46 protein-coding genes and 1 tRNA gene (1 of these 47 running past the window's edge) are annotated in these 57,671 nt (G+C 51.2%); 16 read left to right on the top strand and 31 right to left on the bottom strand.

Going from position 1 to position 57,671, the window contains the following annotated elements; translation table 11 throughout:
- Nucleotides 1-195 precede the first annotated feature (195 nt).
- The 5 genes from ACKI61_RS05355 to rplU all read right to left on the bottom strand — a co-directional run bounded on the left by ACKI61_RS05355 (nucleotide 196) and on the right by rplU (nucleotide 6,179).
- Nucleotides 196-2,007 carry a glycoside hydrolase family 9 protein gene (locus ACKI61_RS05355; RefSeq protein WP_407456741.1) on the bottom strand — a complete coding sequence of 604 codons (1,812 nt, stop codon included), beginning with the start codon at nucleotides 2,005-2,007 and terminating at the stop codon, nucleotides 196-198.
- Nucleotides 2,008-2,114: 107 nt separating this feature from the next.
- On the bottom strand, nucleotides 2,115-2,903 hold the full coding sequence (locus tag ACKI61_RS05360) for an inositol monophosphatase family protein (protein WP_407456742.1): 789 nt from the start codon (nucleotides 2,901-2,903) through the stop codon (nucleotides 2,115-2,117).
- A 69-nt stretch (nucleotides 2,904-2,972) separates the two neighbouring features.
- The gene (locus ACKI61_RS05365) at nucleotides 2,973-5,288 is read right to left on the bottom strand and encodes a hypothetical protein (RefSeq protein WP_407456743.1); all 2,316 of its coding nucleotides are present in this window, start codon (nucleotides 5,286-5,288) and stop codon (nucleotides 2,973-2,975) included.
- A 141-nt stretch (nucleotides 5,289-5,429) separates the two neighbouring features.
- Nucleotides 5,430-5,690, bottom strand: coding sequence for a 50S ribosomal protein L27 (gene rpmA, locus ACKI61_RS05370; protein WP_072801233.1), 261 nt, complete (start codon nucleotides 5,688-5,690; stop codon nucleotides 5,430-5,432).
- A 3-nt stretch (nucleotides 5,691-5,693) separates the two neighbouring features.
- Entirely contained in the window at nucleotides 5,694-6,179 is a 486-nt protein-coding gene (rplU, locus tag ACKI61_RS05375) for a 50S ribosomal protein L21 (RefSeq protein ID WP_407456744.1), read from the bottom strand.
- A gap of 183 nt (nucleotides 6,180-6,362) precedes the next feature.
- Here rplU and ACKI61_RS05380 point away from each other — a divergent pair, with 183 nt between their 5' ends.
- From ACKI61_RS05380 to ACKI61_RS05400, 5 genes are all read left to right on the top strand, one after another.
- A complete protein-coding gene (locus ACKI61_RS05380) occupies nucleotides 6,363-9,212 on the top strand; it encodes a glycoside hydrolase family 2 protein (RefSeq protein ID WP_407456745.1) in 2,850 nt (949 codons plus the stop codon).
- Between the two features lie 270 nt (nucleotides 9,213-9,482).
- A complete protein-coding gene (locus ACKI61_RS05385; RefSeq protein ID WP_407456746.1) occupies nucleotides 9,483-10,763 on the top strand; it encodes a glutamate-5-semialdehyde dehydrogenase in 1,281 nt (426 codons plus the stop codon).
- Between the two features lie 149 nt (nucleotides 10,764-10,912).
- Nucleotides 10,913-12,172, top strand: a complete 1,260-nt coding sequence (locus tag ACKI61_RS05390) for an FISUMP domain-containing protein (RefSeq protein WP_407456747.1) — start codon at nucleotides 10,913-10,915, stop codon at nucleotides 12,170-12,172.
- Between the two features lie 2 nt (nucleotides 12,173-12,174).
- Nucleotides 12,175-12,522 carry a phosphoribosyl-AMP cyclohydrolase gene (gene hisI / locus ACKI61_RS05395; RefSeq protein WP_407456748.1) on the top strand — a complete coding sequence of 116 codons (348 nt, stop codon included), beginning with the start codon at nucleotides 12,175-12,177 and terminating at the stop codon, nucleotides 12,520-12,522.
- Nucleotides 12,523-12,910: 388 nt separating this feature from the next.
- Nucleotides 12,911-14,152, top strand: coding sequence for a histidine-type phosphatase (locus ACKI61_RS05400; protein WP_407456749.1), 1,242 nt, complete (start codon nucleotides 12,911-12,913; stop codon nucleotides 14,150-14,152).
- Between the two features lie 11 nt (nucleotides 14,153-14,163).
- On the opposite strand, the gene ACKI61_RS05405 is transcribed toward ACKI61_RS05400, so the two are convergent.
- Entirely contained in the window at nucleotides 14,164-14,598 is a 435-nt protein-coding gene (locus tag ACKI61_RS05405; RefSeq protein WP_407456750.1) for an acyl-CoA thioesterase, read from the bottom strand.
- A 74-nt stretch (nucleotides 14,599-14,672) separates the two neighbouring features.
- On the opposite strand from ACKI61_RS05405, the gene ACKI61_RS05410 reads away from it, so the two are divergent.
- Both ACKI61_RS05410 and rpiA read left to right on the top strand, forming a co-directional pair.
- A complete protein-coding gene (locus ACKI61_RS05410) occupies nucleotides 14,673-15,293 on the top strand; it encodes a peptidylprolyl isomerase (protein ID WP_407456751.1) in 621 nt (206 codons plus the stop codon).
- A complete protein-coding gene (gene rpiA / locus ACKI61_RS05415) occupies nucleotides 15,293-15,982 on the top strand; it encodes a ribose-5-phosphate isomerase RpiA (protein ID WP_407456752.1) in 690 nt (229 codons plus the stop codon). Before ACKI61_RS05410 ends, rpiA begins: the two co-directional genes overlap by 1 nt.
- A 131-nt stretch (nucleotides 15,983-16,113) precedes the next feature.
- Here the strand turns inward: rpiA and ACKI61_RS05420 are convergent, their stop codons facing one another.
- Together ACKI61_RS05420 and ACKI61_RS05425 are read right to left on the bottom strand one after the other, a co-directional pair.
- Nucleotides 16,114-16,746, bottom strand: a complete 633-nt coding sequence (locus tag ACKI61_RS05420; RefSeq protein WP_407456753.1) for a hypothetical protein — start codon at nucleotides 16,744-16,746, stop codon at nucleotides 16,114-16,116.
- A 242-nt stretch (nucleotides 16,747-16,988) separates the two neighbouring features.
- Complete coding sequence (locus tag ACKI61_RS05425; RefSeq protein WP_407456754.1) at nucleotides 16,989-17,213, bottom strand: hypothetical protein; 225 nt, start codon at nucleotides 17,211-17,213, stop codon at nucleotides 16,989-16,991.
- 88 nt (nucleotides 17,214-17,301) lie between these two features.
- Between ACKI61_RS05425 and ACKI61_RS05430 the strand changes: the two genes are divergently transcribed.
- The gene (locus tag ACKI61_RS05430) at nucleotides 17,302-19,860 is read left to right on the top strand and encodes a DUF3656 domain-containing protein (RefSeq protein ID WP_407456755.1); all 2,559 of its coding nucleotides are present in this window, start codon (nucleotides 17,302-17,304) and stop codon (nucleotides 19,858-19,860) included.
- A gap of 88 nt (nucleotides 19,861-19,948) precedes the next feature.
- Here ACKI61_RS05430 and ACKI61_RS05435 read toward each other — a convergent pair whose 3' ends face one another.
- Nucleotides 19,949-20,251 carry a hypothetical protein gene (locus tag ACKI61_RS05435; RefSeq protein WP_407456756.1) on the bottom strand — a complete coding sequence of 101 codons (303 nt, stop codon included), beginning with the start codon at nucleotides 20,249-20,251 and terminating at the stop codon, nucleotides 19,949-19,951.
- A 57-nt stretch (nucleotides 20,252-20,308) separates the two neighbouring features.
- Between ACKI61_RS05435 and ACKI61_RS05440 the strand changes: the two genes are divergently transcribed.
- From ACKI61_RS05440 to ACKI61_RS05465, 6 genes are read left to right on the top strand one after another with little or no spacing between them, the layout of a single operon-like run.
- The gene (locus ACKI61_RS05440; RefSeq protein ID WP_407456757.1) at nucleotides 20,309-21,421 is read left to right on the top strand and encodes a hypothetical protein; all 1,113 of its coding nucleotides are present in this window, start codon (nucleotides 20,309-20,311) and stop codon (nucleotides 21,419-21,421) included.
- The gene (locus tag ACKI61_RS05445; RefSeq protein ID WP_407456758.1) at nucleotides 21,418-22,881 is read left to right on the top strand and encodes an ATP-binding protein; all 1,464 of its coding nucleotides are present in this window, start codon (nucleotides 21,418-21,420) and stop codon (nucleotides 22,879-22,881) included. Before ACKI61_RS05440 ends, ACKI61_RS05445 begins: the two co-directional genes overlap by 4 nt.
- Before the next feature lie 17 nt (nucleotides 22,882-22,898).
- On the top strand, nucleotides 22,899-25,043 hold the full coding sequence (gene ftsH / locus ACKI61_RS05450) for an ATP-dependent zinc metalloprotease FtsH (protein WP_407456759.1): 2,145 nt from the start codon (nucleotides 22,899-22,901) through the stop codon (nucleotides 25,041-25,043).
- Nucleotides 25,043-25,915 (top strand): dihydropteroate synthase, encoded by an 873-nt coding sequence (gene folP, locus ACKI61_RS05455; RefSeq protein ID WP_407456760.1) that lies wholly within the window; start codon nucleotides 25,043-25,045, stop codon nucleotides 25,913-25,915. The genes ftsH and folP overlap by 1 nt, the downstream gene beginning before the upstream one ends.
- On the top strand, nucleotides 25,912-26,754 hold the full coding sequence (cdaA, locus tag ACKI61_RS05460; protein ID WP_407456761.1) for a diadenylate cyclase CdaA: 843 nt from the start codon (nucleotides 25,912-25,914) through the stop codon (nucleotides 26,752-26,754). The genes folP and cdaA overlap by 4 nt, the downstream gene beginning before the upstream one ends.
- Before the next feature lie 49 nt (nucleotides 26,755-26,803).
- Complete coding sequence (locus ACKI61_RS05465) at nucleotides 26,804-28,060, top strand: SUMF1/EgtB/PvdO family nonheme iron enzyme (protein WP_407456762.1); 1,257 nt, start codon at nucleotides 26,804-26,806, stop codon at nucleotides 28,058-28,060.
- Between the two features lie 19 nt (nucleotides 28,061-28,079).
- Here the strand turns inward: ACKI61_RS05465 and ACKI61_RS05470 are convergent, their stop codons facing one another.
- The 22 genes from ACKI61_RS05470 to ACKI61_RS05575 form a co-directional block, all read right to left on the bottom strand.
- On the bottom strand, nucleotides 28,080-28,520 hold the full coding sequence (locus ACKI61_RS05470) for a hypothetical protein (RefSeq protein WP_407456763.1): 441 nt from the start codon (nucleotides 28,518-28,520) through the stop codon (nucleotides 28,080-28,082).
- 28 nt (nucleotides 28,521-28,548) lie between these two features.
- Complete coding sequence (locus ACKI61_RS05475; protein WP_407456764.1) at nucleotides 28,549-29,847, bottom strand: U32 family peptidase C-terminal domain-containing protein; 1,299 nt, start codon at nucleotides 29,845-29,847, stop codon at nucleotides 28,549-28,551.
- 6 nt (nucleotides 29,848-29,853) lie between these two features.
- A complete protein-coding gene (locus tag ACKI61_RS05480) occupies nucleotides 29,854-31,392 on the bottom strand; it encodes a hypothetical protein (RefSeq protein ID WP_407456765.1) in 1,539 nt (512 codons plus the stop codon).
- A gap of 28 nt (nucleotides 31,393-31,420) precedes the next feature.
- On the bottom strand, nucleotides 31,421-32,533 hold the full coding sequence (locus ACKI61_RS05485; protein ID WP_407456766.1) for a type IV pilus twitching motility protein PilT: 1,113 nt from the start codon (nucleotides 32,531-32,533) through the stop codon (nucleotides 31,421-31,423).
- A complete protein-coding gene (locus ACKI61_RS05490) occupies nucleotides 32,533-35,217 on the bottom strand; it encodes a tetratricopeptide repeat protein (protein ID WP_407456767.1) in 2,685 nt (894 codons plus the stop codon). The genes ACKI61_RS05485 and ACKI61_RS05490 overlap by 1 nt, the downstream gene beginning before the upstream one ends.
- 9 nt (nucleotides 35,218-35,226) lie before the next feature.
- Entirely contained in the window at nucleotides 35,227-35,472 is a 246-nt protein-coding gene (locus ACKI61_RS05495; protein ID WP_407456768.1) for a Trm112 family protein, read from the bottom strand.
- Between the two features lie 81 nt (nucleotides 35,473-35,553).
- Nucleotides 35,554-37,200, bottom strand: a complete 1,647-nt coding sequence (locus tag ACKI61_RS05500; RefSeq protein WP_407456769.1) for a glycosyltransferase family 2 protein — start codon at nucleotides 37,198-37,200, stop codon at nucleotides 35,554-35,556.
- Between the two features lie 5 nt (nucleotides 37,201-37,205).
- Nucleotides 37,206-37,919 carry a polyprenol monophosphomannose synthase gene (locus tag ACKI61_RS05505; RefSeq protein ID WP_407456770.1) on the bottom strand — a complete coding sequence of 238 codons (714 nt, stop codon included), beginning with the start codon at nucleotides 37,917-37,919 and terminating at the stop codon, nucleotides 37,206-37,208.
- A 12-nt stretch (nucleotides 37,920-37,931) separates the two neighbouring features.
- A complete protein-coding gene (locus ACKI61_RS05510) occupies nucleotides 37,932-38,867 on the bottom strand; it encodes a glycosyltransferase family 2 protein (RefSeq protein ID WP_407456771.1) in 936 nt (311 codons plus the stop codon).
- A gap of 29 nt (nucleotides 38,868-38,896) precedes the next feature.
- Entirely contained in the window at nucleotides 38,897-41,983 is a 3,087-nt protein-coding gene (locus ACKI61_RS05515) for a DUF2723 domain-containing protein (RefSeq protein ID WP_407456772.1), read from the bottom strand.
- A 1-nt stretch (nucleotide 41,984) separates the two neighbouring features.
- Complete coding sequence (gene nusB / locus ACKI61_RS05520; protein ID WP_407456773.1) at nucleotides 41,985-42,419, bottom strand: transcription antitermination factor NusB; 435 nt, start codon at nucleotides 42,417-42,419, stop codon at nucleotides 41,985-41,987.
- Nucleotides 42,420-42,586: 167 nt separating this feature from the next.
- Nucleotides 42,587-43,048: a 6,7-dimethyl-8-ribityllumazine synthase gene (ribH, locus tag ACKI61_RS05525; RefSeq protein WP_407456791.1), complete on the bottom strand. Its 462-nt coding sequence runs from the start codon at nucleotides 43,046-43,048 to the stop codon at nucleotides 42,587-42,589.
- A gap of 3 nt (nucleotides 43,049-43,051) precedes the next feature.
- Nucleotides 43,052-44,293, bottom strand: coding sequence for a bifunctional 3,4-dihydroxy-2-butanone-4-phosphate synthase/GTP cyclohydrolase II (locus ACKI61_RS05530; RefSeq protein ID WP_407456774.1), 1,242 nt, complete (start codon nucleotides 44,291-44,293; stop codon nucleotides 43,052-43,054).
- Nucleotides 44,280-44,879 (bottom strand): riboflavin synthase, encoded by a 600-nt coding sequence (locus ACKI61_RS05535; protein ID WP_072799199.1) that lies wholly within the window; start codon nucleotides 44,877-44,879, stop codon nucleotides 44,280-44,282. The genes ACKI61_RS05530 and ACKI61_RS05535 overlap by 14 nt, the downstream gene beginning before the upstream one ends.
- Before the next feature lie 93 nt (nucleotides 44,880-44,972).
- Entirely contained in the window at nucleotides 44,973-45,899 is a 927-nt protein-coding gene (locus tag ACKI61_RS05540; RefSeq protein WP_407456775.1) for a hypothetical protein, read from the bottom strand.
- 102 nt (nucleotides 45,900-46,001) lie between these two features.
- A complete protein-coding gene (locus ACKI61_RS05545; protein ID WP_407456776.1) occupies nucleotides 46,002-47,003 on the bottom strand; it encodes a hypothetical protein in 1,002 nt (333 codons plus the stop codon).
- Between the two features lie 190 nt (nucleotides 47,004-47,193).
- A complete protein-coding gene (gene fabF, locus ACKI61_RS05550) occupies nucleotides 47,194-48,426 on the bottom strand; it encodes a beta-ketoacyl-ACP synthase II (RefSeq protein ID WP_407456777.1) in 1,233 nt (410 codons plus the stop codon).
- A 143-nt stretch (nucleotides 48,427-48,569) separates the two neighbouring features.
- Nucleotides 48,570-48,642: transfer RNA gene (locus ACKI61_RS05555), tRNA-Glu, on the bottom strand.
- A 66-nt stretch (nucleotides 48,643-48,708) separates the two neighbouring features.
- Nucleotides 48,709-50,661 (bottom strand): peptidylprolyl isomerase, encoded by a 1,953-nt coding sequence (locus ACKI61_RS05560; RefSeq protein ID WP_407456778.1) that lies wholly within the window; start codon nucleotides 50,659-50,661, stop codon nucleotides 48,709-48,711.
- Nucleotides 50,662-50,782: 121 nt separating this feature from the next.
- Entirely contained in the window at nucleotides 50,783-52,561 is a 1,779-nt protein-coding gene (locus ACKI61_RS05565) for an FISUMP domain-containing protein (protein WP_407456779.1), read from the bottom strand.
- A gap of 112 nt (nucleotides 52,562-52,673) precedes the next feature.
- Nucleotides 52,674-54,617 (bottom strand): FISUMP domain-containing protein, encoded by a 1,944-nt coding sequence (locus ACKI61_RS05570; RefSeq protein WP_407456780.1) that lies wholly within the window; start codon nucleotides 54,615-54,617, stop codon nucleotides 52,674-52,676.
- The gene (locus ACKI61_RS05575) at nucleotides 54,610-55,440 is read right to left on the bottom strand and encodes a TIGR02147 family protein (RefSeq protein ID WP_407456781.1); all 831 of its coding nucleotides are present in this window, start codon (nucleotides 55,438-55,440) and stop codon (nucleotides 54,610-54,612) included. The genes ACKI61_RS05570 and ACKI61_RS05575 overlap by 8 nt, the downstream gene beginning before the upstream one ends.
- Before the next feature lie 235 nt (nucleotides 55,441-55,675).
- On the opposite strand from ACKI61_RS05575, the gene nadB reads away from it, so the two are divergent.
- Nucleotides 55,676-57,262 carry an L-aspartate oxidase gene (gene nadB, locus ACKI61_RS05580; RefSeq protein ID WP_407456782.1) on the top strand — a complete coding sequence of 529 codons (1,587 nt, stop codon included), beginning with the start codon at nucleotides 55,676-55,678 and terminating at the stop codon, nucleotides 57,260-57,262.
- Between the two features lie 125 nt (nucleotides 57,263-57,387).
- Nucleotides 57,388-57,671: the 5' end (the start) of a serine/threonine protein kinase gene (locus ACKI61_RS05585; protein WP_407456783.1), read on the top strand. The gene runs 787 nt beyond the window's last position; 284 of the gene's 1,071 nt are visible here — the first part of the coding sequence; the start codon lies at nucleotides 57,388-57,390; its stop codon lies off the right edge, out of view.

Consider the following 57,671-nt stretch of genomic DNA (forward strand, 5'->3'; position numbering starts at 1 on the left):
AAAATCCTTTGGTTATTTGTTATGCAGGTGGTCAGACCGCGTGGCAAATTTAATCAAAGGATTTCTGCTTTCCACAAGGATGTAAAGCCGTAGGCTCTTTGGAACCACCCGCCTAGCGGGTGGTTTTCTGTATACAAAAAACCCGCCCTCAAAAGGCGGGTTTTTAAGCAAATTTTCGATGTCTATTCGCGACTACTAGTAAGCCTTCACCGTGAACATTTCGCTCGACCTAGCCGAAACGACTCGAGCGCGGAAGACTCCCCTTCTCTGGAGCTTGAATTCCAGATTCTGGCCTTCACTCTTGACTTCCTGCAGGAGTTTTCCCGTCAGATCGAACACCTGGACCTTGAACGGTACATTCAGGGAGTGAGATACGGTCACCACCGAGCCATAATTGCTAAGCGTAAACTTCTTTGCAGTAAGATTTAGAAGATCAACACTTTGTTTGGAAGAATCCTTCTTGATAGAATCCTGCTTGGTCGAATCCTTCTTGACAATAGACTTGATTCCCAGATCTTCGTCAGTCTTCGGAGCCTTCTTCATCAAGATGTATCCAAGGGCTCCAACCATCGGGGCGTTCATGTCGACACAGACTTCGTTCTCCTGCCAGTTAGACACGGTACCGCTGTGGCTGCCACTATTGAAGTTGCCCGCAATCATGCCCCCCAGAAGCTTGTTTTTTTCAGGCGGCTGAAGTCCGGAATCCACCTCGCGACCCGGATCTTCGTTACCATAGTAGCCGCGGTGATGCGGCGCCTTGGGAGCGTTCGCCCCATTCTTGCTAAAACCTACAACATAAGACTTCTTGCTGCCATTGTCACCAAGCAGATAGGCCACATTCTTTTCGATCATGCTGTCGTAAGAATCATCATCAAAGAGCTTGGAATAAAGGGCATAAAGGAATGCGCCACCCGACGGAGTACGCACATGGAAATGGTCGCCACCGCTCGTTTCCTTTGTGAAAATGCCATCCTTGACATTCTTCACATAAATGGCGTTCAGGAAACTCTGCGCATCCTTGTAGGTTCCCTTGGGATACAATTCAAGCACCGATTCGCCAAGCACCACAGACAGAGGTACCACGTTGCTGTATCCAAAACGAGTTCCGGATCCTGCATAAAAAATAAGATCCTTGTACCAGTTTTCGGCATCCGTCTTGTACGATTCATCTTTGGTAGTTCGGTAAAGTTCAAGAGAGGCAAGGAAAGGACCATCTGCCCAACGCTGATCGTCGCCCGTGCCCCACCAACTTGATTCGTAGAAGCCCGACGAATTCGTGACGCCCTTATGGGATTTAGCATAGCTGTAGGCGGTCTTTGCAGCCGACAGGTACTTTTTCTGGTTCGATTCTTCGGGATCAATACGGGCCATCACAGCAAGCATGGCTGCAGCAAGGCCCGGCGTAAAGGCGTCGTTCGCATTACCCGTAATTGAGCGGGGTTCGCCACCTTCGCCAGAGCCAAGGGTACTCATCATGCCGGCAGTCACCCACTTCTGGTGGTCCGCATTGCCGTCACCCTTCACGGTCACGAAATTGTTGCCATCGATAGCGGCTTTGACCCAAAAATCGGCTTCATAGCGCAACTCTTCGAGCAGGTCACGAACCTTGTTCGCCTTGCCGCCCTTCATCGTATAGTCTTTGCTCGCCTTGTAGTCGGTATAGTCGCCAGTGTAAAGGTCGTAAAAGCCTTCGGTAAATTCCGCATAGGCCAGGGCAAGCACATAGGAGGCATACCCCTGGGACTGACCATACATCACGTGGTCGCCGCAGTCAAACCAGCCTCCGCTTACATTCTTGCCGTTGTAGCTGTCCTTGGTAAAACTTGTCGTGTGGTTCGTGCCATCCAAAATCCAGTTTGGGCCTTCGCCCGAGCGCTGAGCCCCCAAAAAGCGTGTTGTCATCCAGGCCGCTTCTACATAGTCATCGGTACTTAGGGCAGCAGTCGCTGTGGTCGCAGCAAGGCCGAAAACGGCCAAACCCGACATGATATACTTCTTGTAATTCATGACTTCTCCAAATAACCAACACATCCAAACATGACCCAATATAGCTTATTTCTAAGCTTATTCACATAAAAAGATTATTTACACAGGAGCCGACGAGCGGCTCAAACTCATTGAAGAGCAGCAATTAGCGCGTTATGTAAAATTCCGTTACTAAAAATGACTTGTTCTGCATCCACAAACTGCATGGGAGTCCCATCGATATGGGTCGACTTGCCGCCGGCTTCTTCCACAAGCAGGGCTATGGCAGCAATGTCCCAGGGGTAGCTCATGGTCATCACGAAACAATCCAGACGACCGCAGGCGGTAAAGCAGCCTTCGATGACGGCCGAACCAAAGCACTTCACCCGTTCAAAGGTTTCGGCTTCGCGTGCAAAATTCTTGGAATTCTGGGCGTTAATTTTGGACACATCCCCTACATTGAAGTCGCCGTTGCTTACAATCGCATGCACGGGGTCCGATTCATTACTCACATGAATAGGCTTACCGTTCATGAATGCGCCCGCGCCCTTTACCGCGGTATAGAGCTCGCCGAGCTTAGGCAAGTTCACCACAGCCACAAGCGGGTTCCCTTCGAAGTGGAGTGCGATAGAAATGCCCCACAGGGGAATTCCGCGGCTAAAGTTCACCGTTCCATCGACCGGATCGATAATCCAGCGGTAGCGCGGGTCAGCGCCTTCGATAATGCCCGCTTCTTCGGTGCGAATCGAATGTTCGGGAAAAGCCCTCTTGAGACCTTCGACAATTAGCTTTTCGCTAGCGATGTCTGCACGGGTGACAACATCCTTCTTGGACTTGTACCTGACATCACCCAAGTCATGTTGAATTTCAAGGCAAAGAGCCCCCGCCTCTTTTGCTAGAGTTTCTGCAACCTTTAAATAATCTTCAGTATTAGACATGAGAAACAAAAGATTCTTTATAGATGAATAATTTAATCATCAATTATCCATCATCCACTATCAATTACATTATTCCTTGTATGCGCAACATCTAAATCCGATGCTCGGTGACTTGTAGTAGTTGGCAGCCCCACGGAACGCGACACGCTCGCCTGTTAAGAAGACGACTTCGATGTGATCCGGCACGTACTTCATGCCATTAGAAATCGATTCGAGCCATTCTTCGCCACCCTTCTTGTATTCAGCATACGGGGCATAGTCCGTACCCACAGAATTTCCGTTAGAATCCTGCACATCGAAGAACTGCAATGAATCCTTGAAATCCTTTTTCGTCAGGACCTGGAACAACGTTCTCGAAGTATCTGCCTGGAACACCGTATCGACCTTGGTGCCCTCGCGATACAGGTAAACGGAATCGGTCGTGTAGGCCAAGCGAGTAAAGTACGGGAAGCTGCGGTTCGTGCAGCGGGCCTGCGTCTCGCGATCGATGCCGCCCATAATCCTGTAGCTACCGCCCTTGACGACGGCGGCCGTATCCTCTGAGCGACCCTTCACCCATTCCTGGAACTGGCCGGGCAGGTCACGGACACCCATCGGATTGATGCAGCGCAGGTTATGCTTCGTCTCGTCGAAAGCAGAAATAGAATCATTTGTCGCCACATTGCAGTCCGTAAAAAGGAACTCGGATGCTTCAGAGAGATCTTCCTGAACGACACCATAGGTAAGCGTTCCTCCAGACAGGCACACCAGTTCCCAATCACGCTCATTGCAGAGACTCACGGTAAAGCCACTCGCTGACATCGACTCGCAAGCATCGAGCGCTTCGGAATAAAGCACATCCGTCATAAAGGCTCCGGAATCGTTTTGGTGCTCAAGGCGTTCCATACAGAACTTTAGGGTATCGGACGCCTTGACCGCTACAAAACCTTCGGGACATTCGATTTCGCCAGCCAATTCACCCGGAGACACATAAATCGTATCAATCAACGCCACGGAATAGTAGCCGGACTTGTCGATGGAACGGATGCGCAGAATCAGCGTATCGCCAGGAGATACCCAGCGAATCGTATCAGACACAAAGGTACCCTTGGACGAAACCTTCATGGTATCGCCGGACAGCTTATACATCTTGCCATAGCGGTCGGCTCCCCCAGCATAGCTGTAGGCATTCCAAACCCCGCTATAAGGATCAAGACGCTCTATCATGTAGGTCGCCACGGTATCATAACAAATCTTGAAAAGGCATGTATCCGGAATCGTGAGCACCGAATCCACTTCGATTTCATGTTTGACATCGAGCGGATCAACGCTCCTGCTCCAGAAAATGCGTAGGCGGTTATTGCTATCGAGACGGGCCATTTCGGGATACAGCGTGTCCCTGATGGTCCATATTTTTGTCGGCATCAAAGGAGCTATAGAATCGGTCGTGATGAAATCTTTCGTAAACTTGCCCGACTCATTCGACGAAGTGTCCCACGAAGAAATCGTGATGCTATACCTAGATTCGACCTTGAGACCTTCGACAATCAGGCGGAACACATTGGAATCCGCATCGTCGGTGTTGTACCCCTTACCATCCTTGACCATGATTCGCAAGTAATTCTTCACGCGGTCGCCATGCGATACCGTATCGATCCACATGGAATCGTTGTTGGAATAGATGCGTGCATGACGCCTATAAAGAGTCTCCCCCGTTGAATCGATTCCATCAGGTGAAAAAAGTTTCACCTTGAGTTTTCGGATATCTTCATCTTTATCTTCAGTATGCAATTCGATGTTGTAGCCGACAATGGTTCCCGAAAGTTCGTTGGGTGTATAGTAATCCGTCTGGTCCGTCGGCCTGGACCATTCGACAAGGTAGCCCGTCGTCCACATGGAGTCGGTCACGGAGATGAGAGACGGATCAATGTCGTCGCCAAAATGCAAATAGATGCGCTGCACCGTTCCGGGCCTTCCGCTTTCATAGTCGCAGTAGATAGCAACCATCAGACTGTCGCGCTCCTTGACATAGTCCTGGATATAGCCAGTCAGGTCAATGGTATCAAAAAGGTCTTCCGTTCCCGACGGGTACTCGAAGCTATCAGTCGCCTTTTCCAGTTGTTCGTCATCCACGGTTTTTGCGGAATCCCCCACGACGGTCGAATCCACCCACAAATAAATCCTTTCAAGCTTTTCGGTATCAATTGGATAACGGAAGCGCACCATGAAACAATAGGATCCGCTATCGGCATCCTTGGCACACTGGCGCAACACAGAAAAATCCGATATTTCACGGTCAAACAAGAACTCAACCGAACTGTCGTCGTCGGAGCAGCCCATCAAGGTCGCAAATAAAGCAACGACAAGCGCCCAAAGCGACATGCGCAACATATAAAGTCTAGACATCAGCAATAAAATAGCAAAAAAAGTAGTAGGAAGTAGACAGTAGGCAGTAGGAAGTAGGCAGTTGGCAGTTGGCTGTAGCGGGATAAAACAAAAAACCGGCGGTACTTTTGGTACCGTCGGCTCTAAACGATTCAAAACCGATTAGTTTTCTTCCGGGTAGACTGAAACCTTCTGACGCTTTGCATCGAGGCGTTCGAACTTCACCTTGCCATCGACGAGAGAGAACAGAGTGAAATCCCTGCCCATGCCCACGTTGGTGCCCTTGTGGAAGTGAGAACCGCGCTGACGAACGATGATGTTGCCAGCCTTGACGACTTCGCCCGCATACTTCTTAACACCAAGGTACTTGGCGTTACTGTCGCGGCCGTTACGTACTGAACCTTGACCTTTCTTATGAGCCATGGATTATACCTCCTTAGCCTTACGCAGAGAGTTCTTCTTGACCTTGGCGGGCTTCGGGAGACCCTGGGCAATCTTTTCCTTGCGAGTCAGAGGCACATTCTGCACCTTCTGCTTAGCGAGGGCAGCCACGCGAGCGCGGTTGCGATCGATAACCTTGGAGTCGACCTTTGCGGATTCTGCGCCGGAGCGAAGTTCCGTAACCAGCACCTCGGTATAGCCCTGACGATGACCGTTACGACGTTCGTAACGGGTACGGCGCTTCTTCTTGTAAACGATGATGGTGTCATACTTGCCGTGGGCAAGCACTTCAACCTTCACGGAGGCGTCGTTCAGGACAGGGGTGCCGATTTGCACTTCTTTTCCTGCGAAAAGAAGAACGGACTTGAGCTCCAGTTCGGAACCAACAGCGGCATCGAGCGTGGGGACCTTATAAGCCTTGCCCAGCTCAACTTTATACTGGAAACCACCTGTTTCAACAATAGAATACATTTTTGTAATCCTTTTTTGGTTGCTATTGGGACCCCAAATATAGAAATATTTAAGTGTTTGTAAAGGCAAAACGACCAAAAAAGCTCTTTTTTCCACAATTTGGCCCTATTTCCCAGAAACAGAGCGCACCCTTTCCGTCTAAAATTCTATCTTTACTCGCAAAATTTCATAAAGGAAACTCGAATGAGCAAGATTTTGAGCCTTGATGGCGACTGGCAGATGATTTGGGATACCGAAGATGCCGGCATTTCTAATCGTTGGTACGCTACTTACCCCAAAGACACCCAGGATGTGCATGTTCCCCACATTTGGGAAAGGGCTTTCGACAAGCTTTTGATGTCGCAGGATTGCGCCTTCTACTTCAAACGCTTCACCATCGACGAAGAAAAACAAGTCGCAAAGCGCATCTTCTTAAGGTTCGAGCGCATCGCATCGCATGCGACCATCTGGCTCAACGGCAAGTTTTTGGGCACGCACTTCGGTGCATACACCCCATTCATCATAGAACTTCAAAAGGCTCTCAAGATTGGCGAAGAGAACATTCTTTGCGTACGAGTCGCCAATATGGGCGCCACCAATAGCCGTATCGACTTCGGTCGCGAAAGCGCTGATGGCGCCGACGACCGCTACGGCCACCCGGGTGAGCTCCCCGTCGGACTCCCCTGGACGCAGTACCCGTTCGGCGGCATCTTTGGCCATGTCGACCTGATTTTGGGCACCGCAGCCTTCATTTCGGACGTCAAACTTGAACCGGACGCCGATTCCGAAAGAATCGCCTGCGAGCTCACGTTCAACAACCCGCGCGGATTCCAGACCAGGCTCCGCGTGCTCATGAGAAATCCCGACGGCGATGTGTACGAGCAGTTCGTGGACAACCTGAAGCTCGACAAGGAAAACATGACGCAGCGCTTTGTTTTCGAAATAAAGGAACAGCAGCGCCACAAGTTCCAGTGGAGCCTTGAGCATCCGAACGTGTACGCCATTGAATTCCAGATGGAAATCAAGGCCGGCAAAGAAAAGGACGGCAAGGAAATCAAGCGCGCCGAATACGCATTCCCCGTGGTGCGCACCTTCGGTTTCCGCAAGTTCGACTGCCTGAAGGGCGACTACTACCTGAACGACCAGATTTTGAAAATTCAGGGCATCAGCTACAACCAGCAGTGGAGCGAAGGCGGACTTTGGACCAACGACAACCCGAAGCTCGAAAAGGACCTCCAGGCCGTCAAGAACGCCGGTTACAACGCCATCCGTAGTTGCGGCGCCCCCTTGAGCGAAGCGGCTCTCGATATTTGCGACAAGCTTGGCATCATCGTGTTCCAGGAATTCCCGATCCACACCATGAAGTCCACCCCACAAGGACTTGAAATCGTAAAGAGCCTGATCAACGACATCGTTGCCGAACAGCACCATCACCCCTGCATCGGTGCATGGGTCATGGGAGCCGAAAACGGAACGCTTCTGCTACAGAACGGCAACAAGCTCTTAAACGCCATTAGCCCCGTCGACATGACGCGTCCAGTCATCAGCAACCTGAACAGCATCTACCTTGACAACGAGGGCAACTTCCACAAGGATACCGGCAAGCTCCTGCCCGTGACTGTCGACAAGATTTCGACCTACGCCACACTCCGCATGAATCCGCGCATGACACCGAATGCGGCATACAGCCATTTCCTGGCACATAGTTTCGACCGCGATGCCGAGGAGCTATCCGTTCCCGACACCGGACTTGGCGACAGTCATTTCCAGGACGAAGAAGAAAATGTGGCAAACGACATCAACAACAAGATGCTCGTCACCCTAAAGAACCACACGCTCCTCCCTGCAAGTGCTACAAACATTAGCGGTCCGCGCAGCGTCAAGAACCAGAAGAACATCAAGAACTTCATCAAGACCATCGAGAACTTTGTTGAAAGCGACCTTTCCATTTGGAAATCCTACAAGAGCTTTGTCGATGATGCGAACCGTATCGCCTTGAAGAGCAAACTTGACCAAATCACGGCACTCCAGAGCAACCCGCAGATTGCAGGCTTCTTCCTGGACCAGTGGGCCGACTGCGGAACTGATTTCAGCGGTCTTTGCGATGAAAACCGCATAAGCAAGGGATTCGAAGACTTCTCCAAGGAAATCACGACCCCAAGCCGCGTCCTGATTAGCGAATTGGAACATGTCGTCGCCCCGCAGACAGAAATCAGCTTCCAGGTGACACTCCTGAACAACAGCCGCTACGAAGACGTGGCTGTCGAAATCAGCCTCCTCGACGAAAAAGGCAAGGAGATGGCCTCCAGCAAGATTACCCCGGAAGAACACACCGGAAAGACCAGTCTGACGCAACTTGGCAACTGCACAATGATTGCCCCCAGAAATGAAGGGAACTTCATTCTCAAGGTTACACTGGTCAACGACGGCAAGGTCATCCACACCTCCACCGAAGACATCATTGTCATTGCCGAAGCCGATGTGAAGAATGCCATGAAGAAGGTCTGCTTCTTGGACAACAGCGAAGAATCCAGCGATGCCCTCGCAGCTCTTACGGGTCCAGAACAGATCATCTTTACCGCAAACCTGAGTTCCTGGCCGGACGAAATCCTGGACAAGCTCGTGGATGTCGTGAAGAACGGAGGCAAGACGCTGCTGCTTTCGGACATGACGCAGGAAGATATTGACTATCTGAACCAGAGCCATCAGTTCGACTGCAACATTGAATCACACTGGAGCACCGGCGCGAACGAACTCAGTCTGCACTACCTGCCCAAGGGTTCAAAACTCGCACCGGTATTCGGTGAGGCATCTGTACTCGACAGCAATGCCGCTGCAGTGATGCCGAGCATCTCGCTGAACGAACTTCCGGGCGCAACCGTATTCGCCCGCTCCGTCAGCTTGAAGAACGGCGAAGTCAAGACGGGCTCCGACCTTCAGCTCTATCCGTTCGGCAACGGCAAGATTATGTTCAACCAGTTCAACGTGATTGAAGGGCTTGAAACCAACCCGCTCGCAGACAAGCTGTTTACGACAATCGTTGATCTGCTGTAAGATTACACCAAAGAACATCAAAGAAGGGCGCAGGTTCACCTGCGTCTTTTTTTGACAAACTAAAAAAAAGACTCGGTGCTTCCCCGAGAGAGAAGGATTGCACCGAGTCTAAACACCCAAGTCCGATACCTTGCGACAATAAACCCACGTCGCGGGTAAAAACAAACCTGTATTTTTAAATTATAATTCAATGTGACAAAAAACAAGTTTCTATATTGTAAAATAAGACAAACAGTAAAAAAATTGCTCAAAAAAGGATAAAAACGGCTTATGACTTGCTCCAACTTGAAATATTCCAACTTGGAAGAATACTCCGACCTTCTGGCCAAAAACGCCCAGAAGGCAAGCAAGGCGCTCCGTACCCTCCCGGGCGAAAAGCGTAGCGCCGTGCTGATCCGTGTCGCCCAGATTCTGCGCGACCGTAAGCCGGAAATCCTTGCAGCAAACAAGCTAGACCTGGAAGCCGCCGCCGGAAAGCTCGACGACTCGAAGATGGACCGCTTGACCTTGAACGACGCCCGCATCGAAGCCATGGCCAAGGGGGCCGAAGAAATCGCCGCCTTTACCGATCCGCTGAACCGGGTGCTGGAAAGCCGCGAACTGAAGAACGGTATCAAGATTAGCCGTATCGCCGTACCTATCGGCTCCGTGTTCTTTATTTTTGAAAGCCGCCCCAACGTGACCATCGACGGAGCCTGCCTCTGCTTTAAGGCGGGAAACGCCGTGATTTTGCGCGGCGGCAAAGAATCGCTGAATTCCGCCAAATGCCTCGCGGGCATTTTCCACGAAGCTCTCGCCGAAGAAGGCATCGACCAAGACGCCGTGCAGCTGGTGACCGAAACGAGCCACGATTTGGTGGGCATGCTGTTGCAGCGTAGCGACTGTATTGACCTCGTGATTCCCCGCGGTGGCGAACGCCTGATTCGCGCGGTGGTGGAACAGAGCAAGATTCCCGTGATCAAGCACTTCAACGGCATTTGCCACGTGTATGTCGATAAGTCCGCCGATATGGACAAGGCCGTAAACATTTTGATTAACGCCAAGACGCAGCGTACGGGCGTGTGCAACGCCATGGAATGCGTGATTATCGACCGCCACATTGACGCAGCAACCGTCAAAAAACTCATTGATTGCCTCGCCGACCGTGGCGTAGAACTCTTTGGCGATCACGACGCCCAGAGCCACGACAGCCGAATCAAGGACATCGGTGATGACAGCAATTACCACCACGAATATTTGGCCCTGAAGGCAAGCGTGAAGTTCGTGGATAACGTGGCCGAAGCCTGCGACCACATCGAAAAGAACAGCAGCCGCCACACCGAAGCCGTGGTTGCCGAAGACGCAAGCGTGCAGGATTACTTTGTCGCGAACGTGGACAGCAGCAGCGTCATGGTAAACGCAAGCACCCGCTTTGCCGACGGCGGCGAATACGGTCTCGGCGCCGAAGTGGGTATTTCTACCGACAAGTTGCATGCTCGCGGCCCCATGGGCGTGGAAAGCCTCTGCACCTACAAGTGGGTGCTCCGCGGCAACGGCCAGGTGCGTGGCTAGTAATAAAACAAATAACAAGATGATTATATACAATGAACAATAAATGGTCATTTGTTTTCTGTATACTGATTGCGCTTCTTTTTAATGCCTGTGGTGGGGACTCCGGTTCTTCAGCAGAGGATTCATCCAACATTTCTAGTTCCTCCGAAATGGGATTCGATTCATGGTGTAACGAAAGATTCGGAATTTCTGAAACCGATCCATGGACAGATTCACTACCTGGCAATGATTTCATCGCCAATCATATATGTGATGAACTTAACGAGTATATGAGTCTCATGCTGGCATTCTATGCGCGATGCACTTCTGCTGAGTACTACCAGGGGCATTACAGCATAGAAATCGTCACAGAACAGCGCTATATGCATATTCGTGCCAAAGTTTCGAATTGTTCTTACGTGCTAGAAAGCGATGGAGATCTTTCTCCCATGATAACAAACTATGGAGAGAAGTCCCTCGAATCATGTATCTGCAAGGTTGAAAACGATAAAGCATATTACCGTAACGTCATCCCGAAAATTTCCGAAGAAGAATCATCGAGTTCCGTTCCTGAATCGTCTAGCAGTTCCTCTTTAAAAGAATCATCCTCGTCCGTTTATTCGTCGTCTGTACAAGAATCTAGTTCCTCCGAAGAATCTAGTTCAAGCGTCTGGATTCCGACTGTATTACCCGAAGGAAAATACAGTTGCAAGGAGTACAATTGCGTTGCAACCGACTACCTAAATCCAGACATCGAGTATGGAGAATTATTGGACTCCCGTGAAAATAAAGTCTATAGAACCGTAAAAATCTTTGACCAGGAATGGATGGCTCAAAACCTGGATTATCGATACGTTTTGAGTGAAACAGATTCCAACAGCTTTTGCTATAACGACAGCCTCGAATATTGTAAAAAATACGGAAGGCTTTATACATGGGCCGCCGCAATCGACAGCGTTTCCATAGAAAAAAACGGATATGGAACCTGTGGATTTCAGGCTCTCTGTAATTTTTCGGAAGACGAAAAGTTAAGAGGTATCTGCCCAGAAGGATATAGAATTCCCAACAAAACGGATTGGACTACTTTATTAGAATCTATTATGACCGGCATTGAAGATAAAGGTTCATACGCTTACTATCATGGGGCGGCAACAAAATTAAGAGACATGAAAACATGGGAAGAAAAGGATTTAGATGCAACCGATGAATTTGGTTTTTCAATGCTTTCCTCAGGTCTTATATACCAAGGCAATTATCAAGGACTCGATGGATATACCGCCTTTTGGAGCTTAGAAGAATCCCCTAAAAACGGAACATTCGCTGGTTATTATGCGTACACCGCTATGAACGAAGAGCTTATCTGGTCAAATATTCTTTGGCATACATCAGATAAAAATTCAGCACATCCCATTCGTTGCATAAAGGAATAAACATGAAATTCGAAGACCTAATTAAAGAGATTAAATTCGAAGTTGAAGTGGACGGCGTTGCACTTGCGCCGGCAATTGTGCAGGACGCAGACAAGGGCGACGTACTGATGATGGCCTGGATGAACGAGGAAGCCCTCCGCCGCACACACGAATGCGGCGAGATGGTGTTCTGGAGCCGTAGCCGCAAGGAATACTGGCACAAGGGCGACACCAGCGGAAACGTGATGACGGTCGTTGAATGGGCCGCCGACTGCGACTCTGACGCATTGCTCTTTAAGGTCCGCATGCAGGGGCCGCAGGTCGCTTGCCACACCGGAGCCCGCAGCTGCTTCTTTAAAGTCTGCGAGTAAGTCTCACGCCATCAAAAAGCTCTTCAAGGCTTTTTTAAGGCCATTTTAGGGTCCATAGGCATATAAATCAGGTCTACGAGTTGATTTATATGCCTGTAATCAGAACCGCAGCCCCATTTTTAATCAAACAAAACAGTACGAAGCATATAAAAAAAGAGTTTCCAAAGATTTATATGCTTTTTTATTTTTTAGAAAACGTTTTTATCACAAACAAATTAACAACAAGCATATGAAAACCACTTTTCGCTCAATTTATATGTCCAAGTCAAGAAAATCTTCCTTTTTTAAAGCCATTCAGGCAAGCTTCATTGTTTTTGCCAGCCTTTCTTTTGCAGAAACTCAAACAAACCCCGTTTACGCAACCGATAGCGTCAAAAATTTCCGTCAGATGGGCAGCAACTACTACGCCTACCCTACTCCGACAGCCAAGTACACCAAGGCTCCCACAGGCTACAAACCGTTTTACTTGAGCCACTACGGCAGGCACGGCAGCCGATTCCACCAGCCGGCCGACCACTATCACGCGCTGTACAATACGCTCGTAAAAGCCGATTCCGCAGGCAAGCTCACCGACCTCGGCAAGAGTCTGCTTAAACGAGCAAAGCACCTGGACGAATACGCCGCCCCGCGCGCAGGCGATTTGACCCAGCTCGGCGTGGCACAGCACCAGGGAATCGCGAAGCGCATGGTGAAGAACTTCCCCGAACTGTTCAAGAACAACGCCTACATCGAAGCCTATGCCAGCACCTCGACCCGCTGCGTCGTGAGCATGGCCGCGTTTCTCGAGGAACTGCGCGACCAGAAGCCGAAGCTAAACATCCACCAGGAATCGGGCAAGTACCTGATGAGCTTCATCAGCCCGCTCGACTTCGGCAAGATTATCGGCGAATCCAACACGCCCGCATGGCAAAAAGAAAACGAAAAACTCTACAGCCACGTGAACCCGGCCCGCATGATGAATGCGATTTTCAACGATTCGACATACGTGCAGAAGAACATTGACGCGGGCGACCTACTCAGCAAGATTTATGAAATCGGAAACAGCCTGCAAGGCAGTCCCGAAATCGAATTCAGCTTCGATGACCTTTGGACCGAAGAAGACCTTGCCGCCCGCTGGCATGCGCAGAACGCCTGGTGGTACAGCGTTCTCGGCAACAATCCTTTCGCCAAGAAACAGGGGCTCGACAACGCTCGCCCGCTCTTGAAAAACGTTCTGGACGAAGCCGACAAGGTAATTGCCGCCGACACGGCCAAAGCAGACAAAACTTCAATGGCCGCAAAAAAGACCACGGCCACACTTCGCTTCGGGCACGATACCGTTATCTTTCCGTTTGTAGTTCTACTGCAATTAGAGAACGGCACGCAGAACACCGGTATTGAAACCAACGACATGGAGAACCTGCACAAGGTCTGGCGCGACTATGAAATCAGCCCGATGGCCGCTAACGTGCAGTTCATCTTCTACAAGTCAAGCAAGAAAGAGTACCCTATTTTAGTGAAGGTGATGCTCAACGAAATCGAGCAGAAGCTGCCCGTCACCTGCGGTGAAGCTTCAGCAAAGAAATGCCCAGCGGCGCCTTATTACCGCTGGGAAGATGTCCGCGAATTCTACAAAAAAACTCTACCCTAAGCAGAACGGCTTTATTTGCCTTCCACATAGAGTTTCTTCATTTCATCAGGGATCGCCATCGGTCGTCCGCGGCGCATGTCGACAAGCACCCACTGCGTCTCCGACTCAAAGATGACCTTGCCGTCGGAGACCCGTTCAAAGCAGCTTCTACGGGAAGACGCAACTTTGCCATAGGCGGCCACCCAGGTCGTTCCACGAATTTCTTCGCCCAAGAAAGCCTGATTCCTATATTCGACATGCTGCACATGGATCATCCATGCAGCACCAAGCTCGTGCATCATGGCAGTTCCTCCGACTGAATCGGAATGAGCAATCGCAATGTCCTGAATCCACTGAACAGACCAGACATTGTTAAAATGGTGGTTGTCATCTATCATTTCTGGTGTCACCTTGAACACCTGCGTAAATTTCATCGGATCAACAGTTTCTTCCATTCCAATAGCCATATCATCTCCTACAGACTTCGAATGAACTGGTAAAATTTAGTAAATACACTCAAATTTTTTATATTTGAGCCCGTATGGAAATTGTTCAAGACAAGCTGAAAATCAGCATTGCCTATACGCTAAAAGAGCGGACTGGGAAAATTCTCGAAGAGGTTCCCGCAAACGTCCCGTTCGTATACATCCACGGGTACAACAACATTATCCCAGGACTAGAAGATGCCCTGAACGGACGCCACCTAAATGAAAGTTTTTCTGTCGACATTCCCTTTGAACAGGGTTACGGTCCCTACCGACCTGATTTGGTGATGGAAGTGCCCAAGGAAGAACTCCGTGAAGTGGGTGAAATCTGGCTCGGCATGGAACTTGAAATGTTCATGGACGACGATGTGCGTGAATTTCAACTGCCCGAGACGCCAGACGAATTTGTTGACGGGCTGAACCTTGACGATGACGGCGAATCCGATGGAATCTACACCATCAAGGAAATCAAAAAAGAGACCGTGATTGTTGACGGGAACCACCCCTTCGCGGGTAAAGACCTGATTTTTGACGTGACTGTCGTCGCCATTGAACAGCCCAGTTTTACAGAACTGGAAAGCGGCTTCCCAGAAGGCGAAGAAAATTTTGACAATGGTTTTGACGATTTTGATGAAGACGATTTCGATTCAAACAATCCCAACAGGAGATGGCGCTAATGGCATCGATGGATGAACTCAAGAAAGCTGCAGGCATTCGTGCTGCAGACATGATCAAAGATGGTATGACCGTGGGGCTCGGTACGGGTAGCACGGCCGCACACATGGTGAATCGACTTGCCGAACGCATCAAGACGGAAGGCCTGCACGTGACAGGCGTAAGCACCAGTTGGAGCACAACACTCCAATGTCGCAGTCTGGGCATTCCACTCAAGGAAATGGGCGAAGTGGCCCACTTGGACATGGTAATAGACGGTGCTGATGAAATCGACGACCAGCGCAACCTGATCAAGGGACGCGGTGCGGCACACCTGCTCGAAAAGATTGTCGCATCCATGACCGACAACTATGTGATCATCGCCGATTCCGGCAAAAAGGTAAACAAGCTTGGTGAAAAGTTTGCCGTGCCACTGGAAATTATTCCAGGTGCCATTGCCGTAGTGACCGAACGGGTGAAGAAACTCGGCGGAGAGTTGAAGGTGCGCATGGGAGCTCCCGGTAAGGACGGCCCGGTGATTAGCGACTCGGGCAACCTGATTGCAGACGCCAAGTTCGGCATTATCGAAGACGCCGGCAAGCTCGCCCGCGACCTGGAACACATCGTGGGAATCGTGGGTCACGGGCTGTTCGTGGGCATGGCGACCAAGGTGATTCTCGCCGACGCCGAGAAAGGCTTAATCGAATTCTAGGCGTTGCTGTAGACCGTAGAAAGTTGACTGTTAGAAGTATCGTCCCCGCCCCAGGCGGGGCCTTTTTATACAAATTAAAAATCCCTCGGTAAGAACCGAGGGATTTTTTAGCGTTATAAACGCGAACTCAATTAGTCTTCGTCAGCGAGTTCCGGAGCCTTCTTGATCACGTTGCGGCGGCCATAGCGGACCTTGGACGGATCGAAGGTGGTTTCGACGGCTTCAACAGGAGCTTCGGCAACGGGAGCAACAGGTGCTGCGACCGGAGCGGCGGCAGGAGCGGCCGGAGTTTCAACCGGAATGCGCGGAGCCAGCGGACGGCGGGCTTCAGCGGCCGGAGCTTCAGCAACCGGTGCTGCTGCAGGAGCCTGAGCTTCAACTGCGGCGGGAGCGGCCTGGGCTTCGACGTTCATTTCGCGACGCGGACGTTCAGGACGGCCTTCGCGACGATCGCGGCGGTTGCCGCGATTTTCACGCTGTTCATTGCGAGAAGGGTTCTGCTGGGAAGCGCGGTTGTCACGGTTTTCCTTGGCAGGACGGTCCTTACCGTTGTTCTGACGATTTTCCTTATTGCCCTTTTCGCCGCGCTGAGCCATTTCCTGTGCGCTGATCGGGCGACGGGAACCGGGCTTCAAATTCATATCGGGCGTGAGCTTCTTGAAAATCGGGGTGCGAAGCATAGTAAGGAGTTTGTTAACCTTAGTCAGGATAACGATGCACAGAATCACTGCAATGAGTGAGAGTGCGAGTGCGATGTATTCCATTCGGGGCACCTCATAAGTAAGGGTTGACCGCAGGTGCAGGCTGGAAATAAACCCGCATGCGGTGTGGCTGGTTATTGTTTGTGTGTGCTTAAAGCCATCTTACTAGCGCCTCCTTAAAGGCTTGACGGCGATAAGGTTTCGGGCAAATTGGGCCAGCGAAACTATAAGGGGCTACCGCTAGGCGGTAGGCCATTGTTAGCCACGGCGGCAAATATAAAAAAAAGCCGCTCTACCGGTGGCAGTTAAGGATGCATATCGAGCTTTTCGAGTGACTTTTTGACAGAATCCCCGTAGGCCGTCAGGGAGTCCAGGTTCTTCTGCAAGGAATCGACCGTCTTCGAAAGTTCTGCGTTTTCCTTTGCCAATCGGCTGATTTCGGCTTCGGCCTCTTTATCGGCGCAAGAGGACAGCGCAAAAACAGCAAACACGGCAAAGGTTATTACAGACAAAGTAAATCTAGAGTTCATGCTCAGAATATAGCAAATAATTAATCAAAGCAAGAACCATTCCAACTCACCGTAGCAGGCACTATTCTAGTTTTCTATCTTTTTTCCTATGAAAACGAGTGCAACGACATCGTCGGAACTGCTTTTGCCGGTAGGAACCCGCGAAATGCTCGAAGCCGCCGTTAAAAACGGCGCCGATGCAGTGTATTTCGGTGTTCCGCACTGGAATGCCCGCGGCCGCACCGAAGACTTCACTTTTGACGATGTCCGTGACATGATTCGCTACGCCCGCATCCGCGGAGTGCGAACCTTCCTCGCAATGAATGTGCTCGTGTTTGAGCGAGAACTCTGGGCACTACCTGAATTCCTTGAAAAAATTATTTCGCTTGAACCGGACGCTTTTATTATCCAGGATATCGGACTTGCCCGCCTGATTCGCGCCATTTGTCCGAACCAGGAAATCCACGCCAGCACGCAGATGACTCTTGCCAGTGCAGAAAGCGTGAACTTTGTGAAAAGCATCGGCTTCAACCGTGCCGTACTCGCCCGCGAGCTATCTGTAAAAGAAATTGCCGCCATCAAGGCCGCCACCGATCTTGAACTCGAAGTATTTATTCATGGAGCGCTTTGCGTCAGCTACTCGGGCCAGTGCCTGACCAGCGAAAACTTTGGCGGACGTAGCGCTAACCGCGGCCAGTGCGCCCAAAGCTGCAGGCTACCCTACCGCATTTTTGTTGACGGCAAGGAATACCGCGACACCGACGCCCAGTACCTTTTCAGCACACGCGACCTTTGTGCGCTCCCCAAGCTAGATGAACTGGAGGAAATCGGAGTCAACTCGCTCAAAGTCGAAGGCAGACTCAAGAGCCCCGAATATGTGGCAGCCGTCGCCAAAGCCTACCGCAAGGCACTGAACCGGATTCCACTTGATACCAAGGACATGGAACCCTTGGAAGTGCTATTCAGCCGCGGACTTACCACCGGATGGCTCGACGGGGACAACCACCAGGAACTGGTGAACGGCACCTTCAGCAACCACCACGGACTTTATCTTGGCACCGTCTATAAGATGGACCGCGGACAAGTCATCGTCGGTCTCGATAGTACAATCTCCGACGCAGGAGAAAATGCCGCATACCCGCAGCCAGGCGACGGAATTCTCTTTGAAAATGCTACACTCGGTGTAAGTATCGGCAGCCGACTCTACTCAGCGCAAATCACTCATTTACCGCATACCAAACGCGGCGACCCAAAATTCTTGAAACTAGAATTCGGACGCGACTTTGACATTCGGCAAATTTCCACAGGCATGCAGGTTTACCGCAACGACTCCCCCGCCTTGGAACGCGAGCTGCGCAAGACATTTACCGACAGGAACCTTGAAGAACGAATCCCCGTGAACATGGTCCTTTCCGGAAAAATCGGCGAACCGCTAAAGCTTACAATAAGCGACAGCCCGAAACATTTCGTTGAAGTCGAAACGGAAGCTCCGCTTGAAGCTTCTCGCAGCACTGAAAGCCGCAGCAAGAGCGAAACCGAGAAGGCGCTCTGCGACTTGGTACAAAAGGAACTTTCTGCCTTAAGTTCGACCGCCTACCAGCTAAAGCACCTAGACATTCAAGTGGAACGCGGAGCATTCATCCCAGGAAAAGTCCTAAGGACGCTCCGGCAAAACGCTGCCGAAAAACTCGACGAAATCCGTACCAAATGGAAACCACTGAACCCAAGTGCAAGTTTAGGCATGTCTTTCCTGAACGGAACGCGCGTCAAATTCAAGTCCACAACGCCTGTCACCGCCCCAAAGCAGCCGATCATCTCGGTACTTGTCCGCAATCCCGACCAAATTGCCGCTCTCGCAGGGCTCGCCATCGACTGCGTCATCATGGATTTTGACTGGGGCGTCAAATACGACGACTCCCTGCAGCAAATCCACGACCTCGGCTTTGCGGCGGGCATGGCGACGCTTCGCATCCACAAGCCGGGCGAAAGCCATTACATCAAGAACATCCTGCGACTTTGCCCGGACTTTGCCCTGGTGCGAAACCTGGGGGCACTCTCTATCCTTAAAGAAAACGGGATCCCGCTCACGGGCGACTACAGCTTGAACGCAGCAAACAGCGCAAGCTACGACTGGCTCCTCTCGCAGGGACTTTCGACACTCCACCCTTCGTGGGACCTCAACAGCACACAGCTATTCGATTTGCTTGAGAACATCGACGGCAGTCGCCTAGAACTCACGCTGCACCAGTACATGCCCGCATTTCATTCGGAATACTGCGCCTTTGCGCGCGCTCTCACCACGGGACGCCGCTTCCCCGAATGCGGAAAAATTTGCACCATGCACAAGGTGGAAATTCTGGATCACAAGGGCGAACGCCACTTTTTGCAGAGCGATGCAGAATGCCGCAACACTTTGTTCGTAGGCAAGCCGCAATCAGCACTCAAGCTGTTACCCCAACTTCGCCGTGCGGGAGTGTTCCACTTCCGACTCGAAATGCTCACCGAAGATGCCGAAACGGTTCGGCGCAAGGTACTGATTTACACGCAGGCCATCCAAGGTAAGATTTCGGTCGAAGAAGCCATCCGCGAAGCGGGCATTCAAGAAAAATACGGTCTTTCCGATGGCCAGCTCTTTAACGAAAGCACCTGGCAAGACCGCAAGAAATAACGCATACTACCATTTGAAAGAAGCCCCGCCGCATCTAGAATTGGCGGGACTCCCTAACTGAAAGTTGCTATCAGGTTAATGATGCAATTTACCGGCATTCACCGGCACAGATAAATGTAGGCAAACGCAAAGACAATCTTGCAAACAAGTGTTTGCAAAATTTGTAAACTTTTGAAAAAATCACGGACATTTCCATAAAAGGAAAATCCCCCGCATCGGCGAGGGACTTCTTGTGTTTCAAGTTCCGGTTGTACTTTGTCTTGTCGCGGACAACCCTTGTTCGCAACGTGGCTCCGTTCTGGGAGCCGTCTATGCGGAGCATGCGCATCCTTGCGCTTTCTGTTGCGGCATCGGCAACCTTGCCCGCCGCATTCGCTCTGTTTTTAGCCATAGAAGCCTCCTTGAGGGGTAAATATAAATTATTTTTTAGGACATACAAAGGATTGATATGAAAAAAGCATATTGCATTCTATTTTCCGCCCTACTGATGGTCGCCTGCGGTGACGACAATTCTTCATCTGCAAATGACCAGGAACTTTCGTCTTCTTCAGAAGAAGTTGCTATCGAATCGTCTTCGGACGAGGAAATCGTCAGTTCGTCTTCTGAAAAAAAAGAAGAACAGAATTCTTCTTCAAGCGTTCAAGAAGCAAGTTCTTCTAGCGACAAGGCTGAATCATCATCTAGCGTTCAAGAAGCCAGTTCCTCTAGTACAGAAAATGAACCGCCTTCGTCATCCTCATATAATCAAAGCATTTCTGATATCGGCGACAACAAGATTGTCATAAAGCAGATTCCTACTTTCGGCGAACTAGACGGCAAGCCCTATTTTTATACAACACAGCCAAGATGCATTTACAAAAATGGCACATTCACCTTAAAGGCGGACACCTCTGACAACGCCTATTTCTATGCGATTGCCAACGATACACTCACTCTTAACCATGTGGATTTAGACATTATCCTTGCGGGGACTTATGAAGAACCCAACGCAAAGGAAACCTATTACGGAAAGAATACAGCACTCGAAAGCGAGTGGGAACATCTTTGCTATTACAGCCTAAACGGCGATTATACCAATTGTAAACAAAGCTATTCCTATCTTATAACAAAGGACACCATTTATATAGTCCAAACATATCCTTTCAATTATGACTACGAAATATTTGAAATTATCGAAAAAATCTCGCACACAGAACTCGGGCCTTACGACGAAATGAGCGACGCAGAAAGGGCTTTAAAATATGCAGATAACGGAATTACCGTAAATTCCTCAGGTGTCAAGACACTCATAAATTTTAAAGACAAGGGAGCAATATCCATCGATGAATTAACAAACAAAATTATAAATAACAACGAAACAATTTATACAAAAATAGTCATATCTACAGATAAAAAAGAATGCGTTTTAACATCAGAAAGGACTCCTGTCAAATCGTCAAAATACTGTTCCGAAGAATATCTTCCCTATCTTCAAATTGACGATTACGACGGATATGTTTCAACTTACGCAAAAGGCAACCAAGAAGAATTCGACGCCTGCCTAGAGAGCCTATTTGATTGAGTTTTGATCTAACACAAAATATTCGCCATCATGGTTTCAAACGCCTGCTGCTTGCAGTTTCGGGCGGGTTGGATTCCATTTGCCTAGCGCATTATTTCATTGCAAACCGCGAAGCGCTCGGCATTGAATGGCTCGGAATTGCACATGTGCATCACGGGCTGCGGGTCGGAACAGCTGACCGCGACGCCGCTTTTGTCGAGACGTTCGCGCGCAAGTATAACGTTCCATTTTTCTTGAAACGTTTGGATGGCGAATCGCTGAAAAATGCCGAAGGCTCGCTAGAAGAAAACGCACGAGACGCCAGGTACAAAGCGCTGGTCGAGATTGCTCTGGATCCTTCTCCCCGCAAGGGGGATCATGGATCACTAAGGGCTGAAGCCCAAGTGACCAAAGAGACTCCGTTACACTCCGCTCAGGATGACACACTCCACACAGCACACCCCTCACCTCACACCCCATACCTCAAAGGGAGCGAAGCGACCGACCCCATACCCCATACCACAAAGCAACCGAAGGTTGCGGCCCCACACCTCAAAGCAGCTGAAGGCTGCGACCTCACACCTCATCCCTCATTTGTCATTGTCACGGCGCACCATGCAGGCGACCAAGCGGAAACCATGTACATGCGACTCCGCCGCGGCACAACCCTCGCCGGGTTACGCGGGATTCAAGAAGTTCGCGTTCTAGACGAAGCCTCCCATACCCCAAAGCAACCGAAGGTTGCGACCCCATACCTCAAAGCAGCCGAAGGCTGCGACCTCATACCTCGTGCCCCATACATCAAAGGGAGCGAAGCGACCGACCCCACACTTCACACTCCACACCTCATCTACCGTCCCTTCCTTTCCGTCACCCGCGCAGACCTCCTCTCCTACGCCCGCGAGCATAATCTCACATGGTGCGAAGACGAAAGCAACACCGATGTAAAATTTGCACGGAACAAGACGCGGCACGAATATCTCCCCCACCTGGAAGAAACCAACCCAGGGGCAACAATGCAGCTTTGCAAGGTTGCCAGGCTTGCCGATAAGGCATACGCGAAAGTGATGGAAAAATGCAACGAGTTGTTCAATCCTATTGTGTCTCTTGAAAAGGAGATGCCCGAACTAGTCGGGCATGACAAATCACTAGATCTTTCGACTCCGCGATGCTCCGCTCAGGATGACACTTCTCTCACAACTCGTCCCTCATCTCTCATCTCGTTGAACAAAAAGGCGCTCCGCAAAATTTTTCTCGCCAACGCCGACGCCGACCTCTCCGAAATGTTCCGTTTATGGCTTTCGGAGCAGGGATTCCGCTTTCCGATTGGCTTCTTTTACAGCCAAACGGAGCCCGCCCATGTTAAAATTCCCGTACGAGCCGCTTACCGCAAGCGAGCTATCGCCAAAAACGGCTCTACTGTCAGGATTTGCGAATTTGAAAGCGTTGAGGCAGCCCTAAAATTTGTATCTTGCAAGTGAACGTATAAAAGGAATTTATGAGTCAACCTAAACCGACCCCTCCCTACCGTAGCAAGAACTTTATCATTTTACTGGTGATGATTCTTTTGTTGTTCGTCATGTTCCCGCTCGCAGGGAAAGACGGCAACTCGGACATTACGCGCACCGAATTTTTGGCCATGATGGGTGACTCCACCAAGGTGATTACCGAACTCACCTTGCAAAAGACCCCCGATGGCGTGATTATTGAAGGCAAGCGCGAAATGAGTGCCGAAGAAAAGGCCGAAGCGAAAAAGAACCAGAGTGCTCTCGCCCGCTTTACCAAGTCAGCCGACAACGGCAACACCAAGGCATTCCGCAGCCACATGCTCGAAGTGAGCAACGAACAGATTACCGCATGGGAAGTCTACAAGGGCGTGAAGGTTAAGGTCATCCACGAATCTAGCACCTGGCTCGATACACTCGTAGCCTTTCTCCCCGTCATCATCCTAATTGTTTTCTTCTACTTCATGATGAATCGCCAGATGGGAGGCGGAGGCAAGAGCCCCTTCAGCTTTGGCAAGAGCCAAGCCCGCCAGCTCAACGGCAAGCAGAAGACTACCTTTAACGACGTGGCCGGCTGCGACGAAGCCAAGCAGGACTTGCAGGAACTCGTGGAATTCCTGAAGGACCCGAAAAAGTTTGATGCCCTCGGCGGACGCATTCCGAAGGGCGCTTTGCTGGTTGGCCCTCCGGGTACCGGTAAGACGCTTTTGGCCCGTGCCGTTGCAGGCGAAGCAGGAGTACCGTTCTTTAGCATGTCCGGTTCGGACTTTGTGGAAATGTTCGTGGGCGTGGGCGCAAGCCGCGTGCGCGACCTCTTTGAAACCGGCAAGAAGAACGCTCCGTGTATTCTGTTCATCGACGAAATCGACGCCGTCGGTCGCCAGCGTGGTGCTGGTCTCGGTGGCGGTCACGATGAACGCGAACAGACCTTGAACCAGTTGTTGGTGGAAATGGACGGCTTTACCGCCAACGAAGGCGTGATTTTGATTGCCGCCACGAACCGTCCGGATGTGCTCGACAAGGCACTGCTCCGCCCGGGCCGCTTTGACCGCCAAATTGTGGTGGGACTCCCCGACCTGAAGGGCCGCGAAGAAATCTTGAAGGTTCACCTGAAAAAGCGCAAGGTGCCGCTGGCCGACGACGTAGACGTGAAGTCCGTTGCCAAGGGAACCCCCGGACTTGCAGGTGCAGACCTTGAAAACCTGGTGAACGAAGCAGCCCTTTTGGCCGCACGATTCAACAACAAGAAGGTCACGATGCTCGACTTTGAAGAAGCCCGCGACAAGCTCAGCATGGGAGCCGAGCGCCGCACGCTCCTGATGACCGACGAAGAAAAGCGCCACACCGCCTACCACGAAGCAGGCCATGCCCTCATGACGCTCTTGTGCAAGCATTCTGACCCGCTCCACAAGATTACGATTATTCCGCGCGGCCGCGCCCTCGGCGTGACCATGAGTCTGCCCGAACGCGACCAGGTGAGCTACAGCCGCGAATACGCCGAAGAACGCATCATGATCATGATGTCAGGCCGCCTCGCCGAACTCATCTTCTTCAACCACCAGAGCACGGGTGCGAGCAACGACATTCAGCGCGCCACGGAGCTTGCCCGCAAGATGGTGACGGAATGGGGCTTCGACGACGAAATCGGGCCGGTCTGCTACAGCCGCACCGACGGCGAAGTGTTCCTCGGTCGCGAAATTTCCAAGCCGAAAGAAATGTCCGAAATGATGGCCGAAAAGATTGACAATGCGGTGAACAACCTCATCAAGCGTCTGGACCAGGCCGCCAAGAAACTCATCGAAGAAAACAAGGACAAGCTGATTGACCTCGCCGAAGCGCTGTTTGAATTCGAAGTGCTCGACCGCGAAGAAATTGACCGCGTGATGGCAGGCGAAAAACTGACCGGCACCAAGAAGAGCCGCCAGTACAAGGCGCTCGAAGAAATGGAAGAAAAGAAGAAGCGCGAAAATACGCCGCCACCTGACCCGGGCAAACAGCCACCGGTCGCACCGGTCACTGATGCACCCGTAGCCGAAATCAAGCCTGCTCCCGCCACCGGAACCACTCCGGCGAATGATGGCGAAGCCCATACCGAAACGCTAAAGTCTTCCGAAGAACCGAAACAGGAAAATTCGTAATGTTCAAAGAAGTTCTGGAACACAGCCGCGCGCTCCCCTGGAAAATCGGGAACAAGGTTCTGCCTTGCAAAACCCCGCTGATCATGGGTATCGTGAATGTGACTCCGGACAGTTTTTTTGACGGCGGCAAGCACAACAAGCCTGACGCCGCTTACGAACACTCCCTGATGCTCCTGGAGCAAGGCGCTGAAATCTTGGACATCGGTGGCGAAAGCAGCCGCCCGGGAAGCGCCCCCGTTAGCTTACAAGAAGAACTGGACCGAGTCTGCCCCGTGGTGGAACGCCTTGCCAAACTCGCCAAGGAACGCAAATTCTACATCTCGGTCGATACGGTCAAAGCAAAGGTTGCTGCCGAAACAATGAAGCTCGGAGCGCACATCATCAACGACATTAGCGCCTGCGCCATGGACCCGAACATGCTCCAGACGGTCGCAGACACCAAGGCCGCCGTAGTCCTCAACCACATCCGCGGAAACTTCGGCACCATGCAGCAGGACTTCAAACCGTACACGAACGTGGTGCAGGAAGTCCGCGAAGAACTCTTGTCGCAGGTGAAAAAGCTTTTGGACCTCGGTGTCGAACGCGAAAAAATTTGCATCGACCCGGGCATCGGATTCGGAAAAACAGCGCAGGACAACATTGACTTGATGAAATCAACTGAAGAATTCCTGAAAGACGGCTACCCCGTTCTCATCGGGACCTCGCGCAAGTCCTATATTGGTAAAATGCCCGGCCTCGAAAATAGCGATCGTCTGATTCCGACCGTTACGGCAGGAATCGTTGCCGTACTCGGTGGCGCCAGCTGCATTCGCGTGCATGACGTGAAAGAGGCCAAGGAATCTCTGCTTTATTTGGAGGCTCTGAGAACATGATTCTGTTTAAGTTATTCGGGATTATCGATGTGCGTCCGGCAGATATTCTGGACGTGCTCCTGATTTCGATTATCATTTACTACATCTTCTTGCTGTTCCGCGGCACCCGCGCCGCCCAAATGATTTTCGGTGGTTTACTTTTGATTCTCGCCTGGATTATTGCGCAGTGGTGGGAACTCCATACCGTCGTGTGGCTTATCAGTAACCTTGCAACCCTCGGCATTATCGCGCTTGTGATTCTTTTCCAGCCCGAAATTCGAAGCGCCCTCACCCGTATCGGTCAGGCCGCCAGCAAGCTCGACTTCCACAACCTATTTTTCCATTCCAGCGGTCTCGACGAAATCACCAAGACAATCGCTAGCGCCTGCCAGGACTTGGCAAAAACGCACACGGGAGCCCTGATTGTGCTTGAAAAGCGCGTGGGCCTGCGTAACTACGCCGACACCGGTGAAATCTTGGACGCCCGAATCAGTTCTAGACTTTTGCGCGCCCTCTTCTTCCCGAATTCCGCTTTGCACGATGGCGCAGTCATCATGAACACCAAGCGCATTATTGCCGCCGGCTGTATTTTGCCCATGCCCACCGGTAACGCCGAAAAAGAAGCGGGCTACGGCATGCGTCACCGCGCCGCCAAGGCATTGGCTGCCGAATGCGACGCGCTCGTTATCGTCGTATCCGAAGAAACGGGCTACATTTCCATTGCCTACCGCAACAGCCTGCGCCGAAACATCAGCGTAGGCGAACTCAAGCAAGAAATCATCCGCCACTGGGGCGAACTCTTTAACGACGTGCGAGAAACCGCGAAAACAGAAATTGCGGAAGAAAGTGCGAGGAACTGAGGTTTGAGGTCGCTTCGCTTTGAGGAATGAGGAATCTAAGGAAAATTTTATGACTGAAAAAAACAACGAAGAGCAGTTGAAGAATAAACGCAAGAAAAAGAACATCGCCATACTGGTGCTGATGTTCCTTTTGCTGGTCACGCTCTTTTTGGTACAGTGCCACTTGGACCAAATCAAACAAGACGCGCTAGCCAAGGAACAGGAAACAGCCCTTGAAATGCAGCGCCGTCATACGCTCGACAGTCTCCGCGCTCTCGAAAAGGCTCGTGCCGACAGTATCCGCATGGCAGATTCCCTTGCCAAGCTCAACGCAGACAATCTCGCAGACAGTTTGCGTATTGCCGACAGCCTGCGCGTAGCAGACAGCCTCGCGGCCATCAAGAACAATGTGAACCGCGACAGCATCCGCCATGTACGCGACAGCCTGAACCGCATTAAGGACAGCCTCGCCGCCATAGACAAGGCCCGCGCCGATAGCCTACAACGCATCGCAGACTCCCTCGCTGTCATCGAAAAGGCGAAAGCGGATTCACTCGAAAAGAAACGCATCCAGGACAGCATCCGCGCTGCAGACCAAGTTCCGCCCGTTGCCGAAATCGCACCGCCCGCAGGCCGCTACTACGACCCCATCAAGCTCAAGGTCAAGTGCGAAGAAATCAAGTGCAAGACTTTCCTCTCTATTGGCGACACGCTGAATCCCATTGATGCAGGCAAAGCCACCGAATACAACAAGACCGGTTCCGTATTCTACTATGCTGTCGACTCCGTAGGGAACCGCTCCGCATGGCAAGAAGCCAAGTACGACATGGCATCTGACAACATCTGCGGCAAGAACGCCTACCCCGTTCCCCTCGGCGGCAAGACCGTTTGCGTGGACGCCTACGAATACCCCAACAAGGCCGACGAACTCCCCCGTGACATGGTGAGCCAGGAACAGGCCGCAAGCCTGTGCCAGCAAGAAGGCAAACACCTGTGCAGCCTAGCCGAATGGCAAGCCGCCTGCAAGAGCAAGGACAACACGCGTTACAGCTACGGCGACAGCTACAAGCAAAACAAGTGCAACACCAACACCAAGGCCGCCAAGCGCAGCGGCCGCAAGGAACAGTGCCGCAGTTGGTATGGCATGTACGACATGAACGGAAACCTTTGGGAATGGACTTCGACCACGAGCAAGGATCACCCGAACATGTACTTGGTCACCGGTGGAGCCTGGAACACCAACAACGAAAGCAAGTGCACCGACAACAAGTTCAGCTTCTACCCGCAGAACCAGTACCCGAATGTAGGGTTCAGGTGCTGCAAGTAACCCTTAAGAGCTACAAAAACTACTGTTTCTGATTATTCTCCAGTTTCGACTGGAGATTTTCTATGCGTTGCTCAAGGAGCTTCGTGATTTCAGGAAGAAGATTGTCCTTGATGCGGTCCAGATACAGGCACTGCAGCTGAATCATGCGGTTGCGATGGCGACCCGCATGTTCCTGAATCCAGTGACTGACTGCAATCTGACGATCCTGCATGCGTTCCTGCAAGACCTGCTTGATATAGGTCGTCTGCACCGACATGTAGCGCTGCATGTTGAAAGGCAGCTTGTAGGTGCGAATGAATTGCTTGAGAAGTTCCAGCAGAGAAAGATTCTGCGACTTGCGTTCCTGAATGAAATTGCGCAATTCTTCGATATGGCACTCAAAGAAAGGCATTATGGCTTTATCGTCTATCTGATAAAGTTCCAGTTCATCCTGCTTTTTTGTCGCTTCATCAACGGCCATGCTCTAAATTTAAAAAAAATATAAAGATTTATGCTTTTTTCTTAATAAAAAAGCAAAATATATCATTTTCAGACTTTTCCGGCCTTTTCCCATCAAGAAAAACGATACCTTCGGTCCCCGGATGGAGTCGATCGACATCTTCGCCCTTGAAATTCTTCATCGAAGAAACTTCACAAGGAAACTGTCCCGAAGGGGTCATCAATTCAAGGGAATCGTCCATGCCGAAGGGGTTCTTCACATTGACACGGCAGGAATTCGTCGCCTCGTCATAGCCGAGCACCTGGGCTGCGACACATCCCCCCGGAGCATCCTCGTGGGTCGATTCATAGTTCTGCGGCAAAGGTCCGCGCATGAATCCAGGCATAAAGCCGCGGCCATCCACAAATGAAATCGCCCGGCGCGATTCCTCGGGTATTTCAAGAGGTTTTCCCGATTCAAGTTGCTTTTTGCAGGCATCGATCGCCATGCGGTAGGTGCGAACCACCTGACTCAAATAGTAGACCGACTTGGTGCGGCCCTCAATCTTGAATGAATCAAGTCCCGCTTTCATCAGGTCGGGAATCACTTCGAGCGCACAGAGGTCACGGCTGCTCATAAAGTAGGTGCCCCAGGTGTCTTCGTCCAGTGCGATCGGAGGCAACTCTTCGCGGTCGGTGCGTTGCAGGCTAAATTCGCCCACATGCTCCTGGTAGTCTTCGCACTGCGGCTCGGGATTGGCATACAGGCGGTACGGCATGCGGCAACTATTGTCGCAGGCACCCTGGTTTGCATCGCGGCGGGTCACCCAGTTGCTCAGCATGCAGCGGCCAGACATAGACATACAAACAGCCCCATGGACAAATACTTCCAATTCCAGGTCTGGGCAGCGCTCCTTGATTTCTACGATTTCCGACAATCGCAGTTCGCGGCTCAAGATAATGCGGCGCACCCCGAGCCCCTGCCAGAACTGGGCGGCCAGATAATTCGTCGTATTCGCCTGCACCGACAAGTGAATCTCTACTTCGGGACGGACCTTGCGAATCCAGCCGACAAAGCCGGGATCGGCCACAATCAGAGCATCGGGTTTCAAGTCTATGGCTGAAAGGAGAGCCCTTTGGAAAGCCTCCACCTTGACGTTTCGCGGAATCACATTGCTCGTCAAGTAAAACTTCTTGCCTAGGCGATGCGTGTATTCGATGCCTTCGGCTAAATCGTCCAGATTCTTAAAGCCATTCTCGCGGGCCCTAAGCGAAAAGGCGGGCTGACCCGCATAGACCGCGTCGGCACCATACGCCAAGGCGTATTTTAGACGAGTCAAATCGCCTGCAGGAGCAAGTAGTTCAAACATAGGCGCCTACCACTTGAATCCGGTACGCAGATACACCTTTTCGTCGTTAAACAGGGTTATCTCGCCCAAGAAGAACACATACTGCCCTTCATAACTAACAGAAGGAGTCAGCGAATATTGCATTTTTGCCCCGTCCAGGAACTTCTTGTGGATCTTCATGTGGTCGCGACGCGGAGTCGTATCGTTGACCGCGCTACCGTAATCCGTACCCTTCCAGAACCAGGTGTTACGAAGAGAGGCAAATACACGGTGGTCAAGGCGTCCATACACCGTCGCATCCACAGTCTGGCTATTGGGACCGGCCTGGCTTCCGAGCGGGCGTCCCAGATGCGCCATCTGAGCCGTGTTTGCATGGAAATGCGAATACACATAAGGCTCGATGCGGGCATATTCAGCAATAAAGCCCGATTCCAGCAAGTGGGACTTGATCTTGAAATCATGGGCGCCATGCATACCCGCCATCCAAGCCCACTTGGCTTCGATATTGTCGTTCTTCACCAGGCTCACGGGGCTTTCCATGTCGTCGAGGTAGAATTCCGTATAGAAACGCAGCGAATTGAACAGACGGTAATTGAAGTCAAACGCAAGGGAGCCATTGTTGCTGTCCTCGGAATAGTTGCCTTTTTCCATGAACAGGGGTACAGTCGCCACGAACAGCCAGGGTTTCAGGTTGTCGTACTGTATCTGAAGTTCGCTGATACCGAATGTAGCATTCCCCACCGCAAGTTCATAGCGATGGCCAAAAATGTTGCGGTTTTCATCCTTGTTTTTCATGCTCATGCTAGAATAAATACGCAAGTCGCCGTAGAACGAAACAACGCGCAACGGACCAAACTGCATATCGAGCGTAAGCATGTTGTAGGGAAGCGCAAACTGGTTCAGACTCAGGTTGTTGTAGTAGCCAGGGCCCCAGTGCATCACATCGCGGCCAAAGTCCAGACGCAGCCAATCGTAGTTCAAGGCAATATGCGTGCGGTAGCGGGCGTAGCTCGTGTATTCCAATCCCGAATTGTTTTCTTCTTTTTGGACTTCCAGAAATTCACCGTCAAACGACTGCGGCTTATCGGCAGAATGGCCTTCATCGTAAATACGGGCATCCAATACGAAATCAACCGAATCCGCGAAGCCGCGCAAGTACATACCACCATCAATGGCGGGCCAAACTGTATCGCCCAGAGCCTCGCCACCACGGTAATCGATACCACCCACAAGGGACATCGCCACCGCAATGCGGGGCTGTGAAACAGAGTCCGCCCTTCCGTGCCCAGAAATAGACGCACCATTTGCATTGTCATAATACAGCAAAGCATTCTTTTCACTTTCCACAAAATTCTTGCGGAATGTCGTATCGCGGCGCGGGTAAGCAAAAAACTGGCGGCCCTCCCCCATCGTTACATGGTGCAGTTCAAACAAGAGTGGCGAATTTTCAAGCAGTCGCAAGTTGCGGACATTCTCGGGACCATGCACAGGCGAAGCTGCAAATGCAGACAACGAAAACAACGTTACCGCAAAGAATGTAAACGGTAAGGACAAATGAATTTTCATAAAAGGCTCGGATTCAATACTATTGAAACTACATCCAGCTACGTTCAGAAGTACCCGAAATACCGCGAATCTTAAGATCGAAGTCATCGGGGTTCGTCGCGGCGGCCATGGCCGTTTCCAGAGAAATCTGATCGCTTTCGTAAAGGGCCAGCAAGGCCTGGTCAAACGTCTGGCTATGGTACTGCATGTGGCCTTCGGCAATGGCCTGTTCAATCAGGTCATTCTTGTCCTTGTCTTCGATGTATTCCTGAATGGCAGCCGTATTCACTAGAATTTCGGCAGCCGGCACACGGCCCTTGCCATCCTTGGTGGGCAAAAGACGAAGCGAAATAATACCCGCCAGAACTTCGGAGAGTAGCAGACGGATTTCGTCATGCTGGTGCGGCGGATACATCGAAAGCACACGGTGGATCGTTTCAGTGGCGTTCGTGGTATGGATTGTCGCAAACACCATGTGGCCCGTATCGGCAGCAGTCATAGCAATCTGCATGGTTTCAAGGTCACGGATTTCGCCCACCAGAAGCACATCGGGGTCCTGACGGAGCGCCGCGCGCAAGGCGTTCGCATAAGAAAGCGTATCCACGCCAATTTCACGCTGCGAAATGATTGACTTGTTGTCGCGATAAAGGTATTCGATCGGGTCTTCGACTGTAATGATGTTCACCGATTCGTTTTGGTTGATGTAATCCAGCATCGCAGCAAGAGTCGTCGACTTGCCGGAACCGGTCGTACCGGTCACGAGCACCAGACCACGCTTAGTGAGCGACATTTCACGAATTACATCGGGAAGATGCAAATCTTCGAACGCAGGGATTTTCGCCTTGATATGGCGGATCACCACAGCAATCGTTCCACGCTGCCGGAAAACATTCACACGGAAGCGTCCCATGTCGCGGGCACCCACAGCAAAGTCGCATTCCTTGTTTGTTTCAAAGCGCTGCTTCTGGTCACGGTTCATGATATCATCCAAGAAGGAATCCATCATCAGCGAGTCGACACGAATATCAAAGGGGCGTTGCAAGGCGCCATTGATACGGTATACAGGCGGAACGCCCACTCGCAAGTGCATATCGGATGCACCGCGATTCACCATTTCGCGAAGCAGCTTTTCAATGCGGAGCTGCGGTTGCTGATCAGCCATTAAGCTTCACCCCCAAACTTATCGTTGTAAAGTTTTTCCACCTCTGCAAGGCGCTTTGCAATTTCTTCGTTTTCAGGTTCCTTTTGAGCCAGATCCTTGTAGATTTCAAGAGCCTTGGCATAAAGTCCCTGGTCAAAGTAGATTTCAGCCAGAGTGCGAGTATTCAGGCTTTCATCCAAGTCCGTGGCACCGCGATCAAGCGGAGCATCAGGATTGTTGATAAGACCAGCAGAAATTTCATCATCGGAATCCCCCGACATCAGAAAATCGACACCCTTGTTGGACGGCTTGCTTTCTTCGGAAAGCGAATCATCGTCCATATCGAAAAGGCCCTTGAATGCACCCGAAACTTCAGATTCCAAGGAATCGAGATCCGAAGCAGGTTCAGACTCGGCCTGAACAGGTTCCTGTTCTGCCGGAGCCGCATCAGGTTCGGCAGGGGCTGCTTCAGATGGGAGCTCCAGGTCATCCTCTTTTCCGAACAAATTATCAAAGGAATCGTCGAGATCCTTTGTGAGTTCATCTTCCTCGGCCTTAGCAGAAACATCGTCTGCAATCGTAGTTTCGGGCTCAACCGCTTCTTCAGGCTGATCCGTCTGCGCCGGAGTCTCAGGCAAGTCGAGATCATCGTCCACATTGCCAAACATCGAAGCAAAGGCCCCGCCCATTTCCTTGGCCAAGTCCGAAGATTCGGGCTTCGTTTCTGGGAGTTCCAATTCTTCTTCGGCCTGGTTTACCTGGTCTGCCAAAGAAACGCTTTCTTCTGCAGTTTCAGCAGGGGCGGCACTTTCCAATTCTTCAGCTGGCTTTTCCTCGGGAAGGTCATCTTCGGAACCAAACAGGGAATCGAAAGCGTTATCGACGCTGAACGCATTATCTGCAGCGGGTGCAGCATCTTCAGGTGCCGCAACTTCGGGAGCAAGATCTTCGGAAGGTTCATTCAAGTCCGCAACGGGTTCTTCAGCCGGAGCAACCGGTTCCTCAGGAAGTTCCAACGATTCAAGTTCAGCTTCGTCCAGAGAGTCTGCAGAGCCTTCTTCCGTTGCAGGGGCTTCGTCTTCAGCCACAGCAAGGTCTTCTCCAAGCTCAGCGGGAGCATCATCAATAGCGGAAGATTTATCAGCCACTTCGAGCGTTTCAGATTCCGCGGACTTTTCAAACAGACCGCTATCCTCGGTCGGCAGTTCATCTTCACCAAAGATTGAGTCAAAAGCATTGTCGACACTCGTCGGGACATCGTCTGCCGGAGCAGGTTCTGCAGGCTTTTCAGAAGCGGCAAGATTCATGTCCGCATCGGCAGATTTTTCAAATAGTCCACCCTCGTCGGCAGGCATTTCCAAATCTTCGGCTGCCGGTTCCGTCAAGTCGGTTGCAGGCTCTGCTAAATCAGAGATGCTTTCAGCAGAAGCAAGTTCTTCGGCAGGCTCGACATTCTGCGGCTTTTCCTCCGGAAGCTCGTCTTCACCAAAGATATCGCCGAAAGCATCGTCAATGCTCTGCGGTTTGTCGGCTGCAGGGGCTTCAGTTGCAGCAGAATCAAATGCGGCAGACTTTTCAAACAGGCCCGCATCTTCGGAAGGTTCGTCGATAGCAGACACCGTTTCAGCAGGAGCATCCTCGGTAGCAGGAGCGGTCTGCGGAAGTTCTTCGGGGAGTTCGTCTTCGCCAAAGATATCGCCGAAAGCATCGTCGATACTCTGCGGCTTGTCGGCTACGGGTGTCGAGCTAAAGACAGATTCTGCATTGGACTGAGCGTTGTCGTCGATACTAGCAGGGATATCCGGTGTTGCCGTATGAGCCGAGAACGGACTTGCGTTTTCGGTCGGTGTATCTGCTTCCAGATCGTCTTCCAAGCCAAACATATCGGAAAGAGCCGATCCCACATCGTTTCCAGAAATATTCTCTTCTTCGCCGAAATCATCTACCGGAATATCGATAGGCGCTTCGTTATTGATCGATTCCATTGCAGAATCAAGCGATGCAGATAGGTCTTCCATGGCGGAGTCGTCAGCCGAGTCACCATTGGGAAGCATGGCGGCAAGAGATGCAAACGGGTCGTCCTGGTCCGGAGCGGATTCTTCCGTAAGAGCCGCAAATTCGTCCTTAACATCACCCATGGATTCATCTGTACCAGTGGACTCAGCCATCTGGTCTACAGGGGCTTCTAACGAAGCATCCTGCAGAGAAGCGGGTTCGCTTTCGGAAAGGTTAAAGTCCATATCCGAAGTGCTGTCAGAGAAGGATAGACCCGTATCCAGTGCCGCGGCGGTAGCGGCAGCGGCAGGCGCATCCAGAACGACATCATATTCTTCTTTCCAGAAGGTATTGAGCGGATCCATATCGTGAAGGCGACGGTAGCAACGGTTGCGATTGGCCTCGTTCCCCAGCTTGTCGTAGGCATCGCCCATGATGCGCTGCGCAGCGAGGTTAAACGGATCCATCACGAGAATTTTTTCACATTCCTGCACACAAGGCTCATAGGCTTCCTGCTGCATCAGGATCTTGGAACGAACGAGCCTTGCGGCAACATCGTTCGGATAAAGCGTGAGGCCACCATCAACCCTCTGAAGGGCGGCATCCAAATTCCCCGCTTCTCGTTCAAGATCGGCTAACCAGGCAAAAACCATGGAATTGGCATTTTTCTTGCCTACGGATTTTTTGAGAGAATCCAATGTTACCGGCATATTCACCTCTTAGAGCAAAATGGCTTCGTCCGCCAAAAGGACAGGAATCCCTTCGCGAACAGGATACACCCTGGAACCATCCTCGGTCGTCAAAGCCTCGGTCAGGATTTCAGAAACTTTTTCACCGGATACGTTCTTGAGCGTTCCGGCAGAAATTGCGTTATTCACCTTGGCGACGACATCATCGGACGCCAATTTAAGCTTTCCCCTAGTCACAGGGCAGCAAAGAATATCCAAAAGAGTTGTATCGAACATAACACCTTAATAATCAAATACTTACACAAAAAATAACATCATTTTCGTGCAATGTGTAAATAAAAAGCAGAATTTATGGATTTAATGCAGGTATTTCAGGTTTACCAGGGCATAATTGCCATCTTTTCCGTTGCCAATCAGCAAAAATACCCTGAGGCCAAGGCTATCGAGCCATTTGATGTCAAACGGCTCCCTGTATCCCGAAAAATTGGAAACGACCAGGAGTTCCCTGCAGCCGGTCCGGTTGCAAATGGACTCCATTGAAGACACGTTACCCAACAGGTGCTGACGGTTTTCTTCGGAAATCATTTCTGGCTCGGAACTCACACAGCCAAGAATTTCGATGCCGGGAATCACGTTGTAACGGTCGAACCAGTTGTTTAGAGAATCTTCGCGGCCACCAAGCAAGATGGAGCGGTGGCGTTTTTTGGCAAAGATGCGGTAGAAATAGTTTATCCAAAATGCGATACGGCGCCAGGCAAGGAGAGCGAGCGGGATAAAGAGGCAGGAACACACGACATAGACGCACCAGCCAATATTGGGATAAATTGTAGACCTGTCTCCTGGGTCATAAGAAAATTGTGCAAAGTAACGGAACGCCTCATACCCCCCAACAGCAAGAAGGTTCAGCGGCACAAGGTACCGCAAGAACTTTTCTCCCTTGAGGCTGGATTCTGTGTATTCCCCACGGAAAACAAGAAAGACCATATTAATAATGGCGACCAAGCCGACAAGCCACCAGTCTTCAAACTTAGTTATAACCTCTATGGATTTCTTAATGGAAGAAAAAATGTATTCATCGTTTCCCAAACCGGGCAAAAATACAAGAGCCCATACAGCTACCACGCCCAAGTCCAGAAACATCTTCCAGAACTTCGGGATAAGGCGCGAGAACATGCCCACGAAAGCCGCAAACATGATACCGAAAGACACAAGGAAATTCGGGACAAAGTAAAGGTCCTTGTGCTTACGCACAAAGATAAGCATCGCCTTGTAGAAATCCAGGTAGGAATCCCAGCGGCGGGTACGGCAGCTCTGGCCCTTGAAATGCAGAATATTCGTCGAAGGCGTGTAGTAGTTCTTGCAGCCGGCAACCTTCGCCCTGAAACACAGGTCCAAGTCCTCGCCGTACATGAAAAAGTCCTCGTCGAAACCGCCCAGCTTTTCGTACAGGTCGCGACGCATGCAGAAGAACGAGCCACTGATGGCATCCACCTCGGTCACTTCGTCCGGGTCGGCATACGTCATGTTGTAGCTTGCAAGGGTCTTGTTCTTCGGGAAGAGAGCGGCAAGGCCAATCGTCTTCGAAACCGCGGAAACAATCGTCGGGAACGAACGGCGACAGGCCCACTGGAGCGAGCCATCCTCATTCAGAATACGGCAGCCCACCGTTCCCGATTCAGGGTGCTCTTCCATGAAGTCGAGCACCTTGGTAAAGGAATCGCGAGAGACAACCGTATCGGGATTGATAAAGAACAGGTACGGCTTGGTTGCACGTTTTTCGGCGAGGTTACAGCCCTTTCCAAAGCCCAAGTTTTCCTTGGAATCAATCCATTCCACTTCGGGGAAGAAATGCCTGATTTCGGGCAGAATCGGCTCGACCGAGCCATTATCAAGCACAATAACCTGCGCATCGATACCCTCGCATGCATCGCGAACGGACTTCAGGCACGCGGGAATGAAATCGCAGGAATTATAGGCTACAATGATAATGGAACAGGAATACATGAGCGCTAAGCAAGTCCTAGGCGAAGTTTGAGCACCAGGAAGAAGGCTTCGGAGATAATACCACCGCTCATCTTGGAGGTTCCGCGGGTGCGGTCCGTGAAGATGATGGGAATTTCCTTGACGCGGAGGCCCTTTTTCCAAATCTTGAAGGTCGTCTCTATCTGGAAGCAGTATCCGTCGCTTTTCATCTTGTCCAAGTCGAGCGCCTGCAGGGCCTCGCGGCGGAAACACTTGAAACCACCCGTGGCATCGCTAATCGGAAGTTTCGTCACAATGCGGGTATAGACATTTGCACCGTAGCTGAGAATCAGGCGGCGCAGGTCCCAGTTCACCACGCTGATGCGATGCGCCTGGTAGCGACTGCCGAGAACGAGGTCCGCATTTTCGGCAGCTTCCAAAAAACGGTTCAAGTCAGCTGGGCTATGGCTAAAGTCGGCGTCCATCTCGAAAACGCGTTCATAGTCCCTTTCGAGCGCCCACTTGAAACCTGTCACATAGGCAGAGCCAAGTCCCATCTTTCCCTTACGGCGCAGCAGGTGAATACGGGGATTCTTCTTGGTCTCTTCTTCGACCATGTCGCCCGTTCCATCGGGACTGCCATCGTCGACCACCAGGATCTCCAGGCATTCGTTCTGTTCGAGAATTGCCGACATAATGAGCAGGATATTTTCCTTCTCGTTATAGGTAGGCACAATCACTAAGCTCTTCGGGTACGCCATAAACAACAACTCCTAACCTAAATCTACAATTTCGCGAATGCTTTCGGCCACCGGGTAGCTCTGTTTTTTGCTGCCATTCATCATTTCACCCAAAAGTCCAAGTGAAATGAACTGCACCCCCATCACCAGCGAGAATCCCCCCGCCAAAAGGAGCGGCCTCACATGGAGCGCACCCGTTTCAAACCATTCGTAGCCAAAATAGCCCGAAATACCGAAACCGACAAGCATAAAAATCAGTCCCACGAGTCCAAAGAAGTGAAGCGGCTTCGAAGCAAAGCTGCGCATGAACATGAGGGACACCAAATCCAGGAATCCCGACACTAGGCGCGATACTCCATACTTGGATACGCCGTGAATGCGGGCACGGTGCGCCACAGGCATCTCGGTAATGCGGAAGCCCTGCCACTTCGCCATCACGGGGATAAAGCGGTGATAGTCGCCATACAGGTGAATAAAGCGCACCACGGAACTGCGGTACGCCTTAATACCGCAGTTGAAGTCGTGCAGGCGCTGACCGCAGACAATCGAGACCGTCAAGTTAAACAACTTGGAAGGCCAAGTCTTGTGCCACGGATCCAGTCGGCGAACCTTCCAGCCCGAAACAAGATCGTAGCCATCTTCCAGAATCTTGATCATCTTCGGAATTTCAAGGGGATCGTCCTGCAGGTCGCCATCCAAGGTCGCCACATACTTGCCGCGCGCCTTCGAAAAACCGAAAGCGAGCCCAGCCGCCTTTCCACAATTGAACTGGAAGCGGAACGCACGAACAAAGGAATACTCCTTGGAAAGGCCTTCGATGACATCCCAAGTGCAATCACGGCTGCCATCATCAATGATGATGACTTCGAACGAATAGCCCGTGGGTTCAATGGCAGCGACAATCTCCTTAAAGAGTTCAGGAAGGTTCTCGCTTTCTTCCTTGACCGGAATGACAAGACTCAAATCCATGAATATCCTCGTACCTTAATCAAACTCAATTATTTGGCAGCAACCACCGCAGGTTCCTTTGCAGAATCCTTCTCGGCGGAATCGGCCGGTTCGGCGGGAGCGCTCTCCTCGACCTTCAGGGGTTCGTCGGACATCTGCTCAATCTGGCGACCGCTCATCAAGAGACGAGCCCTACCACCATCTTCGTAAGCAGGCACATTTTCAAGGCCGCGGTTCAGCACATCTTGAGCCTTCGCCTTTTCACCGGCAGCCTCGTAAACAAAGGCTGCGGCCCAGTAGTTGCGCCATTCAGACGGGAACTGCTTCATGCCCATTTCAAGATACTTTGCAGCCGATGCGGCAAGGCTATCCACCTGAGCCTTTTTGTCGGCGGTGAACGGATGCTCGTTGCGGAGAGCGGCAATCTTGTCGCGGGCATCAAAAGAAATCTGCAGGTAGAGCGACACGTAGCCCGAAAGCAGGCGTTCTGTTTCGCTGTTGATATAGGCAGTGCCGTCACCCAGGCCACGGAACTTGAACACAGAGTCAATCAAGCCTGCCGTGTAAGCGGCGTCAAATGCATTGCGTTTCGGCGTAAGGTCACCCTTTACCAGGTTGTAGACCATGCCTTCTTGCACCATGTACTTTTCAAGGCCCATGAAGTTGGATGTACCGACCGTCGTCGAAATTTCAATCGGCTTGTCCATATTCTGAAGGGCAAGGTCAATCACGAGCTTGTGCTGCGTGAGCATCATGCCGCTACGAGTACGGGCGGCCCATTCGGTAAAGGCATCCCACACCTGGTAGTGCACCTTGAACTGCATAAGCTTGGCAGAGTCAGCTGAAGAAAGCTGCTGGCCTTCCATGGCATCGATACGGTTCTTGAGCTGCGGCATCAGGCGCTGAGCATTCTTGACCCAGGTAGAAACCTGATGGTTCGGGTTTGAGGCAGAGCTGTTGTCAAGCACCATGTCGCGGTCGATGGCAGCCTTGTCATAGCTGAGCTTAAGAATCGGTTCGTTGTCGAGCATCTGCTTGATGTACCAGTCGGTATTGCCGAGCGAGAGGTTCACCACGCGAACATCCTTACGGATACCGGCCACTTCCTGCGCAAACCACAGCGGGAAGGTATCGTTGTCACCATTGGTGAACAAGATGGCATTCGGGCGGCAGCTATTGAGCAGGTTAAAAGCGTAATCCCAAGGAACCCAGAGGCCGGAACGGTCGTGTTCCTTGTAGTTCGATACGCAAGGCACCAGGAACGAAACGAGCACAAGCAGGGCCGCCACAGGATTTGCAAAGGCGGCAAAGGAGGATGTCGCCACCAGGAACACGAGGATACCGGCACCGATACTATAGATCATGCTCATGAAAATGAATGCGGGTGTGTAGAAGTAGTCACGTTCGCGAACTTCCAGATGCACTGCATCGGGGAACGGAGCGCGGCTACCCACCTGGGCAAAGCCACTTTCAATCTTCTGCCAGTTCTGCCAAACGGCGGAATTCATATAGCCGTCAAGTTCGCGCTGCAGGTCGGCAAGACGGGCATCACTTGCTCCGCGGGCCTTGAGGGTTTCCATACGGATCTTGGTGTATTCAATGTTCTGACGCATGTCGATGAGATCGTTCGGATCCGGAAGTGCCGTGATTCCCAGGCCACGGGCATTCAGGTCAGAGACATTTCGGCTCATCACGGACACCCAGTAGTCGTGTTCACGCTGTTCCATACGGGTGCCATCGGCAAAGTTGATGTAGAACAGGAGTCCAAGAGAGCAGAGCGCATACAACGCAGAGACGAACACGCCCACATGACGGTTACGCTTCCAGACAAAGACGCAGACCATCACCAAAAGTCCGTTAAAGAGCAGGAACATCATGAACTGCGGAAGGGTCGCATCACCCATGAAGCTCATCTGGGTCGGGAACTTGATGCCAAAGCGTTCCACCGGCTGGTTGTCGTTTGCATCAAAAGTGTAGACTCCGTTTGCGTAATTCACATCGCCCACCTTGTACGGCAGGTACTGAGCCATTTGGTATCCGCCATAACCCATGTGCGGGAAGGAGAGGAACTGGTGGCTCACGCGGGAACGGCGGTAGAAGGCACGGCTGATCATGCTTTCGGAGCCGTACTGCTTACGCTCGATAAAGTTGTTGAAGGCGACCCAGTTTTCATCCTTGAAGAGGTTACCAAGCTGAAGGTTGCCCTGATCGTCGCGGATGTTGATTTCGGGGTCGTTCTCGTCGATAATCGGGTTCAGTTCCGAGCGAATCGGAATGTAAAGGTGCGTACTGTAACCGATGAGAGCAAAGAACGCAAAGGCCAAGGAAAGGCGCATGCTGCGCTGCACACCCTGGTTCTTGATGGGCTTCACCAGGCAAAGGATAGAAAGCGCAATCAGGCAAATGAACGAAATTTCAATAAAGGCGGACACCATGTAAATCACGGAGCAAAGAAGCGTACCCGTGATCCAGATGGGAATGCGTTCCACAATCTTCTTGGGTTCGGCCACGAGCAAAAGGGCGAACACGGCTGGAACCGTGAGCATCGTGTAGAGGTGGGCGCCCACGCCGAGGAAGGCTATGTAACAGATAAAGATCAGAATGCGGTCGCTATAGACTTCGTTTCGCTTGTTGTACCACACCAGGCCAAGGTAAGACACGAGCATCAAGATGAACATGGCGATGCCGTAGACTTCGGCTTCCACCGCATTAAACCAGAACGTATCGGAGAAAGTCAAAAGGAAACCGGCAACAAGGGCTGCGGTCCCAAGCACAGCGGTACGAACCTTACCCGTAATCTTTTCGGCCAGGGCGTCCGTCTTGAGCACCGTTGCCAAAAGTTCCCAAGCAAAGAGGGCCGTCACATAGACGGTTGCCGCAGAACTCACCACCGAGATGTAGTTCACGCGCTTTGCGATTTCACCCACGAACGGAAGCAACACGATGACCGCTCGGGCAAGGAACACGAAGAAAGGCGTTCCAGGAGGATGCGGTATGCCCAAGGTATTCGCGCAGGCGACAAATTCGCCACAGTCCCAGAAGGAAACCGTCGGAGCCATCGTCATGACATACACAACCAACGCCACCAGGCAGGTGATTCCGGCAAAAATATGCTTCATCCATTTTTCTTTGAGCATCTTACTTTTCCTTAGATTCGGTGACAACCATGCCACGGTTACGCATAAAGCCTGTCAAAAGGCCATTCACAAAGGTACTCGAATTGTCGGTGCTATACTTGGCAGCAATCTGCACCGCTTCAGAAATGGCGACCTTCATCGGTATTTCTGCAACGTACGAAAGCTCAACCATCGCAATGCGCAGCACAATGCGGTCCAGGGTCGCCATACGGTCGAGTTCCCAGTGGGCAGCAGCCGTCTTGATTTCTTCATCCAACTCAGCACGATGTGCCTGCACCAAATCGACAAGCTTCATCCCATACTTTTTCTGTTCAGCGTGAAGGGGCTGGGATTCAAGCACTCCCGGAAGAGCCTCCCCTGCGGTCTGGCCCGTAATTTCCATGGCATACAAAAGCTGCATGGCAAAAACGCGCGCGGGTCTATAACTAATCTTCATAATCAGGTTTCAGGTTTAAGGTTTCAGGTATGAGGTCGCGCCCTACGGTCGCTTTGAGGTTTGAGCACGGTCGCCTGTGGTTCCCTTTGAGTTCATTTTAATCGCGCCGCAGGCGCCATTCTTTAGCTCAAAGCCTTGCCTAGCAAGGCGTCCTCATCGCTCATTACTCATACCTCTTTATACAAATTTGCCATTTCGACGGCGGTAGACGCCCAGCTTGCGCCAAGGTTACCGGCCTTGAGGCCAGCACGGTTCATCGCCTGGTCCACGGTGTCGGTGGTGAGGATTCCAAGAATCACGGGGAGCTTGCCTTCGGCAGCGATATTTGCGATACCGCCGGTAGAAGCGTTTACCACCACGTCGTAGTGGCTGGTTTCGCCGCGAATCACGGCGCCGAGCGCCATCACGGCACTGTACTTGCCGCTGTCGGCGAGGCGACGGCATACGCCCGGGAGTTCGAATGCGCCCGGCACATGCACGACGGTGATGTCCTTGTCTGCTACACCAAGCAGTTCAAGCTGACGCAGAGCCCCTTCCAGAAGCTTGTCCGTCACGACCTCATTAAAACGGGCAACGGCGATTGCCACCTTGAGGCCCGTTCCATTCAGGGAATTCTTGATTTCGTTCACCATTTACTTTTCCTCTTTCAAATTCTCTTGGGACGCAGCGCCGTCGATATGCAGCTGGTGGCCCATCTTTTTCTGCTTGGTGAGCAGGTAGAACAGGTTTTCCTTGTTCGGCTTGATTTCGATTGGCACGCGTTCCACGATTTTAAGGCCGTAAGCCGTAATGCCCGAAATTTTGCTCGGGTTGTTCGTCAAGAGTCGCATTTCCTTGACACCGAGGTCTGCCAAAATCTGGGCACCCGTACCGTACTGGCGCAGGTCCGACTTGAACCCAAGGTGCAGGTTCGCTTCGACCGTGTCCAAGCCCTTTTCTTGCAACTCGTAGGCGCGGAGCTTGTTGCAAAGACCGATTCCACGGCCTTCCTGGCCGCGCATGTAAAGGAACACGCCGCCGTGCTCGCCAATGAACTTCATGGCGGCGGCCAGCTGTTCGCCGCAATCGCAGCGAAGACTGCCAAAGATATCGCCCGTAAGGCATTCGCTATGAACGCGCACATAAACCGGCTTGCTGAAGTCGGGGTTACCCGCGACCCACGCCACGTGTTCCACGCCATCGGTCTTGCTTTTGTAGGCGTATGCGGTAAAGTCGCCGTACTTGGTCGACACATGCGGAGCGGCTACGCGCTGCACGAGCTTTTCGTTTTTCAGGCGATAATCGATGAGGTCGTGGATCGAGATAATCTTGAGGTTAAACTTCTTCGCCACTTCCTGAAGTTGCGGCATGCGAGCCATGGTGCCGTCTTCGTTCATGATTTCGATAAGGGCGGCTGCAGGGCGGAGTCCGGCAAGCTTTGCGAGATCGACTGCGGCTTCAGTGTGGCCTGCGCGGCGGAGCACGCCTTCTTCTTGGGCGTACAGGGGCGAAATATGCCCCGGCCTGCCAAAATCGCTGGGCTTGGAATTTGGGTCCGATAGAGCGAGAATCGTTGCCGCACGGTCGTGAGCGGATACACCCGTGGTGCAGCCTTCAATTTTATCGACCATGATGGTAAACGGAGTCCCGAGAATCGAGGTGTTCTCGGCGGTCTGCCGCGTGAGGTTCAATTCATGGCAACGCTTGATCGGGAGCGGTGCGCAAAGCACGCCACGACCTTCGTGTAGCATGAAGTTCACCTTTTCGGGCGTAATCTTTTCGGCGGCAATGACAAAGTCACCTTCGTTTTCGCGGTCTTCGTCATCGACCACGATCAAAAACTTGCCGTTCTTAAAATCTTCGATGGCCTCTTCAATGGTATTAAGCAAGGTCACGTTCCTTCAGATAATTTTCAATATACTTACCGAGCATGTCGACTTCCACATTCACGATAGTTCCTGGAACCCAGTTACGCAGGTTGGTACGGGCCAGAGTTTCAGGGATAATGCACACGCGAATGGAATCTTCGAACTTTTCAGCGACCGTCAGGCTAATTCCGTTCAGCGAAATCGAACCGCGGCGAATCACGTAGCGACGCAAATCCGCCGGAAGTTTTAGGTCCACTTCCACACCCGTTTCGCGGGGAGTCACCTTGATGACTTCGGTGATGCAGTCTACATGGCCCATCACAAAGTGACCGCCCATAAAGCTGTCTGCACGACACGGAAGTTCCAAATTCACTAACTTACCCACAGCAGCCTGCTTGAAGCCCGTATTTTCCACCGTCTGGTGCATCAGGCAAAAAGTCGCTTCGTCATCGGTACAAGATTCAATGGAAAGGCACACGCCGTCGTTGGCGACACTGTCGCCCAACTTACAATTCTTAAAAAAGCCCGGTGACTTAAGGCGCATGGTAAGCGCATCGCCCCTACTTTCGATAGAAACGATTTCACCGGTAGATTGAATAATACCCGTAAACATACGGGGGCAAATGTAGCAAAAAAGCCATGAGGTCGGAGCTACGCTCCTTTGAGGAATGAGGTATGAGCAGGGCTTATTGCAACAAGCGAGCGATTAAAATTTAATCGGGTACAGCAAATACCAGTGGAATTCGGGATAAACTTGCACGGTGGGGGCCGGCAGCTTAAAGTAGTTCAGGTACTTGACAATGGTACGCGCCATGCGGCTCTGCGGACGGAACGCTTCCAGGTCGTAATCCAGGGCGATATACACCTCGCGGTGCGGGTGCGGATCGTGCGTAAACACTCCTTCGTCTATGCTCAACCCCGCCGCCAAGGCAAGCCAGCTCGGATAATACGGGCGTACCGTCTTAGGAAGCATCCGGTAAATTTTGAGAGATGCCCAGAAAGTCTGGTTGCAGTAATCATCGGTAAACACACCTGTTTTACTTTGTCTGTAATACGCCTTGGTATTGATCCAGTAGCTCCATTTCAAGTCAACATACTTGAACATGGGTACATAACGTTCCGCCATGGGCAAAAAGCCTCCGAGCGTCCCAGACAGCACATCGAAAACGCTAAAGCCCCAGTCCGGCGAAAATCCGTCCTTTACATCAATCGCCACATGCGTCGCAAAGGCAGAAAGACCTGCGAAGAGGTAAGACTTGAACTCGGAAATTCCCGCCCAGCGGTAGCCTTCGTAAAAGGACTCACCCATCATGACGCCCGACGCGAAATGCCCGAACTTGTCCAGGTTGAGCGCATAGTCAAAATCGTTTTCGAAATGGAAATCACTCCCCTGCTCGTCCCACCAACCCTTATGGAATACGAGCCAGTACGCCGCCCCATAGGCAATCAGCACGGTCGATGCAACGCCCACACCCTTCACCACAGAAAATTGAACCGTATCACCGGGGTCTTCGCTGCGGTAGTCCCAAGTAGAATCGCGCCAAGTCGGCGGATCGTAAGGGGCGGCCTGCAAGGAAACACTTGCAAACAGGAGCGCCACCAGCGCAATCAATAGGGAACGAAAAAATTTCACGGGGACAAAGATAGAAAAAAACAGGCAGACTAATTAATTTGCGGACTAAATTGAGGGCTTTTTAATTACTTGTGTCATTCAACACATCAAGGCTCTCTATCATCAGTCTACATTATAAAGTATCTTCATTTTTTTTACAATTTCAGGAAATTCAAGCTCATTCACTACAAATAATTGAAATCCTTTTTTGAAAACAAATCGAACAATTCCATTTTTATCTGTTTCCTTTTTATATGGGATGGTTTCATCAAAGAAAAAAGTTCTTTCTCCATAATGATTTCTAAGGACAAAACCGTTTTTAAACCACTTTATTTCAAGTATTGCCAAGGAATGACTATAAGCACGGGAAAATCCAAAAAAAGAAATCAGAAAACATATTGCCGTGGAATATCCATCTCTTTCAGGAATTTTCAAAAAAATTAGAATTAATAAAATTAGCGAACAAAAAAATTCTACAAAGATTAGAGGCTTTCCTCCAGAAGTTGCCATTGGATAATAAACGACTTGTTCGTCTCCTTTTTCATCACATTTTATGTTTATTTCAGTTAATTCACTTTGATTTTTGATTATCTTTTTCACAACCTTTGGGTAGTCACTTTCATCTAGTCGAAATGTTTGCCATCCTTTTTTGAAAATCAGGTAATGATCTCCAAAATTCGTTATTTCAGACTTATAGATCGCCTGTTTACCTAACAAGAATTCCTTTTCCCCATAGCGTGTAACTAATACAAATTTATCTTTGAACCATTTTACCTTCAAAACTTTCTTTGAGAAAAGATAAACAAAGAACGCCAAAAAAAGTTCCATCGGCACGAAAAAGAACCACAGAAAGCCTTTCTCTTCTATCATGCGCCATCCTACTACGCCCAATATCATAAGGCTTACCATATAGAGGATCGCCATGACGTTTATAACAAACTTGTCGGTTTCTAATTTAAAGATTGTTCCGTCTTCAAAAGATTCATCATCAAAAATTTCTCTTTTTTTAACATTCTTTTTTTTCTGCAATGACGGGGCCTTACCGTAATTCGGATTCAAAGCGTCACACCACAGACAACGGGGCTTATCGTCTTCATATTTTCGATTGCATTTTGGACAAATCATTTTTCGCCTTTAAAAGTTTGTATACCCATTACAGCCGACATAACAATTGTTATAGAATATAAAAAAGCCCCCGGAGGACAATCTCCAGAAGGCTTAGTAAATGCGTCATGTGTAGTGTGTGATGTGAAATGAAAAATTTTTAGTTAGTCATTTCACACTTCACATTGCAGCGCAAGCCGCACACATTGAATTAGTTGCGACCGAGGAGCAGCACGCTGTTCTGGCCACCGAAACCGAAGCTGTCGGACATGGCGTAGTCGAACGAGTGGCTGGTGTTCTTGTTGGCGCAGACATCCAAGTGGATGCGTTCGTCCTGGTTGAACACGTTCGTGGTCGCATGAATCATCTGATTCTGCAAGGACTTCACGGTGATGATGGCTTCGAGGGCACCGGCGGCGCCAAGGGCGTGGCCGATCATGCACTTGGAGGAGTTCACCTTGAGGTTGTCGGTAGCACCGGCAAAGACCTTTTCGAGGGCGGAGCATTCCGCAACGTCGCCGAGCGGAGTCGAAGTACCGTGGGTGTTCACGTAACCGATGTCCTTCGGAGAAAGGCCCGATTCGCGGAGAGCCATTTCGATAGCGAGGCGAACACCTTCGCCGTCTTCACGCGGGGCAGACATGTGGTGAGCGTCGGCGCTCATGCCGATGCCGGCCACACGGGCCAAAATGTTCGCACCACGCTTCTTGGCATGCGTCAGGCTTTCGAGAACGAGAATACCCGAACCTTCACCGATCACGAAACCGTCGCGGTCCTTGTCGAACGGACGAGAAGCCGTCGTCGGGTCGTCGTTGCGCTTGCTCAAGGCCTTCATGGAGGTAAAGCCTGCGAGAGCCACATTGTTCACGGTTTCGTCGGTACCACCGGCGAGCATGATGTCGGCGCGGCCCAAGCGAATCTGGTCGTAGGCAGCGGCGATAGAGTGGTTAGAGGTTGCGCAAGCGGAAACCACTGCGTAGCAGGGGCCCATCCAACCGGTGCGGTTGGAAACTTCGCCAGCGGGCATGTTCACGATAGACATCGGAATGAAGAACGGGGACACGCGGCTCGGGCCACGGTTCGAAAGCGAAACGACAGAGTCGCTATAAATCTGCATGCCGCCGATACCGGAACCGATAATCACGCCAGAGCGGGTCGGATCTTCGTTTTCGGGAGTAATGCCCGCGTTCTTAAGAGCCTGGAAAGAAGCATACACAGCGTACTGGATGCACCTGGACAGACGAGATGAATCGCGCGGAGAAATAAATTCAGAACCATCGAATTCCTTGACGGCGGCAGCTATCTTGATCGGATAGTTGGTCACGTCGAAGCGATCGATCGTTGCGAGTCCGGATTTACCTTCCAGCAGGTTGTTCCAAAGGAGTTCCGGCGTATTGCCGAGGGCGGAAACGCACCCCATACCAGTGATTACAACTTCTTCCATAATGGTGCAAATATAGAAAAAACTCGACCTTAAAACATGTTATTTCATCCACAATATTTAGAAACATGAGTTTATTTCGTTACGATATTATTACAGCAACATCATACTAAAAAAACAGACTCCCTTGCAGGAATCTGTTTCTATAGTGCCAAAGGGACTCGAACCCTTGTTACCGGCGTGAGAGGCCAGTGTCCTGGACCACTAGACGATGGCACCATAATGCTTGCTATTTCAAGCGCCGCCCAAATATAGCAAACATTCTAAGAATTGTCTATACCAGCACTAGTCCCTGTAATACAGGTCCAGGTTGCTTTCGACGGAAGTCGAATTTTCGAGATCGTTCACGAACTCGTTGAAAAGGCTCATGGCCACATAGCTAGCGGCATTGGCCACATCGGTCTTTACAGCGGCCTTCACCGCTTCTTCTTCCGGAGCCTTCTTGGAGACAACCTTCACCATCACGGCACCGTTGTCGGTGGCAATGGGAGCGGTCCATTCGCCTTCCTTTGCATTTTCGAGCGTCTTGGCAAGGCGTGCGTTACCGTAGCCAAAGCCCGGCACATAGCCATCCACAGAAGAGGTCACCTTTTCGACATTTACCTTTTCAATCTTGCTTGCGGCAACAGCTGCGGAGTCGGCAGCGCTATCGGCAGGAGCCCAAGCCTTTACCTTGTCGGCAACGGAGCTCAGGTAAGCTTCGGCAGCGGCAGCAGCCTTGTTGCGGAGCAGCGTGGACTTGATGCTGTTGTAGTAGAGATCAAGGCTACGTTCGCCAGCCTTCAGGTCCTGCACCTTTTCAGCAACGACCACCCACTTGTTGTTCTTCATGATCGGAGAAACCTTGCTGGCATCGTCGGGCAGGTTTTCGTTCGGCCAGGCATAAGCGCCAAGGCCCTTCAGGTAACCGACGCCTTCGATGTTTTCGCCGCGAGAAATCCAGTTGGAAGTGTGCGTGTCGAGACCCTGTTCCTTGGCGGCATCAGCAAAGCTCTTGCCTGCATCGACAGAAGTCTTGATCTTCGTGAGAATGCCTTCGAGGCTATCAATCGTTTCAGAAGAAGCGTTCACAATCAAGAGGATGTGACCGACCTTGACGAGGTCAGCACCGGTGGAATCCTTGGACTTGCCGTAGCTCTTGATGATGTGGTAGCCGAAACGGGTGCGAACAGGTTCAGAGACTGCACCGGAATCGAGAGCGAAGGCGACATCTTCAAATTCCTTCACATACACGCCGCGACCCACATAGTCGTCGCTCAAGAGACCACCCTTCTCGGCGGTACCCTGGTCTTCAGAAGAGATGCGAGCCATATCCTCGAAGGTGGTCGTCGAAGCAGAGTCAGTCAGCTGGTAGTAAAGCGTCATGGCGTATTCGCGGATGCGGGCGTCGTCACCGGCAGTAGCTTCGACCGGGAGATAGGCGAACTCAAACTGAGCCATATCCTTCTTCACAAAGAAGCTGTCGCGGTGGGCATTGAAGTAGCCTGCGACCATCACGCTATCGACAGAATTTTCGTCGACCTTGAAGTCTGCGTTAGAGGCGACCGCCACCTGCAGTTCATAATCGGTCAGGCGACGGTTAACAGCCCAATTAGCTTCAAGAGTCGTCGGATGCACCGAAGCTCCGACCAGCATCTGCAGTTGGCGCATCGGAATAGTGTTTTGCTTCAAATCTTCTTCGAACTGGAGCATCACGCCCCAGCGGAAAGCCTCGGGAGTCTTGAGCCAGGCATCGTACTCGTCCTTGTTGAAGGTAGTGTCCAGAAGGAACTTCGGGAGCGTGGAAATGTAGGCCTGATAGCGCTGCATGAAGTCTTCCTGGCTTGCGGACTGCTGCTGGATCATGCGGATACGCATCTGGGCTTCCTGGACAAGGCGTGCGCGTACGGCGTCGGGATTGCGGCTAAATTCGGACTCGAGTTCGGACACAGAGGCGCTGAGTTCAGCCTTTTCGAACTGTTCATTCAGAAGAATCTGACGCACAAAGCTGCGGAACACTTCGGTACGCAGTTGGTTGTACTGCTCGTCTTCGAGGTGCTGACCCTGGTACTGGTTCTGGACGATGGTCTTGATGCGAGAATCAAATTCGGCGTAAGTGATCTTCTTGTCGTTCACGACACCCACCGGGTAGCTGTGCGCCTGGTTCGGCACACGGTCCATGGCCAAAAGGCCCACCACGATACCCGCAGCGAAAATGACGATGATCCACTTGGCTTTTTCATTAATCCACGTTAACATAGAGTAGACTCCATAAAAATTTTGTCGGGCTAAATGTAGTAAAAAAAAGAGTTTTCACATACAAAACGAAAGGATTTGGGCCAAATTAGACCCAAATCCCAATTTGAACAAGAAAAACGGGTTAATCCTTCACGCAGCGGATTGCGGCATATGCATAGTCGTAATCGGAATAACGTTGTTGCGATTGGGGCTCAATTGCAAACTTTTCATTTGTAAATGATACCGAATACCCAAATACAATTGATTTAGGTTCAAAATCCAAACTCGACTTCGAAGTGCCGCTATTGGCAGAAACGAAATCAGCCATTCCCACTTCACGATAAACATAAGCAATTCCTGCGCCACCTTTATACTCCATCGGCACAATGGAAAAACCTGTTCCATTTTTTCCAGAAGCCCACCCCGTTTCCGAGAGAAGATCTTCTAATTTATGAGCATCAACAAGAGCCATCCATTCCGTCGTATCGGGGATATGCCACCCATCCATGCAAATTCCATGGTTATCTTCAACGACAGAATCTCCTTCGGCAACAGACAATGCTGTATTCCATGAGTATTCACAACCAACCGTCAAAGAGTCAGAGCATTTAGTCCCTTTAACTACATAGGCGAGATTTTCGGCCATCCAAGTTTTGCCATCGATTTCAACAGTCTTGTAAACATGACCGTCCCTTTTGTCCGTGACGGAGCCATATTTTATACCAGCGTTGAAATAGGACTCCTTCGGAAAATCACGTATCGACGCCTTTTGCCAAAGCACCGACGACTCGGACTTCTTGCAGACATAGTCTACCTTGGAAGCTTCGACTATGGAGCCAATACGCGACGCAGTACAACTTTCACCCAATTTCAGTTCATCCGCAGTCGCTTCGCGCCATTCATCGCCATCATGGACATAGGCCTTCGTTGAGTCTTCCACAGACTTCACCAGCCTTCCGTCATCAACAGGCTCATAACCCGCTGTTGAGATTTCTAGATCCGTCGCCATGAACCAGAGATAAGCGTCATCAACATCACGGCACACTACAATATGGCCGTCAACGGCCGACTTTTCCGCCTTGATGGTATCAAGCTCACCGACCTTAGACTTGTCGCATTCGCCAATGCCATAGACGCGCTCCCAGAACGAGACGATGTAATTTTCAAACAGGCCTATCTGCACATCAGGGAACTTCTCCTGCATGAATTCGCGGGCTTTGCCGTAACTGCCATACTGCATGGCCGACTTGTCCGCGAGCTTAGCCAAGACAGTTTCATCTGCAAAGTTCTCCGAGATGTTCGCCAGGGCTTCCGTGACATCGGCTTCCGAGCCCGACATCAGAACAATCAGCGAGAGCGCCAGAAGCTTTTCGTTGTCGAAGATGGAGGCCTTTTCAAGGTCTGTCTTGGACTCTTCTCCGAAGAAGGCCTTCATCAGTTCCGATTCAGCCTGCTCCTTGGCCTTGTCGAAATCCATCCCCGAATCGACAAGGTCCAGAATACGTGAACTTGTCAGGTGCGTTCCAACATTGACATTGATGTCGCTTGATCCTTCTATATGCGCAAGCGCTTTCAGACTCAAAGATTTTTCCGACTTTCGGCCATTCAGTTCACTCCAGTAGTACCCATCGGCTTCGAGAAGCACATACGGGGACTCGAGTTCAATCTTTTCTAGTGCGAACGAGCCATCATCCTTTTTCACGTTTCCCGTAAACACCTTGCCCGTCTGCGCAAAGGTTTCTGGGTTCAGTTCATAGAGGGTCACACTAGTCCCCTTCACAAAGGGTCCCTTTTCGATGACACCTTCAAGATCGTCTATCGAATAGATCACATCTTCCGAAGAAGAATCATTGGAACATGCCGTCAGCAAAGCCAAACAGCAAGCGACTCCAATCTTACAGATAGTAGTTTTCGTCTTCATAATAGACCTCCGTTATTGAAGTGAAACTTTAGCGTAATCCGTTCCAGAATAGTCATCGACATAATAGATTCCATTAGGCATAAGATTACTCCTTTTTGTGATTTTTACTTGATTATTCAGAATCCTTCACGCAGCGGATGTAAGCCGCTGTATAGCGAGTACTAACCTTATCTTTTTGAGACATTCTTGTAATTCCCGCGCCACCATTATCGAACGAAATTGCATATCCAGCAATATATCGGGGAGCAGGAGCACCAGGCAAATCAACACTCATGTAAGTTTTTGTCAGCATATAATTTGCAACAACGAAATCTGCATAGCCCATTTTATCATAAGCATACCTTTCATTAAACCCTGCTCCAGATGCATACGCAAACGGAACTACAGAGAACCCCGAGCCGTTCTTCCCCGAAGACCATCCTGTTTCCGAAAGCAAATTTTCCAAATCATAAGCATCAATAAGAGCTCTCCATTCAGTCGAATCGGGAATATGCCACCCATCCATGCAAATTCCGTGGTTGTCTTCGAGAACAGTATCCTTTAGATCAAGTGAAAATGCCGCGTGCCAAGAGTAACCACAACCAACCGTCAAAGAGTCAGGGCATTTAACCCCTTTAGCTACATAGGCGAGATTTTCGGCCATCCATGTTTTGCCATCAATTTCAACAGTCTTGTAAACATGACCGTCCCTTTTGTCCGTGACAGAGCCATATTTTACATCAGCATTGAAATAGGATTCCTTGGGGAAATCCCATATTGCAGCACTCTTCCAAAGCACCGACGACTCGGACTCCTTACAGACATACTCCACCATGGAAACTTCGATTATGGTACCAATACGCGATGCCGTGCAACTTTCACCAAGCTTAAGTTCATCTGCGGTCGCTGCGCGCCATTCTTCGCCATCATAGACGTAGGCCTTCGTTGAGTCTTCCACAGACTTCACCAGCCTTCCGTCATCAACAGGCTCCTGGTTTTCAACGGAAATATCCATGTCCGTCGCTATACGCCAGCCATCCTTGCCGTAGACATACGCCTTGGTGGGTTCGGCCACAGATTTGACAATTTGCCCAACTTTGAAATCGGCAAGACCATTGATAGAAACTTCCAGATCCGTCGCCATGAACCAGAGATATGCATCATCAACATCACGGCAAGCGACAATATAGCCGTTAACAGCCGACCTTTCCGCCCTGATGGTATCAAGCACACCGACCTTGGACTTGTCGCATACACCAATGCCGTAAATGCGTTCCCAGAACATGACGATATAATTTTCGAACAATCCAATCTGCACATCCGGGAACTTCTCCTGCATGAATTCGCGGGCTTTGCCGTAGCTGCCATACTGCATGGCCGACTTGTCCGCCAAATTCGTCAAGACAGCTTCATCTGCGAAGTTATCCGAGATGTTCGCCAAGGCTTCCGTGACATCGGCTTCCGAGCCCGACATCAGAATGATCAGCGAGAGTGCCAGAAGTTTTTCGTTGTCGAAGATGGAAGCCTTTTCAAGGTCTGTCTTGGACTCTTCTCCGAAGAAGGCCTTCATCAGTTCCGATTCCGCCTGCACCTTGGCTTCGTCGAAACCCATCCCCGAATCTACAAGGGCTAGTACCCGCGAGCTTGTCAGGTGCGTTCCCACATTGATATTGATGTTGCTCGATTCTTCTACATGGGCGATGGCCTTCAGCTTCAGCGAATTGTCCGACTTACGGCCACTCAGTTCGCTCCAGTAGTACCCATCGGCTTCGAGAAGCGCATACGGGGACTCAAGCTCAATCTTTTCTAATGCGAAGGAGCCGTCGTCCTTTTTCACGTTTCCCGTAAACACCTTGCCCGTCTGCGCAAAGGTTTCTGGGTTCAGCTCATAGAGGGTCACACTAGTCCCCTTCACGAAGGGGCCCTTTTCGATAACACCTTCGATACTTGCCGTAAACTGGTTCGGGTCTTCAGAGGCTCCCGCCCTAGAGAACGGATCTCCGCATGCAACAAAGCCCACCCCCGCCATCAGGAGCATCACCTGGGCGAAAAAGCATTTTTTTACGATTCTAATCATGGGACACCTCCCCCGTTTTATGGGTCAACGGGAACAACTGCAGATTGACCCGGTAAACTTGATTGATATTCTTGTCTTCAGTCGCTATGGCGATAATCTTTCGACGGCACTCGTCCAGTTCCTTGACGATGCGCCCGTAAGAGTCTTCCGACACGCCGAGAGTCACGCCCGTAAAATTTCGCTCCGCCACGGGCAGGTCCAGCGCCTTTTCGGCCAGGCCCGCCATTTCCCGGTGCGCACCACGAATTGCAAGGCGCGTCGCCTCGGTCGAACCCGTCACAAACGATTCCGCCTGCGTGTAGTTTCCGTCTTCAGACCTGAGCAGGAGTCCCGCCTTCGTCAAAAACTGCAAGCTCTTCTGCACATCGGCAGCCGAAACATACGGGTAGCACATCTTGGCCATTTCGCCTGGAGTCGCCCCCGGCATCAAGGGAGCCAGTTCTCGCAGCGTGGGGTTGCGCCACGAATCATAATAATCAAAGACGTCTTCTTCCAGCACGCGCACCTTGTGGTACTTGGCAATGGAACGCATCTGTTCAAACGCGGCCTTCTTCTTCTCGTCCGATTCCGCCTGGGAGAACACCACCATCGCCCTGAAATATTCCACTTCGAACCCGACAAGACCCATCGCCTGGGCGGTACGTTCCACGCCGACGCGGCTCAGCTTGCTCTTGCCGTCGCAAACGACCTTCATGTACGAGCAAGACGAAAATCCGGCAAGGTTCGAAAACTCCTTCCACGAAAACGCAGAGAGTCTCTTGCGCTCTTCGTAGAAGTCTCGCATGTACTTGCGGTAATCTGTATATTCAACAATCGGTTTCATACTATTAAATATACCTTCGGCGAAAACAGAAAGCAATACTTTTATGCAATAAAAATCAATTATTTTTGCAAAAAACGCCAATTTTCAAGTATAAAAATCAAAATTAATTTCTATATGCAATAAACCATTGCATATAGGACTCAACTCGCCCGCAAGGCTCAAAAACTAGCCGTCAATCGTCAATTTTTCTATCTATGGGGTGTTCAGAAACAATGTTTAGCAACGGAGCTCCGTCATGTACGATATTTTGGTCCTTGGTGCAGGCATTTCCGGCTTGAGCGCGGCTATCCACGCAGCAGAAAAAGGCCTTTCGGTAGTCATTCTCACTAAGGGAGCAAAGCCGGACGGATCATCGAACTACGCCCAGGGCGGCATCGCCACCGTTACCGAAAAAACAGACAAGTTCAAGTTCCACATCGACGACACCCTGGAAGCAGGTGCTGGACTCTGCAAAAAGGAACCGGTGAACATCCTCACCAAGAGCGGCCCTGCGACCATTCAGCAGCTGGTGAAATGGGGCGTGCAGTTCACCCCGTCGCCTATAGACAAGAGCCAATTCGACCTGCATCTTGAAGGCGGCCACAGCCACCACCGCATTCTGCATGCGGCGGACCTCACCGGCAAGGAAATCATGCGGGCCCTGCTTTGCGAACTGCACAAGCACAAGAACATCCACTACATCGAAAACTGCTACATCAAGGACTTGATCTGCAAGGGCGAAGGCAAGAGTAAGCGCTGCATCGGCGCAAAGATCATCCACCAGAAGACGGGCCTTGTCGAAGACCTTTACGCAAAGGCATCTATCCTTTCTACCGGTGGAGCCGGCCGCATCTGGCAGTACACCGTATGCCCGCCCGATAGCTGTGGCGACGGCATGGCGATTGCGGCACGCGCGGGGGCAGCCTTGCAAGACATCGAATTCATGCAGTTCCACCCCACAAGCCTTTACGCCCCCCAGCTCAAGAAGCCGTTCCTGATTTCGGAGGCGGTGCGCGGATTCGGCGGCATTCTCAAGAACTACAAGGGCGAAGAGTTCATGAACCAGGTGCACCCACTGCACTCGCTTGCACCCCGCGACATCGTGGCACGCGCAATCCACAGCGAAATGCAGCGCCTGGGCAAGCCGAACATGTTCATCGACCTTAGCGGACGCACGCCGAAAGACATCAAGAGCCACTTCCCCAACATTTACGCCAAGTGCATGGAAGCAGGCATCGACATCACCAAGCAGTGGATTCCGGTGGTGCCGGCCGCACATTACATGTGCGGAGGCGTACTGGTCGACACTTGGTCCAGGACCGAAATCAACGGTCTGTACGCCTGCGGCGAAGTCGCCGCCACCGGCGTCCACGGTGCTAACCGACTTGCATCCAATTCGCTTCTGGAAAGCGTCGTCTACGCCATCCGCGCGGTAGACAACATCTGCGAAAGCGGCCTGCTGAAAGAGAAAATTGTCCCGAGCAAGTCGAACAAGACAGAAAAGGTCTCCTTCACCAAGGCCGCCTACTGGCGCAAGCGCAAGAAACTTCTGCAGGATACTATGTGGACGCACTGCGGCATCGTGCGCACCGTAGCGGGGCTCAACCAAGGGCTCAAGGTCATCGAAGACCTTCAAAAGGACATCGATGCTGCCGTCAAGAACAAGGAAACCGAGAATCTGCACTACCTTGAATTCCTGAACGCACTGCAGGTTTCCAAGATGATCCTTACCGCAGCGCTCCGCCGCAAGGAATCACGCGGACTGCACTACATTCTGGACTACCCGAATCTGGACCCGAAGACAAAGCACCACACGATTTACTTAAAGGGATCTGAGCGATGAGGTTCTGAGGACGCCTTGCTTCGCAAGGCTATGAGCTAAATAAAGGCGCCAAAGGCGCGATTATAACTCAAAGGGCGAAAGCCCGAGCTTAAAGCGAAGCGACCTCAAACCAAAACATTTGATTTATGAGCGAAGCGAAGAATACAAAGCCTTCTAAGATTGGCGGATACACGCCGACGCAGGAACTCGGTTCCGGCGCCATGGGCAAGCTGTGGCTCTGCCACGACAAGTCGCTGGACCGCATGGTCGTCGTGAAGCAGATGCAGCAGGACATCGAAGACAGCGACGTGAACATCCGCCGCTTTATGCAAGAAGGCAACATCCTTGCGCACCTGAACCACCCCGCCATTACCAAGCCCTACGCGCTCTGGAAAGAAAAAGACGGCAAGCTCTCGCTTTCGATGGAGTT

The sequence above is a fragment of the Fibrobacter sp. genome, assembly GCF_045601785.1.
In the GTDB taxonomy this organism is placed as follows: Bacteria; Fibrobacterota; Fibrobacteria; order Fibrobacterales; family Fibrobacteraceae; genus Fibrobacter.

Excerpts from the sequence above, each read along its gene's own strand:
- ACKI61_RS05485 (WP_407456766.1), bottom strand. The coding sequence starts at position 32,533 with ATGGCTGATCAGCAACCGCAGCTCCGCATTGAAAAGCTGCTTCGCGAA.
- ACKI61_RS05435 (WP_407456756.1), bottom strand. The coding sequence starts at position 20,251 with ATGGCTAAAAACAGAGCGAATGCGGCGGGCAAGGTTGCCGATGCCGCA.
- ACKI61_RS05570 (WP_407456780.1), bottom strand. The coding sequence starts at position 54,617 with ATGATTAGAATCGTAAAAAAATGCTTTTTCGCCCAGGTGATGCTCCTG.
- ACKI61_RS05425 (WP_407456754.1), bottom strand. The coding sequence starts at position 17,213 with ATGAACTCTAGATTTACTTTGTCTGTAATAACCTTTGCCGTGTTTGCT.
- ACKI61_RS05360 (WP_407456742.1), bottom strand. The coding sequence starts at position 2,903 with ATGTCTAATACTGAAGATTATTTAAAGGTTGCAGAAACTCTAGCAAAA.
- ACKI61_RS05545 (WP_407456776.1), bottom strand. The coding sequence starts at position 47,003 with ATGATTTGTCCAAAATGCAATCGAAAATATGAAGACGATAAGCCCCGT.
- rpiA (WP_407456752.1), top strand. The coding sequence starts at position 15,293 with ATGGCATCGATGGATGAACTCAAGAAAGCTGCAGGCATTCGTGCTGCA.
- ACKI61_RS05495 (WP_407456768.1), bottom strand. The coding sequence starts at position 35,472 with ATGTTCGATACAACTCTTTTGGATATTCTTTGCTGCCCTGTGACTAGG.
- ACKI61_RS05405 (WP_407456750.1), bottom strand. The coding sequence starts at position 14,598 with ATGGCTATTGGAATGGAAGAAACTGTTGATCCGATGAAATTTACGCAG.
- cdaA (WP_407456761.1), top strand. The coding sequence starts at position 25,912 with ATGATTCTGTTTAAGTTATTCGGGATTATCGATGTGCGTCCGGCAGAT.
- folP (WP_407456760.1), top strand. The coding sequence starts at position 25,043 with ATGTTCAAAGAAGTTCTGGAACACAGCCGCGCGCTCCCCTGGAAAATC.
- nusB (WP_407456773.1), bottom strand. The coding sequence starts at position 42,419 with ATGAAGATTAGTTATAGACCCGCGCGCGTTTTTGCCATGCAGCTTTTG.
- ACKI61_RS05420 (WP_407456753.1), bottom strand. The coding sequence starts at position 16,746 with ATGGAATACATCGCACTCGCACTCTCACTCATTGCAGTGATTCTGTGC.
- ACKI61_RS05475 (WP_407456764.1), bottom strand. The coding sequence starts at position 29,847 with ATGTTTGAACTACTTGCTCCTGCAGGCGATTTGACTCGTCTAAAATAC.
- ACKI61_RS05400 (WP_407456749.1), top strand. The coding sequence starts at position 12,911 with ATGGGCAGCAACTACTACGCCTACCCTACTCCGACAGCCAAGTACACC.
- nadB (WP_407456782.1), top strand. The coding sequence starts at position 55,676 with ATGTACGATATTTTGGTCCTTGGTGCAGGCATTTCCGGCTTGAGCGCG.
- ACKI61_RS05430 (WP_407456755.1), top strand. The coding sequence starts at position 17,302 with ATGAAAACGAGTGCAACGACATCGTCGGAACTGCTTTTGCCGGTAGGA.
- ACKI61_RS05535 (WP_072799199.1), bottom strand. The coding sequence starts at position 44,879 with ATGTTTACGGGTATTATTCAATCTACCGGTGAAATCGTTTCTATCGAA.
- ACKI61_RS05575 (WP_407456781.1), bottom strand. The coding sequence starts at position 55,440 with ATGAAACCGATTGTTGAATATACAGATTACCGCAAGTACATGCGAGAC.
- fabF (WP_407456777.1), bottom strand. The coding sequence starts at position 48,426 with ATGGAAGAAGTTGTAATCACTGGTATGGGGTGCGTTTCCGCCCTCGGC.
- ACKI61_RS05385 (WP_407456746.1), top strand. The coding sequence starts at position 9,483 with ATGACTTGCTCCAACTTGAAATATTCCAACTTGGAAGAATACTCCGAC.
- ACKI61_RS05505 (WP_407456770.1), bottom strand. The coding sequence starts at position 37,919 with ATGGCGTACCCGAAGAGCTTAGTGATTGTGCCTACCTATAACGAGAAG.
- hisI (WP_407456748.1), top strand. The coding sequence starts at position 12,175 with ATGAAATTCGAAGACCTAATTAAAGAGATTAAATTCGAAGTTGAAGTG.
- ACKI61_RS05510 (WP_407456771.1), bottom strand. The coding sequence starts at position 38,867 with ATGGATTTGAGTCTTGTCATTCCGGTCAAGGAAGAAAGCGAGAACCTT.
- ACKI61_RS05490 (WP_407456767.1), bottom strand. The coding sequence starts at position 35,217 with ATGCCGGTAACATTGGATTCTCTCAAAAAATCCGTAGGCAAGAAAAAT.
- ACKI61_RS05470 (WP_407456763.1), bottom strand. The coding sequence starts at position 28,520 with ATGGCCGTTGATGAAGCGACAAAAAAGCAGGATGAACTGGAACTTTAT.
- ftsH (WP_407456759.1), top strand. The coding sequence starts at position 22,899 with ATGAGTCAACCTAAACCGACCCCTCCCTACCGTAGCAAGAACTTTATC.
- ACKI61_RS05355 (WP_407456741.1), bottom strand. The coding sequence starts at position 2,007 with ATGAATTACAAGAAGTATATCATGTCGGGTTTGGCCGTTTTCGGCCTT.
- ACKI61_RS05440 (WP_407456757.1), top strand. The coding sequence starts at position 20,309 with ATGAAAAAAGCATATTGCATTCTATTTTCCGCCCTACTGATGGTCGCC.
- ACKI61_RS05500 (WP_407456769.1), bottom strand. The coding sequence starts at position 37,200 with ATGTATTCCTGTTCCATTATCATTGTAGCCTATAATTCCTGCGATTTC.
- ACKI61_RS05560 (WP_407456778.1), bottom strand. The coding sequence starts at position 50,661 with ATGTTAACGTGGATTAATGAAAAAGCCAAGTGGATCATCGTCATTTTC.
- ACKI61_RS05565 (WP_407456779.1), bottom strand. The coding sequence starts at position 52,561 with ATGAAGACGAAAACTACTATCTGTAAGATTGGAGTCGCTTGCTGTTTG.
- ACKI61_RS05410 (WP_407456751.1), top strand. The coding sequence starts at position 14,673 with ATGGAAATTGTTCAAGACAAGCTGAAAATCAGCATTGCCTATACGCTA.
- ACKI61_RS05390 (WP_407456747.1), top strand. The coding sequence starts at position 10,913 with ATGGGATTCGATTCATGGTGTAACGAAAGATTCGGAATTTCTGAAACC.
- ACKI61_RS05480 (WP_407456765.1), bottom strand. The coding sequence starts at position 31,392 with ATGAAAATTCATTTGTCCTTACCGTTTACATTCTTTGCGGTAACGTTG.
- ACKI61_RS05465 (WP_407456762.1), top strand. The coding sequence starts at position 26,804 with ATGACTGAAAAAAACAACGAAGAGCAGTTGAAGAATAAACGCAAGAAA.
- rpmA (WP_072801233.1), bottom strand. The coding sequence starts at position 5,690 with ATGGCTCATAAGAAAGGTCAAGGTTCAGTACGTAACGGCCGCGACAGT.
- ACKI61_RS05515 (WP_407456772.1), bottom strand. The coding sequence starts at position 41,983 with ATGCTCAAAGAAAAATGGATGAAGCATATTTTTGCCGGAATCACCTGC.
- rplU (WP_407456744.1), bottom strand. The coding sequence starts at position 6,179 with ATGTATTCTATTGTTGAAACAGGTGGTTTCCAGTATAAAGTTGAGCTG.
- ACKI61_RS05380 (WP_407456745.1), top strand. The coding sequence starts at position 6,363 with ATGAGCAAGATTTTGAGCCTTGATGGCGACTGGCAGATGATTTGGGAT.
- ACKI61_RS05365 (WP_407456743.1), bottom strand. The coding sequence starts at position 5,288 with ATGTCTAGACTTTATATGTTGCGCATGTCGCTTTGGGCGCTTGTCGTT.